Source organism: Kitasatospora sp. NPDC058115, assembly GCF_042884635.1.
Classification (GTDB): domain Bacteria; phylum Actinomycetota; class Actinomycetes; order Streptomycetales; family Streptomycetaceae; genus Kitasatospora.
In genome coordinates this window covers 1-56,610 of record NZ_JBHVTL010000002.1, presented here as the reverse complement: position 1 = coordinate 56,610, position 56,610 = coordinate 1, and the positions used below count along the sequence as shown (strand labels likewise).

Here is a 56,610-nt window from a genome sequence, read left to right as displayed (position 1 = left end):
CGCGGCTGCGCGGCAGCCGGCTGCGGATCGTCCACGCGTTCATCTGGCCGCTGATGCACGTCCCGCTCGGGCCGGCGCAGGAGGGCCCGCCGGAGGGCGGGCTGCGGAACCAGGCGGAGTCCGTCCTCGCGGACGCCCGGGCCCGCGCCGAGGCGCTGGACCCGAGGCTGGAGATCGCGACCGAGCTGGTCACCGGGGAGCCGCTGACCGTGCTGGCCCGCTGGTCGCGGGAGGCCGCGCTGGTGGTGGTCGGCAGCCGGGGGCTCGGCCGCTTCGGCGCCCTGCTGATCGGCTCGGTGGCGGTGCACCTGGCCGCGCACGCCGACTGCCCGGTGCTGATCGTCCGGGGCCGGCCGGACCCGCAGGGCCCGGTGCTGGCGGCGGTGGACGGGAGCGGGGTGGGTGCCGAGGCGCTGGGCTTCGCCTTCGCCGAGGCCTCCGCACGCCGTGCCCCGCTGACCGCCCTGCACATCGCGCACCCCAGCACCAGCTGGCCGGACCAGGAGGAGCGGGTGCTCGCCGAGGCACTGGCCGGCTGGCGGGAGAAGTACCCGGACGTCGAGCTGCGCTCGGAGGTGGTCGAGGCGCACACCCGCCCGGCGCTGATCGAGGCGAGCCGGCAGGCGCAGCTGCTGGTGGTCGGCGCCCGCGGCCGGGGCGGCTTCGCGGGCCTGCTGCTGGGTTCCACCAGCCAGGCGATGATCCAGCACGCGCACTGCCCGGTCGTCGTGGTCCGGCACCCGGAGGAGCGCACGGCGGAGGCCTGACCCCGCGCCGGGGAGCGGCCCCGGGGGCCGGGGGCGGACCGGGCCCGGGGTTCACCCCATCAGCCGCAGCCGGGCGGCGGCCACGCCCACCCGCACGGTCTGCCCCCGGGCCAGGTCCAGCGCGTCGTCCTCGATCCCGTCGCCGAAGGCCACCAGCCGGTCCGACTCGACCGTCAGCACCAGCCGCCGCCCGCCGTCGAGCAGGCCGTGCACCCGGCCGGTGCCGGTGGCGGGGGAGGGCCAGGCCTCGCGGACGAACCAGGCGAGGGACGCGGCGGACGGCCCGGGCAGGTCGAGCGGGCCGCCGCGCTCCAGCCAGACGGAGCGGCACCAGCCGGTGCCGCCCGTCCCGGTGCCGACCAGGACGCCGGACGAGGCCTGCGGCTCGCCCTCGTCGGCCGCGCCGGCCCGCTCCTCGACGGCCAGCCGGTAGCGGGCCGTCTGGTGCCCGGACCGGCCGACGTACACCTCGTTGAGCGCCAGCAGCCGCTGGGTGTCGTCGGCGACCGCCTCGACCATGGTCCGCTCCTCGCAGCGCCGCTCGCCGCCCGGGCCGACGGCGGCCGGCAGCAGCCGCGCCAGGGCGTCCGCGCGGTGGCGCACCAGCACGCCCGGGTTGTGGCCGGGCTCGGTGTCGACGCCGATCACCGGCTGGCCGTCCAGGTACTTGGCGACATTGGCGACCAGGCCGTCCTGGCCGACCACGACCACCACGTCCTCCGGTTCGAAGAGGAACCGCGGCAGGTCGGCGCGCTCGACCCGGGTGCGCCGCCAGTCGAGCGGCACTGCGCCGGCCGCCTCGGCCAGCGCGAGCTCCTGGCGCCGGTGGCGCAGCTCGATCTCCTCGACCGACCGGCCGCGGCTGCTCAGGAAGTACGCGGCCTGTCCGGGCGTGCCGTGGTGGTCGATCAGCTCCTGGTACTCGGTGCGGCGGTGGACCAGGACCGCCCGGGGCGCGAGCGTCATCGTGCGGACCCGCCGTCCGTGCCCGCGCCCGTGCCCGCGCCCGTGCCCGCGCCCGCGCCCGCGCCCGCGCCCGCGCCCGTCGCGCCGAGCCTGGCGAGCAGACCGGTGAGCACGTCCGGCGTGAGCGTGACGCTGTCGATCCGCGGCAGGTGCTCGGCCAGGCGCATCAGCGCGAGCGCCCACAGCACGGCCGGGTCGGCCTGCTGGTGGGCGCCCAGCCAGGCCGCCTCGGCGGCGGCCCTGGCCTCGCCGAGGGCACGGGCCGCGTCGGCCTCGGCGCCGGCCAGCCGGGTGCGGCGCTGCGCCTCGGCGTCGGTGCGGATCCGGTCGGCGGCCGCCTCGTCCTCGGCCTGGAGCCGGGTGTTGGCACCCTGCCGGGTGATCAGCTGTTCCTGGCGCCGGGCGAGTTCGATCCGGTTGGCGAGCTCGTTCTCGGCGATGCCGCGCTCGTGCTCGACGGCGACGGCCCGCCGCTCGAAGGTGGCCCGGTCGGCCTCCTGCTGGACCAGCTCGCGGGCCGGGGTGCGCAGCGCGCGCTCCACCTCGGGTTCGGGCCGCAGTGCGACCACCCGCACGGCGATGACGGCGAGTCCGGTCTCGGCCAGCCGGGGTTCGGCGGCGAGCCCGGCGGCCATCCGCTCGCGGACGGTGCTGATGCCGTCGGCCAGCGCGGTGGCGAGCGGGGTGCGGGCGAGCAGGCCGAGCGCGTGCTGCTGGGCGGTCTCGGTGAGCAGGGTGGCGAGCTGGTCGAGCGGGGCGGAGCGCCAGGCGCCGGTGTCGGGGTCGATGCCGAAGTCGACGCGGGCGGCGGCGGTGGCCGGGTCGGTGATCCGGTAGGTGAGGGTGCCCTGGACGGTGACGTCCTGGAAGTCCGCGGTGCGGGCGTGGAAGAGCATGGCCAGCTCGCGGTCGTCGACCGGGACCTCGGAGAGCACGGCGGTGAGCGGGCGGAACCAGAACGCGAGGCCGGTGCCGTCGTGGGCGAGCCGGCCGCGCCGGACGTGGCGGATGTGGGCGGTGGGCAGCGCGCGCAGGTGGCGCAGCCCGAAGCGCTTGGTGATGTCGGCCATGGACAGCTCCTTATCGTCGAGATGACGATATTGGGTGGGGCTTGTTCTCGTCAAGATGACGAAAAAGGGTCGCCCGGTGCCGCCCCGGGCGTCGTGGGAGTATCGACCGGTGCTGAGGACGCGAACGACCAGGCTCCCCGCCGCGCTGCTGGCCGCGGTCTGCACGACCGCCGCGGCCGCCGGCACCGCCGTGCTCACCGCCGCGCCCGCCCGGGCGGCGGACGGCGGCGGGCAGGCGTTCACCATCGGCGACCCGCGGATCACCGAGTCCAGCGGTCTCGCCGCCAGCCGGCGCCACCCCGGCGTGTACTGGACGCACAACGACAGCGACGACGGCCCCTACCTCTACGCCGTCGACTCCCAGGGCCGCACCGTCGCCACCGTCACCCTGCGCGGCATCGAGCCGCGCGACGTCGAGGCGGTCTCGCTCGGCCCGGACGGCCGGCTCTACGTCGGCGACATCGGCGACAACCTCGGCGGCAAGTGGCCCGAGGTCTGGATCTACGCCTTCGCCGAGCCCGCCGAACTCCGCGACCAGAGCGTGCAGGTCACCCGCTACAAGGTCCGCTACGAGGACGGCCCGCGCGACGCCGAGGCACTGATGGTCCACCCGGTGACCGGCCGCGCCTACATCGCGAGCAAGAAGCAGGGCGGCGGCGGCCTCTACCAGGGCCCCGAACAGCTCTCCCCGAACGGCGTCAACACCTTCCGCCGGATCGCGGACGCGCCGTGGACCACCGACGGCGCCTTCTCGCCGGACGGCACCAGGCTGGTGCTGCGCGGCTACTTCTCGGCCACCCTCTACCGCTGGAAGGACGGCGCGCCGAGCGGCGGCGAGCCGCTCTCCACGCCCTTCCAGCGCCAGGGCGAGTCGGTCACCTTCAGCGCCGACGGCCGGTCGCTGCTCTACGGCAGCGAGGGCAAGGACAGTCCGGTCTGGCGCTCGCCGCTGGACGACGACCAGCTCCCCGACACGGTCCCGCCCCTGCCGGACCCGGCCCCCGGCGCCACCCCCGGCGGGAACGCGCCGTCGCCCTCCGGGGCGGCCGCCGAGCCGTCGGCCGGCGCCTCGGGGGACGCCCCGTCCGCCTCGGCCGGCACCGGGGACCGCGCGCTCGGGGTGGTCTTCCTGCTCGCGGTGGCGGGTGCGGTGCTCGGGCTGCGCCGCAAGAAGCGCGACGGCTGACACCGGTCCTGCCCGAAGGGGCCGGGGAGGGTGCCGAGCGGGCCCGGCGGCACCCGTCCGGACGTCCTCGAACGACCCCCGGCGTACCGGGCCCCGGCCCGCACCGTCGGTCCCGCCACGCCCAACGGAGCCGATCTGTCGCCGATTTGTGACAAAGGTTGGCCAACACCGGCCCCACAGGCGGTTTTCGTGGACGTAGTGTTCCGACTATGTCACGGAGAAGCCGCCGCACGCCCTCCCCGGAGCCCCTCGACACCTGGGTGCCGCGCCCCCGGCGCCGCGAGACCCCGCTCGGCCTGCTCGGCCACGGCGTGAAGTTCCTCGGCTACAGCACCCTGGCGGGTGTGCTGCTGGCCGGCATCGCCCTTCCGGCCGCCGGTGCGCTCGGCCTCGGGATGAAGGGCACCGTGGAGGAGTTCGACACCATCCCTGACGACCTGAAGACCCCGCCGCTGACCCAGGCCAGCTGGATCTACGACGCCAAGGGCCAGCAGATAGCCAAGGTCTACGAGCGCGACCGCCGGGTGATCACCGGCGAGGAGATGGGCCCGCTGATACGCCAGGCCCAGGTGGACATCGAGGACGCGCGCTTCTACGAGCACGGCGCGGTCGACCTCAAGGGCGTCCTGCGGGCCATCACCAAGAACGCGGAGAGCGGCGCCGCGATGCAGGGCGCCTCGACCCTCACGCAGCAGTACGTGAAGAACGTCAACGTCGAGAAGGCGGGCGACGACCACGCGGCGGTCCGGGAGGCCCAGCGCAAGACCCTGGGCCGCAAGGTGCAGGAGCTCAAGTACGCGATCAAGCTGGAGGAGGAGCTGACCAAGGAGCAGATCCTCACCAACTACCTGAACATCACGTACTACGGCCAGCAGGCCTACGGGATCCAGGCGGCCGCCCAGCGCTACTTCAGCAAGAACGCCAAGGACCTCACCGTCGCCGAGGCGGCCACCCTGGCCGGACTGGTGCAGAACCCCTCCCAGTTCGACCCCAAGGCCCACCCCGAGGCCTCGCGCAAGCGCCGCGACGTCGTGATCGACAAGATGGTGGAGAACAAGCACCTCACCGCCGAGCAGGCCAAGGAGGCCAAGTCCGGGCCGGTGGTGCTGCACTACCAGGCGCCGCAGAACGGCTGCATCACCGCCGACGCGGGCATGGGCTTCTTCTGCGACTACGTCCGCCACGTGATCAAACAGGATCCGGTCTTCGGCAAGACCGCCGCCGAGCGCAAGAAGCTCTGGGACATGGGCGGCCTGTCCATCCACACCACCCTCGACCCGGTGAAGCAGGCGGCCGCGCTCAAGGCGGTGACCACGAAGGTGAAGGTCACCGACGACGTGTCGGCGGCGATCACCATGGTGGAGCCGGGCACCGGCAAGATCCTCGCGATGGCCCAGACCCGCCCCTACGGGATCGACCCGGGCAAGAACCAGACCGTCGTCAACTACAACGTGGACGCGGCGATGGGCGGCGGCAACGGCTTCCAGCCCGGCTCCAACTTCAAGCCGATCGTGGCCGCCGCCGGCCTGGAGGCGGGGCTCACCTCCACCCAGTCCTACCCGTCGCCGAACAAGATGGACTGGCCGTCGATGAGCACCTGCGACGGCACCTGGAAGAACCTGGAGAAGGGCAAGAAGGGCGGCACCATCCCCAACGAGTCGGCGGGCGAGGTCGGCCCGTACGAGCTCAAGGAGGCGATGGCGCTCTCGGTCAACACCTACTTCGTGCAGATGGAGCAGGAGATCGGCCTCTGCGCGGTCAAGCAGATGGCCAACAAGCTCGGCGTGCTGACCAAGGCGAGCGGCAAGCCGCTGGAGGAGCTGCCCGCCCTGGGCCTGGGCACCCAGGAGGTGAGCCCGCTGGTGATGGCCAACGTCTACGCGACCTTCGCCAACCGCGGCACCTACTGCACCCCGGTCGCGATCAGCGCCATCACCACGATGGACGGCAAGGAGGTCCCGGTCAGCCCCGCCAAGTGCGAGCGGGTCTTCTCCGAGAGCACCGCCGACGTCATCAACACCGTGCTGCTCGGCGTGACCGAGAAGGGCGGCACCGCGCGCGACCTCGGCCTGAACGACGACCGCCAGATCGCCGGCAAGACCGGTACCTCGGACGAGAAGAAGTCCGCCTGGTTCAGCGGCTACACCGGCAACCTCGCCGCCTCGGTCTGGCTGGGCGGCCCGGCCGGCGGTGTGAAGATGCGCAACATCCGGATCGGCGGCAAGTGGTTCGACGAGGTCTTCGGCGCCACCGGCCCCGGGCCGATCTGGCAGATGGCGATGAACGACGCCGTGCGGGGCATGCCGGAGAAGGAGTTCGAGACCGTCTACATCCCCAACCCGGCGCCGAAGCACGACCCCTCGGCGAGCCCCGGTTCGGGCAGCGGCTCCGGCAGCGGCTCGCCGGGCGAGGCGTCCACGACCTGGCCCGGACGCCCGACGGCGCCCGCCCGGCCGACGCGCAACCCCGGCCCGACCCAGCGGCCCGCGCAGCCGACCCAGCCGGAGCCGCAGCCCCGGCAGGACGAGCAGCAGGACCAGCAGCAGGACCAGCAGCAGCCGCCGCAGGGCGAGCAGGCGCAGCCCGAGGAGCAGCACCAGGACGGCTGAACCGCCGGGCCCGCACGGCACCGCGCCCCCGGACGTCGACGGACGTCCCGGGGCGCGGTCGCGGTCGTGGCCGGACCGGGGGCGTCAGTGCACGCCCTTGGCCGCCCAGAAGTCCTGACGGGCCAGCACGCTGGTGTCCGTCTGGTCGGTGAAGAAGCCGTCCACGCCGAGCTCGTACAGGTACGTCGCCCAGCCGATCGCGTCGCCGTACGCGTTCGGGTCGGTGCCCCGGCGGTAGTCCAGCGGCAGGAAGGCGTTCTCGTTGCGCACCGTGTACGGGTGCAGCAGCAGGCCGGCCGCGTGCGCGTCCTGCACCAGGGTGGTCGGCGCCAGCAGCTTGCCGGTCGCGTCGACGGGCGCGATCAGCGTGGTGGTCGGGCCGATGCCGTGGGCGAAGGAGGAGATCCAGCGCAGGCCCTCGGGCTTCACCAGGTCGGCCACCGTGCGCTTGTCGCCGGCGAGCACGAAGTCGTACGGCTGGCTGGTCGGGCCGCTGAGCAGGAAGATCTTCGGGTTGTCGACCAGCTTGGCGAGCCGCTGCAGGCTGCTCGGCTCGAAGGACTGCAGGATCGCCCGGCCGTTGCGCCCGGCCAGGCCGGTGCGGCGCAGCTCGTCGGCGAGGCGCTCCTCCAGCGGCAGGCCGATCGAGCGGAAGTAGCTCGGGTGCTTGGTCTCGGGGTAGACCCAGACGTCCCGGCCCAGCTCGCGGCCGCGCTTGCGGGCGAAGTCGGCCACCTCGCGGAAGGTCGGGACCGCCCAGCGGCCGTCGTAGAGGGTGTTGCGCTGGCGCTGCTGCGGCAGGCGCTCCTTGGCGCGCAGGGTGCGCAGCTCGGCGAGGGTGAAGTCCTCGGTGAACCAGCCGGTCTGGGCCGCACCGTCGATGGTCTTCGTCGTGCGGCGGCCGGCGAACTCCTTGTGGTCCGCGACGTCCGTGGTCTCCGCGATGTTGTTCTCATGACGGACCACCAGGTGGCCGTCCTTGGTGGGGACGAGGTCCGGCTCGATGACGTCCGCGCCCAGCTGCAGCGCCAGGTCGTAGGAGCCCAGGGTGTGCTCGGGGCGGTAGCCGGGGGCGCCGCGGTGGCCGACGATCAGCGGATGCGGCAGCCGGTCCAGGCCGGTGCCGGTGCGCACCGGCGGGCGGGTGCCGCCCGGGCGGCCGGCGGCGACGCCGCGCTCGTCGGCGGCACCGGACTGCTCGTCGCCCGGCTGGTCCGCGCCGGGGGCGGCGAAGGCCTCGCCGGCACCGGCCGCGAAGGCCGCCGCGCCGATCCCGGCCGCACCGGTGACCCGCAGGAAGGACCGACGGGAGGAGGCGGCGGCGTCGGCGGACCCGGCGGGGGTGCCGCCGTCGGACGGACGGTACGTCATGGATGCTCCTAGCTGAGGGCGTCGCGGAGTGAGTGCCGCCCGCAGACTAGGAGCAGCGGCGCCCGGCCGGGTGGCCGTCGGACGAACTGCGGGAGAAGTTCCCGCACCCACCGCCCCGGAGCACGGGGGAGGCCGGCCGCGGTCACGCACCGCGGCCGGCCTCCGCCCCGGGGCTCCCGGCCGGCCCGGCCAGGGACGGGCGGGGCCGGCGCGTCGGGAGGTGGTCCCCCGGGGGGTGGTGGAGCGCCACCGATTCTGCTCCGGCGCCCGGCCGCCGAACCATCCCCGGAACCTGGGACGCCACGGGGCGGACGCCGTCCGTACGGGCCGCTCAGAGCGCGGCGAGCAGCTCCCGCCCCAGCGGCCAGTCGCCCAGCCCGGAGTCGGAGTTGAGGTGCCCGAAGGCGCCGGGCTCGACGTAGCGCGCGCCCCAGGCGGCGGCGAACCGCCGGGCGCGCTCCGGGGTGACCCACGGGTCGTCGGTGCTGGAGACCACGGTGGCCGGGAACGGCAGCGGGGACAGCGCCACCGGGCGGAAGCCCAGCAGCTCGGGGACGTCCGCGTGATCGACGTCCGCGGGCGCCACCAGCAGCGCGCCGCGCACCGCCGCCGTCCGCGGGGCCGGCGCCCCGGCCGCCCAGCGGGCCACCGTCACGCAGGCGAGGCTGTGCGCGACCAGCACCACCGGGCCCTCGGCCGCCGCCGCGGCGACCGCCTCGTCCACCCGGGCCACCCAGGCGTGCGGATCCGGGTGCTCCCAGTCGTCCTGCCGCACCCGGACGAACGCCGCCGGGTCCGCGGCCTCCCAGCGGCTCTGCCAGTGGGCCGGCCCGGAGTTCTGGTAGCCGGGCAGGACGAGGAAGGTGGTGCGGTCGGACATCGGCGCGGGGTCCCTCCGGGGAGAAGAAGTCACGGACACGACGACGCCGGGGCGCGGAAACCGCGCCCCGGCGTTGGGTCGAGGGCGAGGAGAGCGAAGGGGCTGGATTCAATAGGAGTGAGAAGGAAGCCCCTTCATGGCCTCGCCGCGGCTCACGCTACCAGTCAGACGGGAATCAGGTCGCGCAGATTTTCGGGGGTGACGACCCGGGAGTCCGGGTGCAGCCCCTCCGGCCGCTCCAGCCCGATGTAGGTCACCGGCCCGGCGGGGACCTCCGCGCCGTCCCACAGGGCGACGGTCGCGGCCCGCTGCCGCATCAGGTCGGTGAGGTGGCGGACGGTGAGGTACTCGCGTTCGACGACCCCGCGCAGCAGCGTCGCGACCGATACCCGGTTGTCCTCCACCTGTTCGGCATCGGGCACGCCGACGAGGTGCAGGTGCAGCCACTTGGCGTGCCAGCGCCCGTCGTCCCCGCGCAGGAACGCCAGCGGCACGGCCGTCCGTCCCGGCCCGCGCAGATCCGACTTCATCCGTACGGTGCGCGGCTCGAAGGGCCGCCCCGCCTGCTCGCCGTCGCGCAGCATGAAGCCGAAGAACGACTCCTCGACCTGCTCGAAGCCCTCGCCCGAGTAGACGTCGACCTGCGGGACCACGAACGCGGCCCGCACCGTGTCCAGCCGCAGGTTGATGAACTCCGACGCGCCCTCGGGCGCCTCGGTGATGTCCCCGGAGTGCTCGCCGCCGATCGCGGTGAGCGAGGTGTAGGAGAGCCAGGAGACGGTCTCGTAGGACTCGTTGAGCAGCAGCGCCGACAGATCGAGGTCGGTGCGCCGCTCGCGCTGCTTCCAGTACATGAAGAAGCGCAGCAGCTCGCCGTCGACCGGGCTGAGCGAGCCGCGGGGCAGCACGCCCAGGCCCGCGGACGTGGCGTTGCCGCTGAGCGGCAGGGCGACGTCGAGGACGGCCGGGTCGACCAGCAGGTGTCCCGGATCCGGCAGCCGCCGGCTCACCTCGGCGTCCAGCGCGGCGATCAGGCGCCCGTGCTCGGCGGGCGGCAACGGCGGCCGGACGTCGGCGAAGACCCGGCCGCGGCCGGTCCGGTTGACGAAGATCCGGTGCCCGCCGCCGTCGGCGCGCCGGTTCTGGAGGTGCTCGCGGACCGACAGCAGCAGGCGGCCGGACACCCGCCCGGCCGCCGCCTCGGCGGCGGCCACCACGGTCCCGCGCTGCTCCTCGGTGGCGCACGCGCGCAGCAGGCGGTCGAGCGCGCGGAACAGCTTGCCCGGGGCGGCGGACAGCAGCCGCACCGCCGCCGCGACGTCCCCCGCGCCGAACGCCTCCTCGACGCGGCTGTCGAAGGACCGGGCCTCCCGCTCGCCCCGGGCGACCGCGAACACCTCGGCGGCGTGCGGCCGGCCCGGGTACTCGTGCGGGTGCAGCCGCTCGCCGAGGCGCTTGAACATCTCGCGGTGCGCGCCGACGTCGCCGAGCTTGGCGGGGGCGGCGGCGACCACCGCGTCCAGGCCGGCGATCAGCGCCCGGCGCACCGGCCGGGAGAAGGGGCGGAACCGGGTCGGCCGTGCGAGCGTGACGTCACCGTCCGACAGGGCGCAGGCCAGGCGCAGCACGTCGGTGACGGTGTCCAGCAGGAGGTCCGCCCCGGCGTCGAGGCGGGCCCGGTTGACGACGGCGCGGTTCTCCCGGACCGGGATCGCCCCGGGCTGCGGTCCGTGCGCGCAGTGCCCGGCGAGCTCGCCGAGGTCGCGCAGGGCCTCCTCGCCGAGCGGGGTGGCACTGCCCGCCAGCGCCAGGTACAGGGCGGTGAGCTCGTCCTCCAGCGGGCCGCCCGGGTGCAGCACGGTCAGCCGGTCGCCGGCGGCGGCGATCAGCTCGTCGTGGGCGGCGAGCAGCTCGGCGTAGGTGTGCTGGTAGCGGCCGTAGCGGGGCAGCGTCAGCAGGTCGACCACACCGGCGTCGAGCTGGGCGAGGGTGTGCTCGCGGGTGTCGTCGTCGGCGAGCGCCTCGCCGATGCAGCGCGCCCAGAAGTCGACGGTGTCCGGCACGTGGGCCGGGAAGTCGACGAAGTAGGCGTTGTGCCGGACGTGGTCGCCGGACAGCTCGCGCACGGTGGGCAGGGTGCGGAGGGCCGTGTCGTGGACGGCCTGCGCGCTCAGCCCCGACAGCCGCTCCAGCGACCCGGCCGAGAGCTTGAAGCCCACGGACATCAGCGCGGTGTCGAACTGCCGCGCCGCGGCCTCGCCGTTCCCGGCCGGACCGTCGGGGGCGGGCAGGCGGAAGGTGTGTCGGACGACCAGGGATTCGAGACGCTGGGACATTCCGGCATGATCCCAGAGCCGCGCGGGCCGCCGCACCCGGGTTTCCCGGGCCCGGCCGGCCCACCGGGGGCGCGCGCCACGGGGCGTGCGCCGTGCGCGGACGGTGCGCCCCGTTGCGTGCGGGGGCCGGGTGCGGGAGGTTGGTCCGGGCCCCGGAGCGGAGCTCTCCGGCCCGGGCCCGCACCGTGTTCGACGACCGATCACTTCGGAGGGATGTCGGCGATGGCATCGAAGATCCTGCTCGTCACCGGGGACGCCGCGGAGTCACTGGAGGTGTTCTACCCGTACCAGCGGCTGCGCGAGGAGGGCTACCGGGTCGACATCGCGGCGCCGGCGAGGAAGCGGCTGCAGTTCGTGGTGCACGACTTCGTCGAGGGGTTCGACACCTACACCGAGAAGCCGGGCTACACCTGGCCCGCCGACCTGGCGTTCGCCGAGGTCGACCCGGCCGACTACGTGGCCCTGGTGATCCCGGGCGGGCGCGCCCCCGAGTACCTGCGCAACGACCCCGAGGTGCAGCGGATCGTCCGGCACTTCTACGAGGACGGGAAGCCGGTCGCCCAGATCTGCCACGGCCCGCTGGTGCCGGCCGCCGCCGGGGTGCTCGCCGGGCGGACGAGCGCCGCCTACCCGGCCCTGGAGCCGGACGTGCGGGCGGCGGGCGCGACCTACGTGGACGGCGAGGCGGTGGTGGACGGCGTGGTGGTCTCGGCCCGCGCCTGGCCCGACCACCCGGCGTGGCTGCGGGCGTTCATCGAGGTCCTGCGGGTCAAGGCCCCGGTCGACTGAACCGTCGCGCCCCGCGGCCACCCCCGGGACCCTAGGGGGCGGTCCCTGAGGAGACCTCGGGGCCGGCCCCTCCCTGAGGGGGAGCGACCCGCCGGACGCAGCTCGGACCAGCGGCGGACGACCTCCGCCGCGCCTCCTGTCAGAGTGTCAAATGCCGAGAACAGCACTGGTGTTGTGGGCACCGGCCGGCACGGACACAGGAGGGCTCATGGGCATGGTGGAACACGGGGACGGCGCGGCGGAGCAGGCCGGCCGCGGGGGGACGGGGCGCCGGCGGCGCCGCCCGGCCGGCCGGCTGGTGGCGCTCGTGCTCGCGGGCGCGGGCCTGGTGGGCGTGACGGCCCCGGCGGCCGGCGCCCTCGGCACCGCGCCACCGATCGGAACGGTGACGGTGACCAGTACCCAGGACGAGGCGGCGCCGGACGCCGCCGGACGCGGGCCCCGGAAGGGCGTCGACAACGGGGCCCTGAACGCCGCGCTGCGCGGCATGGTCGACTCCGGCGGCACCTCCGCCTCGCTGGCCCGGGTCGGCGACCACGGCCGCACCCTGTGGAAGGGCGCCTCCGGCGTCGCCGACCGCACCACCGGTGCCCCGGCCTCGCCGGACGGCCGCTTCCGGATCGGCAGCGTGACCAAGACCTTCGTCGCCACCGTCGCCCTCCAGCTGGTCGCCGAGGGGCGGATCGGCCTGGACGACCCGGTGGAGCGCCTGCTGCCGGGCGCGGTGCCGAACGGCGCGGGCATCACCCTGCGCCAGCTGCTCGGCCACACCAGCGGGGTGTTCAACTACACCGAGGACGCCGCCTTCGACGTCGAGCAGCCCGGCTACATCGAGCAGTGGCTGGAGTCCGGCCGCTACACCCGCTGGACGCCGCAGCAGCTGGTCGCGCTGGCCAACGCCCACCCGCCGTACTTCGCGCCCGGCCAGGGCTTCCACTACTCCAACACCAACTACGTCCTGGTCGGTCAGATCATCGAGCGGGCCACCGGCCGCAGCTGGCAGCAGGAGGTGGAGCGCCGCGTCGTCCGCCCGCTGCACCTGACCGGCACCTTCATGCCCGACCACGAGCCGACCGTCCCCGGCCCGCACGCGCACGGCTACTACGACCTGCCCACCGGGCCGGCCGACGTCACCGAACTGGACCCGAGCATGGCGGGCGCCTCCGGCGCCGGGATCTCCACCACCGCCGACCTCAACACCTTCATCGCGGCCCTGATCGGCGGCCGGCTGCTGCCCCGCCCCCAGCTCGCGGAGATGATGCGGGCCACCCCGCAGAGCGAGAGCCGCTACGGCCTCGGCCTGGAGCGGGCGACCACCGACTGCGGGGTGCTCTGGGGCCACACCGGCGGCATCCCCGGCTACAACACCATCCTCTACACCACCGCCGACCTGCGCCGGCAGCTCGCGGTCTCGATGAACGCCCAGGGCCTCTCGACCCCGCCGGAGACCAGGGCGGCCTACGAGAAGCTCCAGAGCGCCGCGACCTGCACCGGCTGAGCGGGGCCACCCGGCCCCGGACCGGCTGAGCGGGGATGCCATCATGGCCCGCATCGACGGGCCGTCGTCACGAGGAGGACCAGGATGGCAGAGCCGCTGATCGCCGAAGTCGGGGGCCGGGTGCCCGCCGTCGACCCGGGCGCCTTCGTCGCGCCGAACGCGGTGGTGGTGGGCAGCGTGACGGTCGGCGCCGGGGCGAGCGTCTGGTACGGCGCGGTGCTGCGCGGGGACGCCGAGACGATCACGGTCGGCGCGGACAGCAACGTCCAGGACAACTGCACCCTGCACGCCGACCTCGGCTTCCCGCTGGTGATGGGGGAGCGGGTCTCGGTCGGCCACAACGCGGTGCTGCACGGCTGCGTGATCGAGGACGACGTACTGGTCGGGATGAACGCCACGGTGCTCAACGGCGCCCGGATCGGCGCGGGCTCCCTGGTCGCGGCCGGCGCCGTGGTGCCGCAGGGCACGGTGGTCCCGCCCGGTTCGCTGGTCGCCGGGGTGCCGGCCAGGATCCGCCGCGAGCTGACCGAGGAGGAACGGGCCGGCATCAAGATCAACGCGGAGGGCTACCTGCTGCTCGCCGACGGCCACCGGGAGCTGCGTCCGCGCTGACCAGCCCGCCCGCCTCCGGGGCCGGCGCGGGCCCGGGCACCCGGGCCGCGCCGCCGGCGGCGACCACGACCGTCGGCGCGGCCGTGCGCCGACGGTCGACGGCCCAGGCGGCCACCGCGATCGCCGCACCCGAGGCCGCCAGGCCGGAGCCGACCAGCGGCGGCGAGGTCCAGCCCAGCCCCGCGTCCAGCGCCAGCCCGCCGAAGAACGCGCCCTGGGCGTTGGCCAGGTTGAACGCGCCCTGCACCGTCGCCGAGGCCAGCGTCGGCGCGCTCCGAGCCTCGCGCATGACCAGCGTCTGCACCGCCGGCACGATCGCGAACCCGAACAGGCCGACCAGCACCACCGTCACCGCCGCCGACCACTCGGCGCGCGCGGTCACCGCGAACAGCGCCAGCACCGCCGCGAGCAGGACGAACGCACCGCACACCGTCGGGCGCAGCGCGCGGTCGGCCGCGTACCCGCCGAGCAGGTTGCCGATCGTCATCCCCACCCCGAACAGCGCCAGCACCAGCGTCACCGAGCCGGTGGCGTAGCCGGACACCTCGGTCAGCAGCGGGGTGATGTAGGAGTAGCAGGCGAAGAAGCCGCCGCAGCCGAAGACCACGGTGGCCAGCGCCAGCCAGAGCTGCCCGCTGCGGAACGCGCCCAGCTCGTGCCGCAGGCCCGCCTGCGCGGGGGAGGGCAGCGCCGGCACCAGCCGGGCGATCGCCACCGCCCCGGCCGCGCCGATCGCGACCACCACCAGCATGGTCGCCCGCCACCCCAGGTGCTGGCCGAGCAGCGTCGCGGCCGGCACCCCGACGACATTGGCCAGGGTCAGGCCGGAGAACATCACGGCGACCGCCCGGGCCCGCTTGTCCGGCGTCACGAGCTCGGCCGCCGCCACCGCCCCGGCACCGAAGAACGCGCCGTGCGGCAGCCCGGTCACCAGCCGCGCGGCGGCCAGCGTCCAGAAGTCGGGGGCGAGCGCGCAGAGCAGGTTCCCGAAGGCGAAGAACGCGGCCAGCGCGACCAGCACCGCCTTCCGGGGCCGCCCGGCGGCGAGCGCGGTGAGCAGCGGCGCCCCGATCACCACGCCCAGCGCGTAGGCCGAGATCAGCCAGCCGGCCTGCGGGATCGAGACGTCCAGGCCGTCCGCGACCTGGGGGAGCAGTCCCATGGCGGCGAACTCGGTGGTTCCGATGGCGAACGCGGTGACGGCCAGGGCGACCAGCGCGAGGGGCACGGGGGTACTCCGGGAGGAACGGGGACGAGCGGGGATTGTTCGTCCGGAATCCTAATCGGACCGGATGACGCGCCCGTGTGGTGCGCGAGGCGGTCCGGTGACGGACGGGGGTCGCCACCCGGGCGTCCGCGCGGGAGACTGGGGTCATGTGCCGCAGTATCAAGACGCTCAGACCGCCCGTGACGCCCGACGCCACGGAGGAGGACTACCGCGCGGCCGCCCTCCAGTACGTGCGCAAGGTCTCCGGCTTCCGGGCCCCGGCCGCGCACAACCGCGAGGCCTTCGACCGGGCCGTGGACGCCGTCACCGAGGCCACCGCGAGCCTGCTCGCCGAGCTGGAGGTCCGCGGAGCCCCCGCCCGTGCGGCCCGGGCCGCGGTCTAGGGGGCCGCACAGGGAGCAGGAGGTCGGTGATGAGCTCCGTCACCCGCTACGCACTCACCTTCCCGGGCACCCCTGGAACCCAGGCCCCGCAGGACGTGGTCGTGGTCGCGCGCACCAGCGCCACAGGGCCCGGCGGGCACCCGGTGTACGAGGACGCCAGCGGCATCGTCCGGGCCGAGATCAGTGACGCGGGGGAGGTCAGGATGCTCGCCAGCGGCGGCCACCAGACGCCGCACTGCCCGGTCCACGCCCAGCCGCTGCCCTGACGCCCTGCTGACAGCACCGCGCCCGTGGGGCACACTCGCGGCATGACCACAGCACGCTGGCAGGGCACCGTCGTCGCCGAGAGCGAGGACACCGTCGTCGTCGAGGGCAACCACTACTTTCCGGCCGACTCCGTGCGCACCGAGTTCCTGCGCCCGTCCGAGACCACCACCTTCTGCGGCTGGAAGGGCACCGCGGAGTACTACTCGCTGCACGTCGACGGCGCGACCAACCCGGACGCCGCCTGGTACTACGCGGACCCGGACCCGGCGGCGGAGCACATCCGCGGGCGGGTGGCGTTCTGGCGGGGCGTGGAGATCACCGACTGACCCGACCGGCCCCCGACCGGCCCGACGGCCGACCCGACCGACCCGACGGCCGACCCGGCTGTCCCCTGTGCGTCCCCCGGCCGGGTCACCGGGACACGGCCGTCGTCGTCCTGTCGCAGGACCGCGACACCCCCGGGGCGTATCGCGCCGCGGCGCCGGGTACGGCCACACCATGGCAATCTTCAGGAAACCGGGACGCCCCGGGCAGCCCGAGCCCACCGCGGACGGCCTCGCCGACGAGCTGGCCGGCCTGGTCGAGGAACTCGAACCCGGGGAGCCCGCCGAGGGCGGCCCCGGCGAGCTCGCCGAGTACCGGGCGGACACCGAGCGCGGCCGGCGCCGCGGCGCCCGGCTGGTCGCCGCGATCGCCCGGCGGATCGGCACCGGCGGCCGGGCCGCCGCCAAGGGCGCCGCGGTCGGCGGCCGGGCCCTCACCGAGCAGCTGCTGCAGACCGCCCCGCGGATCCCGGTCCGCACCCTCGCCACCCTGCGCGCCCAGCACCCCGGCGCCGCCGACCCGGAGAAGCTCGCCGACCTGCTGGTCACCGGCGCGAGCCGGGCCTCCAGCGCGCTCGGCGCGGGCGTGGGCGCCGCCGCGATGCTCCCGGTGCCGCCCGCGATGCCGGTCGAGATCGCCGCCGAGACGATCGCCGTCGCCGCCGTCGAGATCAAGCTGATCGCCGAGCTGCACGAGGTCTACGGCCTGCCCGTCCGGGGCACCGCGACCCAGAAGGCCGGCGCGTACGTCGGCGCCTGGGCCAACCGCCGCGGCATCGACCCCACCCTGCTCGCCAAGCCGGCCGGCCTGGCCGCGATGGCGCTCGGCAGCGAGGTGCGCCAGCAGGTGCGCCGCCGGCTCACCCGCAGCTCGCTGCGCCGACTGCCGTCGCTGACCCCGCTGCTGGTCGGCGCGGGCATCGGCGCCACGATCAACCTGCGCGACACCCGCAAGGTGGCCCGCGAGGTCCGCGAGTCGCTGCGCCGGCTGCCTCCGGCGGACCCCGGGTACTGGGCGGCCGCCGCGCCCGCCGAGGGGCCCCGGCCCGGCGACTGACCGCCGCCCGCGGGCGCGGGGCGGACCGGCCGGCCCCGGACGGGACCGGCCGGTCCGGCCTGCGGCGGCGACGCGGCGCCGGGTCAGCCCGCCGGTGTCTGCGGGGCCCCGGCGCCCCGGCCCGTCTTCACGGCGTTCACCATCGCCTGGTGGACGGCCCGGGCGGTGGTCTCGTCGGCCGCCGGCACGGGGCTGCCCGCCACCGAGTACCAGTCCAGCGCCCCGGTGTACTGCACGGTGAGCCGCGCCTCGCCGTCGGCCCAGGTGGTGTGCACGGTGAGGTCGCCCGAGATCGGGCCGACCTCGACGGTGGTCACCCCGCCCGGCCCGCTGATGATCGACTGGGTGGTCCAGGTGGCCCACGAGGCCCTGGGGTCGAGCGGGGGCTCCACCCGTCCCGCCGTCCCGCCCGCCGGGCCCGGTACCTGCCCTGCCGTGCCCTGCTGCTGTTCGGTCATGCGCCCATCCTCCCCCGCCGGTCCGTCGCCGCCCGGGCAGCGACACCGGCGGTCGCGAAGGCCGCCCTCGGGATCGGGCGGCCTTGTGGCAACTCGTCTGCCGACGTGGTCGAAGCGGTGCCGGAGCGGGTCAGCCGCCCGCCGCCGGCTCCTCCCGGGGCTCGCCCTCCGCCTGCGAGGTGTCCTGTGCGTGCTGGTTCTGCATCGAGGTGATGCCCTCCTCGGGGTCGGCCGCGCGGACGTCCTCGTCCCGGTCGGTGCTCACCTCGGAGCGTGCGCTCATGTCGGTCATCACGGGCTCCGTCTCCTCGGCCGGTCTGTCTCGCCCCTCAAGCCTGCCTCCGCACCCCGGAGACGGCCAACCGGGCGGATCCGGCGCCCCGCACCGCCCGGCCGGCCGAGCCGTTCACCAGGCGACCGGCAGCGCCCTCAGGCCGTAGATCAGCGCATCGGCGCGGAACTCCAGGGCCTCCCGCGCGACCGCGAGCCGCAGCCCCGGCAGCCGCCGGAACAGGGTGGCCAGCGCGATCTGCAGCTCGGCCCGGGCCAGCGGCTGGCCCAGGCACTGGTGCACCCCGAAGCCGAAGGCGACGTGCCGGCGCGCGTCCCGCGCGAGGTCGACCTCGTCCGCGCCCGGGTGCCCCTCGGTGCCGAACAGCCGGTCGTCCCGGTTGGCCGTCGACAGCATCGCCATCACGCCGTCCCCGGCACGGATCAGGGCGCCGCCCAGTTCGACGTCCTCCACCGCCAGCCGCGGCACGCCGGTGTGCACGATGGTGAGCAGCCGCAGCAACTCCTCCACCGCCCCGGGCACCGCCGCCGGGTCGGCGAGCCGGGCGGCCTGCTCGGGGTGGCGCAGCAGCAGCGCGGTGGAGAGCGCGATCATGTTGGCGGTGGTCTCGTGCCCGGCGACCAGCAGCAGCACCCCGGTCGCGGCGATCTCCCGCACGGTGAGGTCGTCGCGCGCCGCCAGCCGGCTCAGGATGTCGTCGCCGGGCTCGGACCGCTTGCGCTCGGCGAGCCCGGCGAGGTAGTCGAGCATCTCCTTCTGGGCCCGGGCGAAGTCCTCGCCGGCGGCCTCGGTGGCGAGCAGCAGCCGGCTGTTCGCCTGGAACGCCTCGCGGTCCTCGTAGGGGACGCCGAGCAGCAGGCAGATCACCAGCGAGGGCACCGGCAGCGCGAAGTCGGCGACCAGGTCGGCCGGACCGCCCCCGGCCGTCATCCGGTCGAGCGCCTCGTCCACGATCCGCTGGATGCCGGGGCGCATCGCCTCCACCCGCTTGACCAGGAACTCCCCGGTGACCATGCGGCGCAGCCGGGCGTGCTCGGGGTCGTCCAGGCGCAGGAACGAGGGGTTGGCGGCGATGAGCTCGCGCCGGCCCTCGACGAGGAACGGGAAGGCGGGCCGCCGGACGTCGGCGCTGAACCGGCGGTCCGAGAGCACCGTGCGGACCTCCTGGTAGCCGGTCACCAGCCAGCAGGGGCTGCCGTCGGGCAGTTCCGCGCGGCTGACCGGGCCGGTACCGGCGGCTTCGGTGTACGCGGGCGGCGGCGCGAACGGGCAGGCCGTGCCGCGCCGGGCCGGGATCGGGGTGACGGGAACGGTGGACATGCTCAAGGTGGTCTCCTCGCGTGACAGGTGAGGCCCGTGGCAGGCGGTGGGAGACGGCGGGAGGGCCGGTCGCGAACCCCCGGGCGGCCGGGTCAGACGGTGGTGCCGGGAGCGTCGTCCTCGGTGACGGTGATCGCGCCGCCCGGGCAGAGGTCGGCGGCGAGGCGCACGTCCTCGAACAGGGCCGCGGGGACGGCCGGCCGGTGGACGTTCACCAGGCCGTCCCGCTCGTCCTGCTCGAAGACCCCGGGCGCCGTCATGACGCACTGGCCGGAGCTGCAGCAGCGGTCCCGCTCGACGTTCACCTGCATGTCGGACACCTCTCCGTGGTGTGGCACCGGTCGGTCCGCCGGAGCCGGGCCGCCCTCCGCTGTCCCGGCCAAGCTATCCCCGCTTCCCGTCGCACACGAAGAGTGGACGGCCAACCCGCGCAGAATGGCCGATTTGGGTACGCTCGTGAACGACTTTGCGAAAAACGGAGTTTGATTGACCGTCAGCTGAATTGTCCGGGAGCGTTCCGGTGTGGCCCGCCGCTCAGCCGAGCCCCTCCGCGGCGGCGATCTCCCGGACGGCGGCGACGGTGTCCGCCTCCGACGCGCTCTTGTCGGGCCGGTAGCGCACCACCCGGGCGAACCGCAGCGCCAGCCCCGCCGGATAGCGCGGGCTGCGCTGGACCCCGTCGAAGGCGATCTCCACGACCAGCTCGGGCCGCACCCGGACGGTCCAGGCGTCCCGTTCCACCGCGCGCTCCAGCAGCGCCGCGGTCTGCCAGGCGAGCGTCGCGTCGGTGAGCCCCTTGAAGGTCTTGCCGAGCATCACAAACGGGCCGAGCCCCGCCTCGCCGCCCGCCCGCGCGCCCAGGTGCAGATTGCTGAGGAAGCCCTGCCGCCGCCCGCTGCCCCACTCGGCGGCCAGCACCACCAGGTCCAGGGTGTGCCGCGGTTTGACCTTGACCCAGCCGGCGCCGCGCCGTCCGGCCTGGTAGCCGGCCGCCGGGTCCTTGACCAGCACCCCCTCGTGGCCGTGCGCGAGGGCGTCCTCGAAGAACGCCAGCGCCTCGTCGCGGTCCCCGGTCTCGGTGTGCGCCACCCGCAGCCCGGCCGGGACGGCCCCGTCCAGCGCGGCCCAGCGCTCCCGCCCGGGGCGGTCGACCAGGTCCTCGCCGTCCCGGTGCAGCAGGTCGAAGACGTGCACGCTCAGCGGGACCTCGGCCCGCAGCCGCTGCGGGTCGCGGCGCGCCGCCGTGCGGGCGGCGGTCTCCTGGAACGGCCGCGGCCGGCCGTCCGGCCCGAGCGCGATCGCCTCGCCGTCCAGCACCGCCGACCGCACCGGCAGGGCCAGCGCCGCCTCCACCACCTCGGGCACCCGGGCGGTGATGTCGTCCAGCGACCGGGTGAAGACGCCGACGTCCCGGCCGTCGCGGTGCACCTGCACCCGGATCCCGTCCAGCTTCCACTCCAGGGCCACCGGTCCGGCGAACCGCTCCAGTGCGGTGCCGACCTCCGGGGCGGAGGCCGCCAGCATCGGCCGCACCGGCCGGCCCACCTCCAGCCGGAACGCGGCGAGTGCCGGTTCCCCGCCGGTCAGCGCGGCCGCGGCGACCGCCCGGGCGGAGCCGCGGAACATCAGCGCCCGGCGCACCGCGGCGGCCGGCACCCCGGCGGCCCGCGCCACCGCGTCCGCGACCACCGCGTCCAGCGCGCCCTGGCGCAGGTCGCCGACCAGGACGGCGCGCAGGAACGCCTGCTCCGCGTCGGTGGCCCGCTCGAACAGACCGGTCAGCAGCCGGTGCCGCTCCGCCCGGGCGCCGGGCCCGTGCACCGCGGCGATCGCCTCCAGCGCCCGTTCCGTCTCGCGCACCCCCAGCCGGGGTTCGGCGGCGGGCGGCGGCAGGTCGCGCAGGGCGGCCGGACCGAGGCCGGTGCGCAGTCGCTGCGACTCGCCGGACAGCAGCGCGACCGCCGCCGGAGCCTCGTCGGGGCCGAGCTCGCGCAGGCAGTCGGCGAGCAGCCCGGTCTTCGCCCGGCGGCCGGGCTCGGCCGCGACGGCGCGCGAGGTCAGGGCCAGCCGGCGGAGCAGCATCGCGGCCTCCTCGGGAGCGGCCCGTCGGCGGGCCGGGCGTCCAGGATCGGCGATCCGGGGCGCCGGCGCGCGCCGGGCCGCCCCCGGGCCCGCCGAGAACGCTCCGGGCGACGGATCGGCGTGGAAGGGTGGGGTTCTTGGCCGCGCTGTCGATCGGCGCGGCAGATGACGGGCCGTCATGCTGGCACGCATCGCATCCGGCCCCCACCGGCCACCGATCAGAGGGAGTTCCGCATGACCCCGGAAACCGCCGTCAGCACCGTCGCCGCCCCGGCCGGCTGGACCGTCGGGGCGCCCACCGACGCCGACTTCGCCGCCTGGCGCGAGCTGTACCGCGGCTACGGCGCGTTCTACCGGGTGCCGATGCCGGACGAGAAGGCCGCGCTGGTCTGGTCCTGGCTCACCGACCCGGCCCACGAGCTGGAGGGCCTGCTGGTCCGCGACGCCGACGGCACCCCGGTCGGGCTGGCCCACTACCGGCCCTTCGTCCGCCCGCTGCACGGCGCGGTGGCCGGCTTCCTCGACGACCTGTTCGTCGCCCCCGCCGCCCGGGGCACCGGCGCGGTCGACCTGCTGCTCGCCCGGCTGCGCGAGATCGCCGCCGAGCGCGGCTGGAACGCCGTCCGCTGGATCACCGCGGAGGACAACTACCGGGCCCGCGGCAAGTACGACCAGGTCGCCACCCGCACCCGGTTCCTCACCTACGACATGCTCCCGGCCGGGGCCTGAGCCGAACGGGGGCGGCCGTCCGCCGCCCCCGTTCGGAAATCCGTTCGCACTTTTCTGTTATCCGGTCACCGCCCGCAGGTCTCCCTCGTGTCGGCACCCGTCCGCCGGACCCTCCGGCGGACCCGACGGACCGAACACAGGAAGCGTGCGCAGGTGAACAGCGAAGACCGGACCACCATCCTCCCCGCGACCGGGCACCCGGGCCCCGGTGGGCGCTCCGGGCGCCGTGCCGCGGAACGGCGGCGCGGCCACGGCCGACGGCGCCGGCGCGGCGGGGTCGGGCCGGTGGTGGCCGTGGTCGCGGCCGTCGCCGGGACGGGCGTGATCGCGGCCCTGACCGGTGCCGGGTACGCGGTGTACCGCGGCGAGGAGGGCGGCGACACCGGCGTGCAGGCCGTCGCCCACGAGCCGCTGATCGACGCGGAGGCCGGTGACCTGAACGGCATCCAGGTGCCCGGCGCGGGCCTCAGCGGGCCGGACCCGGCCCCGGCCGCCACCGACCAGGCGCGCGCGGCGGGCGCCGGCCCCTCGGCCGGCACCGCTCCCGCCGCCCCCGCGACGCCCTCGGCCCCGGCCGCCACCCCGGGCCGCAGCGCCTCCACGGCGCCCGGCACCGCCGCCACGGTCTCCACCGCGCCGCGCGACCCGGCCGCGAGCCCGGCGCCCGGCGACGGCGCCGGCCCGCAGCCCCCGACCGCCCCCGCGTCGGTCGTGCCCACGGCCACCGCCGCCACCACCGCCACCGCCACGGCGGCGCCCGGCGCCAAGCCCTCGTCGACCGCCCCGCGTCCGACCACGACCGCCAAGCCGGGCGGCTCCGCCAACGGCTCCTTCGCCCAGCAGGTGGTGGACCTGGTCAACGCCGAGCGCGCGCGGGCCGGCTGCGGACCGCTCACCGCCGACGCCCGGCTGGCCACCGCCGCCCAGGTCCACAGCGACGACATGGCCGACCGCAACTTCTTCGACCACGCGAGCCCCGAGGGCACCCACGCCGACCAGCGCATCGAGGCGGCCGGCTACCGCTGGAGCACCTGGGGCGAGAACATAGCGCGCGGCCAGAAGGATCCGGCGGCGGTGATGGAGTCCTGGATGAACAGCCCGGGCCACCGCGCCAACATCCTCAACTGTTCCTTCCGGCAGATCGGCGTCGGCGTCCGGACCGGTTCGGGCGGGCCCTGGTGGACCCAGGTCTTCGCCGCACCGTCCTGAGCCCGGTCCTGGCCGCTGTCCGGGGCCCGTTCTGGCCACTGTGCGGGGCCCGTCCGGAGCCCCTTCCCGACCGCCGCCCGGGCCCGCCGGGCGGCGGCGGGCCGCCGATTTTCCGAATCAGCGGGAATTGTTGTTATCTGAGCACTCCCCAGAGGTCTCCGAGGAGGCAGCGGCGGACGGACGACAGCAAGACGGAGTGCGGACCCATGAACGTAGACGTGCAGAGCGGCGCCGGAGCGCCCCTGGTGCTCGCGGCCCAGGCGGGCGACCCCCGGGCGCGCGAGGCGCTGGTCGCCGCCTGGTTCCCGCTGGTCTACAACGTCGCCGGCCGGGCGCTGAACGGCCACGCCGACGTGGACGACGTCGCCCAGGAGACCATGATCCGGGCGCTGGACGGCCTGGAGGGTCTGCGCGACCCGGAGGCGTTCCGGTCCTGGCTGGTCGCGATCACCATGAACCAGGTCCGCCGCCGCTACACCGGCCAGCAGCAGGCGGCCGTCGGCGGCCTGGACGAGAGCTGGGAACTGGCCGACCCGGGCGCGGACTTCACCGACCTGACCATCCTGCGGCTCGGCCTCTCCGGCCAGCGCCGGGAGGTCGCCGAGGCCACCCGCTGGCTGGACCCGGACGACCGGGAACTGCTCGCCCTGTGGTGGCTGGAGGCCGCTGGCGAGCTCACCCGCGCCGAGCTCGCCGAGGTGCTCGACCTGACGCCGCAGCACGCCGCCGTCCGCGTCCAGCGGATGAAGAAGCAGCTGGAGGCGGGCCGGGTGGTGGTCCGCGCGCTCACCGCCTACCCGCGCTGCCCGGAGCTCACGGAACTGACGACCGGCTGGGACGGCACCCCGGACTCGGTCTGGCGCAAGCGCACAGCCCGGCACGTCCGGGGCTGCGCCGCCTGCGACGGGCTGGCCCGCGACCTCGTCCCGGCCGAGGGGCTGCTGGCCGGTCTGGCGCTGGTCCCGGTGCCGATGGACGCCCCCGGCGGGCTCGCGCTCCAGTCCGCGGGCGCGGCGGCCACCGGGTCCCCGGGCGCCGCCGGTGCGTCCGGCGGCTCCTCGGGCGGCGCGCCCGGTGCGGCGGCGGGCCCGCCGCCCGTGCCCGGGGACCCGGCCGGCGGACCGGGCGGCCGGGGCGGGCTCGCCCGGCGGCGGACGGTGCTGGCGGGCGGGACGGCGGCGGTGCTCGCCGCGGCGACGCTGGCGATGGTCTGGCCCCAGCACACCGGACCGGGGGACACCGCGCCCGGACCGGCCAGCCCGGCCACCGCCCCCGACGTCCTGGCACCGCCGCCCGCCGCACCCGCCGAATCGGCCGCGCCGAGCCCGGAGGCCGGGCCGCCGACGACCGGCCCCGGCGCGACGCCGTCGTCCGCCGTGGCACCCCCTGCGGCCGCGAGCCCGACCCCGGCGCCGAGCAGTGCCCGGCCGAGCACCGCCCCGGCCGCCCCGGCGAACCAGGAACGCCAGCTGGTCGACCTGGTCAACGCCGAGCGGGCCAGGCGGGGCTGCGGCCCGCTGCGCATCGACCCGAAGCTGCACGCCGCCGCCCAGAAGCACGCCGAGGACATGGCCGCCCGCGGCTACTTCGACCACGTCGCCCCCGACGGCGGCCGGCCGGACACCCGGCTGACCGCGGCCGGCTACCGCTGGTCGCAGTGGGGCGAGAACCTCGACCGGGGACCGATCGCCCCGGCCGTGGTCTTCTCCCGTTGGATGGACGGCGGCATCCACCAGTCGAACATGCTGGACTGCGCGTTCAAGGACGTCGGCATCGGCGTCGCCACCGGACCCGGGGGCCCCTACTGGACCCAGGACCTCGGAACCCCGCTCGGCTGACCCGGCGTCGGCCCGCCGTCCGTCAGACCGGCAGGCCGACCAGGCCCGGCGCCTCGCCCGTGACGTGGCCGGTGGCCTGGCCGACCACGGTGCCGGCCTCCCCGAGCTGCCCCGGCAGGGCGTCCGGCACCGAGGCGAGCGGCCCGCTCCGCAGCGGGCCGGTCAGGTCGCCCGCGCCGTCCGCGACGGCGGCGTGGGCGCTGGGGGCGGTCAGGGAGGCCACGACGCCGACGGCGAGCGAGGCGACGGCGAGCATGCTGCGCTTCTTCATGCCCCGTCCAACGAGGCTCCGCCACCCGGGTTACGGCCGGGCGGTCACCGGAGGGCGCGCGGGCCGGTGGCGCGCCCCCGGGATCACTTCGCCCGGGTGACCGGGACGGGCGACGCGGACGGCGCCTTCTCGGCCGGGCGGATCGAGGTGACCGTCCGCTTCAGCGTCGTGAGGGTCTCGGACGACGGAAGCCGCAGACAGGCCGTCAGCTGGACCAGCTCCGCCCGCCCGGACACCAGGAGCGCCTGGAACCCGCGCAGCTGCTGGGTGCCGCCCCGCAGGACGCAGTCCTTGTCGGTCGGCGCGGACTCCAGCACCGGTGGCTGGCCCAGGAGCTTCTCGGCGTTGTTCTGCTCGGGGATCACCCGGAGCGCGATGACCACGCCCTCGTCGGCGAGCACTCCCGCGGTGATGCACACCGGGCTCTGCAGGTTGTCCGGGCGCGGGCAGTCGGCCGCCCCGGCCAGCTGCTGGGAGGAGAGGTAGCCGAGGGGCTCCGACTGCCCGCTGCCGGGCAGCGCCGTGAGGCCGTACCAGCCGAACGGCACGTCCATCGCGATGTCGTCGAGCAGGGTGAAGCGGATCGTGAGGCCGTCGCCGGTCCTGCCGTCGGGCCAGCTGCCCGGCGGGGTGCTCGGTGACGCACCGCCGGACGGGACCGCGTCGCCGGCCGGGCCGGAGGCGGCCGGATGCAGCGAGGAGCCCCCCGGAGCGGGCGCCAGCGCCGGGGCCGCCGCCAGCACGGCCGCGGTCAGGCCGACGGCCAGCCCGCCCGCGAGGGCGGCCCGGCGACGGCGCCGGCGGGTGCGGGCCGCCCGGGCCAGCACGCGTTCCATCCGGTCCTCGGGTGCCGACAGGTGCGGGGGCGCCAGCTGGAGCAGCACCCGCAGCTCGTCCGCCACCTCACGGTCCCCGGGCGCCTCCCGGTCCGGGGCGTCCCGGGCGGGGAACTCAGGCTCCGTCACGACGCCCCCCGTCCAGGAGCAGTTCCCGGGCGGGCAACCGGCCGCGCAGCGCCTGAAGGGCGCGGTGCGTCTGGCTCTTGACGGTGCCCGTGCTGCAGCCCAGCGCCTCGGCGGTGTCCTCCACGCTGAGGTCCTCGAAGAAGCGCAGCACCACCACCGCCCGCTGCCGGGCCGGCAGTGCCCGGACGGCGGCCGCCACCACCTGGCCCGTCACCACGTCGTCGAACGGGTCCGCGGCCGTCGGCGGCTCGGGCAGCCGCTCGTGCGGCAGCTCCCCGTGCCAGCGGCGGCGCCACCACGAGACGTGCGCGTTCACCAGAACCCTGCGGACGTACGCCTCGGGCCGGTCGATGGAGATCTGCTCCCAGCGCGGCCACACCTTGGCGAGGGCCGTCTGCAGCAGGTCCTCGGCCTGGTGCGGGTCGCCGGTGAGCAGCCAGGCCATCCGGAGCAGCCGGGGGCTGCGGGCGGCGACGAACTCCTCGAAGTCCGGTGTCGCGTCCGTCATCCCGCCGCCCCCGCCATGCCGTTCCCGCCGCCGTCTCCGTCGCCCGTGCCGCCACGTCGGTGGCGGCGGTCCTGCCGGTCGGCCGTGGCCGCCGGGTCCTCGCTGTCGTTCTCACGGCTGCTGAACGCGCTGGGGTCCGCCGTGGGTTGTCCGGTCGCCGGGACCAGTTTCGCAAAGCGGTTTCCCGGACCCGCTCTCCCGGGCCGGTCGGGTCCGGGCCGACAGCTCCGGGACGGTCCGGGACGGCGGGACCGGGCGCGGGGCGGGGCGGGCGCCGGGGCGGTGGGGGGAGCGGCCCGGCGCGGACGCTGGACGGCCCGCGAGCCGGCCGGGACTCGGCCGGGCGGCGGGCGGGCCGTGGCCACCACGATCCGCCCCCCACGGCGGCCCGCCAAGGGCGCGCGCGGGGCGCCCGGGGGCACCGGCAGGGCGCGCCGGGCGGGACGGCCCGCCCGCCGTCCGCCGTCCGCACCACGCCCCGCCCGGGCGGCCCCGGAGAACCCCGCCGGCGCCCTCCGTCAGAGCGTCCCCGATCCGCGCGGCCCACCTCCCGTCCGCTCGGCGGCGCCGGGATCCACCGGGTCCACCGTCCAGTCGGGGTGACCGGGCATCGGCGGGGTCCGCTCGCCGTAGAGCCACTCGCGCAGGAAGTCGCCCAGCGGCTGCCCGGAGACCTCGTCGGCCGTGCGCAGGAAGTCGGCGGTGGTGGCGGTGCCGTGGCGGTGACGGTCCAGGAAGGCCCGCTCGATCCGGTCGAACACCTCCGCCCCGACCCGCTCCCGCAGGGCGAACAGCACCAGCGCGCCGCCGGTGTACCGCTGGCTGTCGAACAGCGTCGCGGCGGTCGGCACGGCCACCGGGCCGGAGTCGTGGCGCCACTGGTCGCCCTGGGCGTAGACCCTGCGCATCCGGTCGGTGAGCGTGGTGGATCCGCCGGAGTCCGGCCAGCCGCGCTCGTAGCGGTACATCAACCCGTAGAGGTCGGCATGGCCCTCGTTCAGCCAGAGATCGGCCCAGGTCCCCGGGGTGACGCTGTCACCGAACCAGGAGTGCACCAACTCGTGCATCATGTGCGAGCCGATCGTCCGCTCCGGCCCGCGCAGGAAGTCCGGCTTGTAGAGCGTCAGCGTCTGCGTCTCCAGCCCGGTGAAGCCGAACGCCGCCGGGTCGTCGGTGTCGGCGGGCAGCAGCCCGTACGTCTCCAGCGGGAACCGTCCGAGGTGCTGCTCCGCCCAGGCCAGCTGGCCGGGCGTCAGGGCCAGGGCCGGCTCCAGGTCCGCGGCGCGCGCCGTGGGCACGACGTCGCGCAGCGGCAGCCCGTCCGGCCCGCCGCGCTCGCGGACCGTGTAGCGGCCCACCGAGGCCTGCAGCAGCTCGGTCGCCATCGCCTCGCGCGAGACGTAGCGCCGGGTGGTGGTGCCGTCCGGGTGCGGCTCGGTGGCGGTGAGCCGTCCGTTGGCCACGCCGAGGAGGTCGTCCGGCGCGGTGACGGCGATCCGGAAGCGGGCCTTGTCGCCCGGCCGGTCGTTGCAGGGGAAGACGGTGTGCGCGCCGTCCGGCTGCCCGGCCACCGCGAAGCCGTCGGGCGTCACCACCCAGCCGGTGTGCGGCAGGGCGGCGCGGGGGTCGGCGCTGTACTCCACCTCCACCCGCAGCACGGCGCCCGCCCGCACCGGCCGGGCCGGCAGCACGGTCAGCTTCTCGTCGTGCGCCCGGAACCCGGCCGGGTGCCCGTCGACCCGGACGGCGTGCACGTCCAGGCCCAGCGCGTCCAGCTCCAGGCCCGTCAGCCGGGTCAGCGCGCGGGCGGTCAGCACGGTGGTGCCGTCCACCGTGCGGGTGGCGGGGCGGTAGTCGAACGCGAGGTCGTAGGCGAGCGCGTCGTAGGCGGTGGTGCCGAGCGAGGGGAACACGGGGTCCCCGGCGCCCGGTGCGCCCGCGAGGCCGGCGGCGGGGGCGCCGGCCGCCGGGGTCAGCGCGAGCGGGAGCGCCGCCAGCGCGAGCGCGGTGGCGAGGACAGGACGGTGTCCGGGCGGCACAGCGGTCACCTCGTCTCGTGTCGAACGGACCCGCTTCCGGTGAGCGATCCTCCGGGCACGGACCGTAGCAGAGGGCTCCGACAGTCCGGGCGACACGCGGCGTCCCCCGGACGGCCCATTGTGGTAGCCGGACGGCTGCGCAGTGTCATACCTTCGAAGAGCTCCGCCCCCTGACGGACGGGGCCACGGCCGCCGGAGCGCCTGGCCAGGACCGGCGGCCGTACTCTCATGCCCGCGCACCGTGCCCGCCGCGCCCCGCCCCGCCTCGTAGGCTGGGCAGCCGCGCCGGCCGCCCGCAGCCCCCGCCGGCGCACCGGACCGGCAGGAGCGAACCCGTGACCAGCCCGCACTTCGTGGTGATCGGCGAGTGTGTCGCCGACGTCGTCCGCACCGACGGCGCGCCCGACACCGTCCACCCCGGCGGCAGCCCGGCCAACGTCGCGTACGGCCTGGCCCGGCTCGGGGAGCCGGTCGCGCTGGTCACCGAACTCGCCGACGACCCGTACGGCCGGTTGATCCGCGCCCACCTGGAGTCGGCCGGCGTCACGCTGCTGCGCGAGCCGGCGGGCGGGGACGGCGGCCCGCGCACCCCCTCGGCGGTGGTGCGGCTGGACGCCGACGGGCGGGCGCACTACACCTTCGACATCGGCTGGACCCTCCCGCCGTTCGCGCTGCCCTTCCCGCCGGGACACCTGCACCTCGGCTCGATCGCCGCCGTCACGGAGCCCGGCGCGGCGGCCGTGCTCGCCCTGGTCGAGCGCTGGCGCGGCCGGGCGTCCGTCAGCTACGACCCGAACGTGCGGCCCGTGCTGATGGGCGAGCACGCCGAGGCCGTCCGCCGGGTCGAGCGCTGCGTGGCGCTCAGCGACCTGGTCAAGGCCAGCGACGAGGACCTCGCCTGGCTCTACCCCCACCGCACCCCGGAGGAGTCGGCCCGCCACTGGCTCGGCCTCGGCCCCGCCACCGTCGCGGTCACCCGCGGGCCCGCCGGGGCCTTCGCACTCACCGCCGACGGCCGCCACGCGGAGGCACCGGCCCGCCGCGTCGAGGTCGCCGACACCGTGGGCGCCGGTGACGCCTTCACGGCCGCCCTCCTGCACGCCCGCCACACCGGCGCCGACCTCGACACCGCCCTCCTCCGTGCCACCACCGCCGCCACCCTCACCGTCACCCGCCCCGGCGCCGCCCCGCCCGACCTCGCCGAACTGGCCGCCGCCCTGCGCGGCTAGGGCGCACCCTGCGGGCCCAGGCCGGGTCCGCCCTCCGGCGGGGAGGTGCCCCAGCGTGCCTCCGCCGCGGTCTCGTCCGGCCTGGTCCGTAGGACATGGGCTCGCCCTGTCGTTCGGATCGGGTCAGGCGGTCGTCGCCGGGGTGCGCACGCCCCGGTCTCCGGTCCGGAGGTGGCCCCGCCTCCGGACCGCCGGTGCACGCACGCCTGGGGTACCCCCGGCAGACGCCCACGGGTCCGACGTGGTCCGAGAGGGGCCCGGGGGCGTGCCTTGTGGCCCGGGCTGGGGGGTGCCGCACTGCAGGGACTCTGCCGCGGTCTCGTTCGGCCTGGTGCGCCTCGGTCTCCGGTCCGGAGGTGGCCCCGCCTCCGGACCGCCCATGCACGCGCGCCTGGGGGTACCCCTGGCAGGCGCCCACGGGTCCGACGTGGTCCGGGAGAGACCCGGGGGCGTTCCTTGTGGCCCGGGCCGGGGGGTGCCGCGCTGCAGAAACTCTGCCGCGGTCTCGTCCGGCCTGGCACGCCCCGGTCTCCGGTCCGGAGGTGGCCCCGCCTCCGGACCGCCGGTGCACGCACGCCTGGGGTACCCCAGGCCGACGCCCACGGGTCCGACGTGGTCCGGGAGAGGCCTGAGGGCGTGCCTTGTGGCCCGGGCCGGGGGGTGCCGCACTGCAGGGACTGCGCTGCGGTCTCGTCCGGCCCGGTCCGTAAGACGTGGGCTCGCCCTGTCGTTCGGATCGCGTCAGGCGGTCGTCGCTGGGGCGCTTACGCCCTCGGTCTCCGGTCTGGAGGTGGCCCCGTCTCCGGACCGCCGGTGCACGCACGCCTGGGGTACCCCAGGCCGAAGGGTGGGGAGACCCCCACAGGTCCGAGACGGTCCGGGAGAGGCCCGAGGGCGTGCCTTGTGGCCCGGGCCGGGTCCGCGGACGCCGGGGCATGCGCGCCCCCGGCCCGGTGGCCGGGAGGCGCCTCACCGCACGGACTGCGCTGCGGCCGCGTCCGACCTGATCGAGACCCACGCTCGCCCCGGCAGGAGGGCGGCGGTTCGGGTGGGGTCGTGGTGGTCCACGGCTGGGTGCGTCGGTCGGTGGCGGGGCCCAGGGGGCGGGGGTGCTGGGTGTCGGTGTCGAGGGTGGTGGCCGTGGAGGGGTGGGCGAGGGGGACGGGGCCCCGGCAGGCGGCCGGCGGTTCGGGTGGGGTCGTGGTGGCCTACGGCCGGGTGTGTCGGCTGGTGGCGGGGCCCAGGGGGCGGGTGTGCTGGGTGTCGGTGTCGAAGGTGCGGGCGGTGTCGAGGGTGCCGGTGAGGTCGGGGTGGCGGCCGAGGAGGGTGTGGGCGAGGGTGACGGCGTCCGGGGGGAGGCGGCGGGTGAGGCCGAGGTGGGGGGACCAGCGGCCGGGGACGTAGTGGGGGTCGGGGTCCTCGGCGTGCTCCAGGACCTCCCAGACCCGGTGGTGCAGCTGCATCAGCTCGACCGTCGGGACGACCGACCAGCTGAGCACCCGGCGCCTGCTGCGGGCGGAGAAGGAGAGCAGACCGGTCAGCCGGACGGTCAGCGGCAGGGCGTCGGCGAGGAGTTCGTCGAGCCGGTCGGCCGCCCCGGCGGGCATCCGGGCGCAGGCGGCCAGGGTGAGGTGGGGGCGGTGGCCGGGGTGCGGGTTGTGGGCGAGGCTGTCCACCCCGCCGTCGGCGAGCTGCTGCCAGACCGCGCGCACGGCGCGGTCGAGCGGAGGGTCGCAGAGCAGCTCAACGGTCTGCACGGGCGAGATCCTTGGCGTACCAGACCTCGGCGTAGCGGCGGTCGGTGTAGGCGGGGATCTCCCGGTAGCCGTGCCGGGTGTACAGCGCGCGGGCCTCCACCAGGTCGAGCCGGGTGTCCAGCACGATCCGCTCGGCGCCGAGCGCCCGCGCCGCCGCGTCGACGGCGGCCATCAGCCGCGCTCCGCCGCCGGTGCCGCGCCGGGCCGGGCGGATGTAGACCCGGGTCAGCTCGACGGTGGCGGTGTCGACGACCCGCAGTCCGGCGCAGCCGGCGGCCTCGCCGCCGTAGCGGCCGAGCAGGAAGACGCCGGTGGGCGGCGCGAGGTCGTCGCTGGGCGAGCCGGCGAGGCCGGTCTCGATCTCCTCGGGCGTGCCCTCCCGGCCGAGGTGCAGCCGGTAGTAGCTGTTGGCGACGTCGATGTAGTAGTCGCGCAGCAGCGCGAGGGACTCCGCGGACCCGACGTCGGCGGGCGCGATCGCCCAGGGTTCGGTCGTACCTCGCTGCGTGCTGATCGTCATGGGCGCATTATCGGGCGCCCGCCGCTCCTGCCGCGAGCCGTTTTCGATCATCCCGCCGCCGGTCGGCCGGGCGGGTGACGGGGGGATTGGGTGACCGGCGTGGCGGGGGAGCAGTGGGGCTATGGACAGGTCATCAGATAGTCGTACTAGTAGGGGGTTGGCGGGGCGGAGGCGCGGGTGGGGACGGAACGGGCTGGCCGCCGTGGTGTGCCTGGCCGCCGCGGTGGCGGGCTGCGGCGGCCCCGGCGGGGGCGGGGAGGTGCACCAGGCCGGGCGCACCGGGGCGAGCGCGGCGGCGGACCGCGGCGTGCCGCGCCCTCCCGCCGTGCCGGTGGTGCTGCCGGGGCCGGCCCGGGCGGAGGAGGAGGCCAGCAGCGAGGCGGTGGCCCGCCGGGCGGAGGCCGCCAGGGCGGTGCTGGAGACCGCGGCGCGCTGGGGCCTGGCGCGGCCGCCGTTGCCGGCCCCGCCGCGCCCGGCGAGCCGGCCCGAGCTGGTCGCCGCCCCGGGGGTGAAGCTCGCGGACGGGGTGCCGCCGGTGGTCTACCGGGTGCCCACCGACGAGCGGATCGTCTTCCTGACCGTGGACGACGGCGCCGAGAAGGACCCGGAGTTCAACCGGATGGCGGCCGAGCTGGGCATCCCCCTGTCGACCTTCGTCGCCGACTACCTGGCCCGCCCCGACTACGGCTACTTCCGCGCACTCGCCGCGCAGGGCGACGCGGTGAACAACCACACCATCAACCACCGCAACCTCAAGGTGCTCGGCTACGGCACCCAGCGCGAGGAGATCTGCCGCCAGCAGGACCAGCTGGAGGAGCAGATCGGCACCCGCCCGCGGCTGTTCCGCCCGCCGTACGGCGAGTACAACGAGGACACCCTGCGGGCCGCCGCCTCCTGCGGGATCGAGGCGGTGCCGCTGTGGAACGAGGAGGCGTTCCCGGACCGCGTCGAGTACCGCTACGAGGACCGGCGGCTGCACCCGGGCGACATCATCCTCACCCACTTCCGCGGCACCGACCTGTGGAGCGGCACCATGCCGGACCTGCTGCGCAAGGTGGTCGACGAGGTGACCGCCCAGGGCTTCGCGCTGGCCCGGCTCGACGACTACCTCTAGGGCGGCCGGCTCCGGGGCGGCCACCATCAGGGCGGCCGGCTCCGGGGCGGTCGCCTCCGGGGCGACTGCTGACGGGCCCGCGCGGGGGCGTCAGTCCAGCGCGAGGGCGTCCAGGTACACCCAGGCGCCCTCGTGCCGCACGAACCGGCTGTGCTCGGTGAGGACGCCCTCCTCCCGCCCGTCCGCGTAGTGGGCGCGGAAGGCCACCGTGCCCTCGGCGTGAAACGGCCCGCCCTCGGTGGTGGAGAGCACCTCCAGCCGCAGCCAGCGCAGCCCCGGGTCGAAGTCCACCGAGTCCGGCCGGCTGTCCGGGTGCCAGGTGCGCAGCAGGTAGGCCTCGTCCCGGGCGGCGAAGGCGCTGTAGCGCGAGCGCATCAGCGCCTCCGCGGTGGTCGCCGCGGCCTGGCCGCGGTGCAGCCGGCCGCAGCACTCGGCGTAGCTGGCGGGCAGGCCGCAGGGGCAGGGCGAGGACGGCAGCAGGCGCGGGGCGGGCGCGGCGGCGCGGGCGGGGGAACGGCGTCGGGACATGGGTCCATTCTGGCGCCTCGTGGGGGCGGTGCGCGCCGGGCGTCCGGTCCGGGGTCGTCCCGGACCGCCGTGGGCGGGGGCCCGGGACGGGGGCGGGCGCCGGACCGGGGCCGGGACGCGGCCGGTGCCCCAGGCGCCCGGGACAGCGGGTGACGGACCGTGGGAGGCGCACCCGGTACCCGCCGGGCGCCGGTCCCGTCCGCAGCCTCCCGGGAGCCTCCACGGAGCCTCATGACCCCCCATCTGTTTGACTGTCCTCGGACAATGTAAAGTCCGGAAATCTGCTTGCGGCGTCGGCAGGACGCACGGGTGGCGTAGCTGACGGACCGTTGGCGAAACCGTAGCGGTCCGAACTGACCCTGCCAAGGGGGCGTCGAGGGGACTGACAATCTGTAAGAAATCGCCAACGAACCGTCACGCTTCAGCACCGCTGACGGGGGAGAAGGGGGTGATCTTTCCGGCATATCGAACGAGTGACGGAAATGTGCTGGTGATTCGTAGATCTTTACCCCACCATCTCCCAGGGCACACCGCCCATTTCTCGCCGACCACAAGTCGATGCAGCAGCACCCCTCGGGAGAGAGTGATGAGTTCGACGGGACTTCCCCCGCTGGATCCGGCCGCCCCTCTGGCCGCCCTGGTTTCCGCGCAGGTCAGACGAACACCGGACGCCACCGCCGTGATCGACGGCACGCGCCGGCTGACCTACCGTGAACTGGACGCCGCGGCGGACGCCATGGCGGGCCGGCTGGCCGCCGCCGGTGTCCGGGCCGAGACCCTCGTCGGGGTCTGCCTACCGCGCACGGCGGACCTCGTGGTCAGCCTTCTGGCGGTGCTGCGGGCCGGCGGCGCGTACGTGCCGCTCGACCCGGCGTACCCGCGCGACCGCCTCGAACTGGTCGTCGGCGACGCGCAGGCCCCCGTCGTGGTCACCGACCGCGCCCACGAGCACCTGCTGAACGGTGCCGGCGCCACCCTCCTGTACGTCGACGGCGAGAGCCCCTCCGCCCCGCTCGACCCGGCCGCCGAGCGCCCCACCACCGGTGACGCCACCACCGACGCGCTCGCCTACGTGCTCTACACCTCCGGCTCCACCGGCCGCCCCAAGGGCGTCTCGGTCACCCAGCGCGGCGTCAACGCCATGCTCCGCTGGGCCGCTGGCACCTACACCGCCGCCGACCTCGCCGGCGTGCTCTTCGGCACCTCCGTGTGCTTCGACATCTCGGTGTACGAGCTGTTCCTCCCGCTCTCCGTCGGCGGCACGATCATCGTCGCGGAGAACGTCCTGGCCCTGCCCGAGCTGCCCGCCCGGGACGAGGTCACCCTGGTCAACACCGTGCCCAGCGCCATGGCGGCGCTGCTGCGCGGCGACGGCCTTCCCGGCGGCGGGGGTCTGCCGGGCACCGTGCGCGTGGTCAACCTGGCCGGCGAGGCGCTGCCCCGCCACCTGGCCGACAAGGTCTACGCCCAGCCCCGGGTCGAGCGCCTCTACAACCTGTACGGGCCCACCGAGGACACCGTCTACTCCACCTGGTCGCTGGTCACCCGCGACGGCACCGGCGAGCCGGTCATCGGCCGCCCGCTCGACGGCACCCTCGGCCACGTCCTGGACGAGCAGCGGATACCCGTGCCCGACGGCGGCATCGGCGAGCTCTATCTCTCCGGCGAGGGCCTGGCCCGCGGCTACCACGGCCGCCCCGACCTCACCGAGGAGCGCTTCGTCCACGTCGACGGCCTGCGCTGCTACCGCACCGGCGACCTGGTGCGCCGGCTGCCCGACGGCGACCTGGAGTACCACGGGCGCGTCGACCACCAGGTGAAGGTCCGCGGCTTCCGCGTCGAGCTCGGCGAGATCGAGGCCGTGCTCGCCACCCACCCCGCCGTCGAGTCCGCCGCCGCCGTCGTCCAGCGCGACGAGGCCGGCGACTACCTGGCCGCCTTCGTCCAGCCCGCCGCCGGCGCCGCCGAGCCGACGCCCGCCGAGCTGCGCGCCCACTGCGCCGCCGCCCTGCCCGGCTACATGGTGCCGCTGGCCGTCGCCGTCCTGGAGACGATGCCGCTCACCCCGAACGGCAAGACCGACCGCAAGGCGCTGCCCCCGGTCGCCCGCAGCCGCGCGGGGCACGAGCTGTTCGTCGCCCCCCGCACCCCCGTCGAGACCCGGATCGCCGAACTCTGGCAGGGTCTGCTCGGCGTGCCGGAGGTCGGCGTCCACGACGTCTTCCTCGACCTCGGCGGCCACTCGCTGCTCGCCGCCGGCCTGCTCGCCCGGGTCGAGCGCGAGTTCGGCACCCGGGTGCCGCTCGCCGAGTTCTTCGCCGCCCCGACCGTCGCCTCCCTCGCCGTGCGGGTCGCCAACGGCGGCGGCGGACGGGCCTCCGTCGAGCCGCCCCGGCGCCGGGCCGACCTGCCCGCCCGCGCCACCGACTTCCAGCACGAGCTGTGGCTGCACGAGTCGATGCAGCCGCACACCCCGCTTTACAACGTGCCGCTGCGGATCCGCGCCGAGGGCGCCCTCGACCGCGAGGCGCTCGGCCGCGCGCTCACCGAGGTCGTCCGCCGCCACGAGGCGCTGCGCACCGCCCTGAACGGGGCCGCGATCCCCACCGAGCACGACCCGGTCGTCGCCGACGTCCGCCCGCCCTACACCGTCGAGGTCCCGCTGCTCGACCTCACCGGGCCGCACGGCGCGGCGCCCGACGAGGAGACGATCGACGACGCGCTGCGCGCCGAGGCCGCCCGCCCGCTCGACCTGCCGGGCGGCCGGCTGCTGCGCGCCCTCGCCCTGCGCACCGGCGAGGACCGGCACGAGCTGCTGTTCACCGTGCACCACGCCGCGATGGACGGCTGGGCCGCCGGGCTGTTCCTCGCCGAGGTCGCCCGCGCCCACCAGGACGGCGAACTGCCCGAGCCCGCGCTCCAGCTGTCCGACGTCGCGCGCTGGGAGGAGCTCAACGTCGCGGCCGGCCGCGAGGCCGCCGAGCGCTGGGGCCGGCGGCTGCGCGGCATCGAGGGCGACCAGCACCTGCCCGGCGACCGTCCGCACCCCAACCCGCAGGACATCGCCGGCCGGCGGATCGCCCGCCGGCTCGACGCCGGCCTCGTCGGCGGCGTCGAGAAGTGGGCCGCCCAGGAGGGCGCCAGCCTCTACATGGCGGTGCTCGCCGCACTCGGCGGCGTGCTGCACCGCTACACCGGCCGCACCGACGTCGCCGTGCTCAGCCCCTTCGCCGTCCGCCCGGTGCCCGAGCTGGAGACGGTGCTCGGCTCGCTGATCAACACCGTCGCGCTGCGCTTCGACGTGGCCGGCACCGACACCTTCCGCGAACTGCTCGCCCGGGTCCGCCCGACCGTCCTGGAGGCCGCCGAGCACAGCGGCCACCCGTTCGTCGACCACGCCCGCCGCTCCGGCGGCTCGGCCGGCCTCACCGCCTCGCCGATCTCCCAGGTGCTGCTGGCCGTCCAGAACCACCCGGTGCCCGGCGTGCGACTGCCCGGCCTCGACCTGACGTTCGTCGCCGAGGTGTGCAACAGCACCGCGAAGACCGACCTCTCGCTGTTCCTGGAGTTCCCGGCCGACGGCCCGCTGCTGTCCGCCGAGTTCCGGACCTCCCGCTACGAGGAGCGCTCCGTGCGTGCGGCGCTCGACCACCTGGTCGCGCTGCTCGCCGCCGCCGTCGCCGAACCCGACCGCCCGCTCGGCGAGCTCGCCATGCTCTCCGCCGCCGAACTCGCGGCGGAGGAGCCGGTCAACCGCACCGAGGCACCGGTCCCCGACGCCCGGCTGCACGAGCTGGTCGCCGCCAGTGCCGCCCGCACCCCGGACGCGCCCGCCGTGGCCGCCGCCGACGGCACCCTCAGCTACGCCGAACTCGACGCCGCCGCCAACCGGCTGGCCCACCTGCTGGCCGCCCGCGGCGCGGGCCCCGGCAGCCTGGTGGCCGTCGCCGTGCGGCGCGGCAGGCTGCTGCCCGCCGCCCTGCTCGGCGTGCTGCGCAGCGGCGCCGCCTACCTGCCGCTCGACGTCGACCAGCCGCTCGCCCGCAACCGGGGCGTGCTCGACGACGCCGGGGTCACCCTGCTGGTCGCCGAGACCGCCACGGCCGGCGACGAGCTGCTGCACGGCCGCGCGAGCGTCCTGGTGGACGGCCCCGAGCACGCCGCGGCCCCCGCGGTCGCGCCGGCCGTCACCGTCGGCCCGGAGGACCCGGCCTACCTGCTGTACACCTCCGGCTCCACCGGCCGCCCCAAGGGCGTCGCCGTGCCGCACCGCGCGATTGTCAACTTCCTCACCTCGATGGGCCGCGAACCCGGCCTCACCGAGCAGGACGTGATGGCCGCCGTCACCACCGTCACCTTCGACATCGCCGGCCTGGAACTGTGGCTGCCGCTGGTCACCGGTGCCCGGGTGGAGATCGCCGACCGCGCCACCGCCACCGACGGCGCCGCGCTCGGCGCCTGGATCGAGAAGCAGGGCGTCACCCACGTCCAGGCCACCCCCGCCACCTGGCGGATGCTGCTGGAGGCCGGCTGGGACGGCCACCCCGGGCTGACCGCCCTGTGCGGCGGCGAGGCGCTCACCGCCGACCTCGCCCTGGCCCTGCTGGGCCGGGTCCGCGCGCTGTGGAACCTGTACGGCCCGACCGAGACCACCGTCTGGTCGACCGCCCAGCAGGTCACCCCCGAACTCGCCGCCCACGGCGGCGTGGTGGCCCTCGGCGCGCCGATCGCCAACACCCGGCTGCACCTGCTCGGCCCCTCCGGGCAGCCCGTCCCGGTCAACGGCATCGGCGAGCTGTGCATCGCCGGCACCGGCGTCGCGCTCGGCTACCACGGCCGGCCCGACCTGACCGCCGAGCGGTTCACCCCCGAACCGGGCCGCACCGACGGCGCCCTGATGTACCGCACCGGCGACCTCGCCTGCCGCCGCGCCGACGGCCGCCTGGAGTACCACGGCCGCGCCGACGCCCAGGTCAAGCTCCGCGGCTTCCGCATCGAGCTGGGCGAGATCGAGGCCGCGCTCACCGCCGTCCCCGGCGTCACCGCGGGCGCCGCCCGGCTCGTCGAGACCCCGGCCGGCCCGGCCCTGGCCGGCTACGCCGTCGCCCCGGGCCTCACCGAGGACGCGCTGCGCACCGCCCTCATCGAGCGGCTGCCCGACTACATGGTGCCCGCCGGCCTCGTCCTGCTCGACGCCCTGCCGCTGACCCCGGCCGGCAAGGTCGACCGGGCCGCCCTGCCCGTGCCGCAGCTCGGCGGCGCCGGCGCCCCGCCCGAGGGCGACTGCGAGGAACTGCTCGCCGACCTGTGGATCGAGGTCCTCAAGGTCGAACGGGTCTCCCGGCACGACGACTTCTTCGCGCTCGGCGGCCACTCGCTGCTCGCCACCCGGCTGCTCGCCAGGATCCGGGACACCTTCGAAACCGAACTGCCGCTGCGCGTCGTCTTCGAGGACCGGACCCTGGCCGCCCTCGCCCGCCGCGTCGAGGAGCGCCTGCTGGAGGAGATCGACGACCTCGACGACCTCGGCGACGACCTCGGCCCCGACGAGACCGCCGGGAGCGCCCAGTGATCCACCGCACCGAATCCGGAACCACCGGCAACTCCGGGGAGTCCGGAACCACCGACGCACGCACGGCCGCCGGCGACACCGGCGCCCGAACGGGGGAGACCACCGCATGACCGACCAGCCCACCGCCGGGACCGTCCCGGAACCGGATCCCGCCGCCAGACGGCAGGAACTGCTGCGCCGCCGCCTCGCCAAGGCTAAGGCCGCCAAGGCGGCGGCCGCGGCCGGCGGCACCGACCGCCACGGCATCGCCCCGCGCCCCGAGGGCACCCCGGCACCGCTCTCCTCGGCCCAGCGCCGGATGTGGTTCCTCGCCCAGTACGAGCCGGACAGCGCCGCCTACCACATCCCGCTCGCCCTCCACCTGGACGGCGAGCCCGACGAGGCCGCCCTCGGCGCCGCCCTCACCGACGTCCTCGCCCGGCACGAGGTGCTCCGCACCGTCTACCCGGAGGTCGACGGCGAGGTCCGCCCCGAGACCCTGCCCGCCGACCGGTTCACCCTCACCACCGCCGACGTCCCCGCCGACCGGGTGGACGCCTGGCTGGAGACCGAGGCCCGCCGGCCCTTCGACCTCGCCGCCGACCTGCCGCTGCGCGCCGCCCTGCTGCGCACCGGCGACGGCGCCGTGCTCAGCCTGGTGCTGCACCACATCGCGGCCGACGGCTGGTCGATCGGCGTGCTCTTCGGCGACCTCGCCGCCGCCTACGGCGCCCGCCGCGCCGGAGCCGCCCCGGCGTTCGAGCCGCTGGCCGTCCAGTACGCGGACGTCGCGCACTGGCAGCAGACCGAGCTCGCCGCCGAACTCGACCGCCAGCAGGCCTGGTGGCAGGAGCGCCTGCGCGGCGCCACCGCCACCGTCACGGTGCCCGCCGACCGGCCGCGGCCCGCCGTGGCCGGCACCGCGGGCGCCCGGTTCACCGAGGAGCTCGGCGCCGAGCGCAGCCGCCGGGTGCGCACCCTCGCCGAACAGACCGGCACCACCGTCTACATGGTGCTGCTGGCCGCCCTGCAGACCGTCCTCGGCCGCTACACCGGCAGCGAGGACGTCACCGTCGGCACCCCGATCGCCGGACGCACCCGCAGCGAGACCGAGCCGCTGGTCGGCTGCTTCGTCAACACCCTGGCGATGCGCACCGACCTCTCCGGCGACCCGACGGTCCGCGAGCTCCTGGAGCGCGTCAAGGACGCCACCCTCGGCGCCTACGGCCACCAGGACCTGCCCTTCGAGCGGCTGATCGACGCCCTCGGCCTGGAGCGGGAACTCGCCCACACCCCGCTGTTCCAGGTCCTGCTGAACGTCCACAACCAGGCCGAGGCCCGCCCCGAGCTGCCCGGGCACGAGGTCAGCTGGAGGCCGGTCGGCACCGACACCGCCAAGTTCGACCTCTCGGTCGCCGTCGTCGACACCGGCGGCGAGCTCGCCGCCGACCTGGTCTGGCGCACCGAGCTGTACGACGAGGCGACCGTCCGCCGGGTCTTCGGCCACCTCACCACGGTGCTCGACGCGATGGCCGCCGGCCCCGACCGCCCGCTCGCCGACCTGCCCCTGCTCACCCCGTCCGAGCAGCGGCAGCTCGCCGTCTGGGACGACGGGACCGAGCGCGGCTGGGACCTCGACGGCACCCTGCACGCCCTGGTCGAGGAGCAGGCCCGCCGCACCCCCGACGCGCCCGCCGTGCGCGGCGCCGACGGCGTGCTCAGCTACGCCGAACTCGACCGGCGCGCCAACGCGCTGGCCCACCGGCTGCGCGCGCACGGCGTCGGCCCGGACCGCCCGGTCGGCCTGCTGGTCGAGCGCTCCGCCGCCCTCGTCGTCGGCATGCTCGGCATCCTCAAGGCCGGCGGCGCCTACCTGCCGCTCGACCCGGTCTACCCGGACGGGCGCATCCACGCCCTGCTCGACGCGTCCGGGGCCGCCGCCGTCGTCACCACCGACGACCTGCGCGAGCGGCTCACCGGGGACCTCCCGGTGGTCGTCCCGGACGGCGAGGAGCGCGCCGACGCGCCCGGGGCGGACGTCCGCCCCGAGCACCTCTGCTACCTCATCTTCACCTCCGGCTCCACCGGCGCCCCCAAGGGCGTCGCCGTCGAGCACCGCAACTACCGCAACTACCTGCACGGCCTGCGCGAGCGGATCGGCGGCGACCAGCAGGGCTGGAACTGGGCGCTGGTCTCCACCTTCGCCGCCGACCTCGGCACCACCAACGTGTTCGGCGCGCTCACCGGCGGCGGCTGCCTGCACCTGCTGACCCGTGACCAGGCCACCGACCCGGACGCCTTCGCCGCCTACGTGGCCGAGCACCGGATCGACGCCATGAAGCTGGTCCCCAGCCACCTGGAGGGCCTGGCCGCGCTCGGCACCGGCCTGGGCGCGATCCTCCCCGCCCGGCTGCTGATCTGCGCCGGCGAGGCGCTGCGGCCCGACCTGGTGGACCGGATCCGGGCCGCCCGGCCCGACCTGCCGCTGCACAACCACTACGGGCCCACCGAGACCACCGTCTCGATGCTCGGCGCGCCGGTGCCCGCCGACCTCGGCGACGCGGCCACCGCGCCGCTCGGCCGGCCCTTCGGCAACGTCCGCGCCCACCTCCTGGACGCCCGCCGCCGCCCCGTCCCGGTCGGCGTCCCCGGTGAGCTGTACGTCTCCGGCGGCGGCGTCGCCCGTGGCTACCTCGGCCGCGACGACCTCACCGCCGAGCGCTTCCTGGAGGTGGACGGCCGCCGTGCCTACCGCACCGGCGACCTGGTCCGCCGCCGCCCCGACGGCGCCGTCGAGTTCCTCGGCCGGATCGACCACCAGGTCAAGATCCGCGGCTTCCGGGTCGAGATCGGCGAGGTCGAGGCCGAGCTGACCGCCCGTCCCGAGGTGCGCGAGGCCGTCGTGGTCGCCCGCGGCGAGGGCGCCGCCCGTTCCCTGGTCGGCTACCTGGTGCCCGCCGACCCGTCCGCCGCGCCCGAGCCGGGCGAGCTGCGCGCCGCGCTGCGCACCCGGCTGCCCGACTACATGGTCCCGGCCGCCCTGGTCGTCCTGGACGCCCTGCCGCTGAACGCCAACGGCAAGGTCGACCGGGCCGCGCTGCCCGAGCCGGTCGCCGCCCAGCCGGTCTCCGGCGGCGGCGAGCTGACCACGGACACCGAGCACGCGGTCGCCGACGTCTACCGCCAGGTGCTGGAGGCCGGGGAGATCGGCGCCGCCGACGACTTCTTCGCCCTCGGCGGCGACTCCTTCTCCGCCGTGCGCGCGGTGCGCCTGATCGGTGACGGCCTGTCGGTCATCGACCTCTTCCAGCACCCGACCGTCCGCGAGCTCGCCGCACTGATCGACGCCCGGGCCGGCGGCACCGCCGACGAGGGCCCGCGCACCCTGCTGCACAAGCTCACCCGCGGCAACGCCCCCGCCCGGATCAACGTGGTCTGCGTCCCCTACGGCGGCGGCAGCCCGATCACCTTCCAGCCGCTCGCCGACGCGCTGCCCGACGGGCACCGGCTGTACGCCGTCGAGCTGCCCGGCCACGACCCGAGCCGGCCCGACGACGAGCTCGCCGAACTCGCCACCCTCGCCGACACGCTGACCGCCCAGGTGCTGGAGAAGGTCGACGGCCCGGTGCTGCTCTACGGCCACTGCCTGGGCGGCGCGCTCGCCACCGCCCTCGGCTCGCGGCTGGAGGCGGCCGGCGTCGACCTGCGCGGCCTCGCGCTCGGCGGCACCTTCCCCGCCGCCCGGCTGCCCGGCCGCTTCGCCGAGTGGATGGCGCGCCGGATGCCGGGCGACCGGGTGCTGTCCAACCGCGGCTACCTCGAATACCTGCGCGCCATGGGCGGCTTCACCGACGTCTACGACCAGGCCGAGCAGGACTTCCTGGTCCGGGCACTGCGCCACGACGTCCGGCAGGCCGAGGACTTCTACACCCGCGCCTACGGGGACGAGCGGCCGGAGAAGATCGGGGCCCCGATCCTGTGCGTGGTCGGCGAGAAGGACCGCGCCACCCAGCTCTACGAGGAGCGCTACGCCGAGTGGGAGCACTTCGGCGACCGCGTCGACCTCGCGGTCGTGCCGCGCGCCGGGCACTACTTCCTCAAGCACCAGGCCGACGAGCTCGCCCGGGTGCTGGCGGAGTTCGCCGCCACCGGCACGATCTCCGACCCGGCCGCGGTCAAGCGCCCGGCCGCCCGGGCCGAGCTGGGCATCTTCGCCAAGGTGGCGATCGGCCAGTTCGTCTCGATGATCGGCACCAGCCTGTCGACCTTCGCGCTCGGCGTCTGGGTCTACCAGCAGACCAACTCGGCCTTCGACTTCGCGATGATCTCGTTCATCGCGGTGCTGCCGGCCGTCCTGCTGCTGCCGGTCGCCGGCGCCCTCGCCGACCGGGTCGACCGGCGCAAGATCATGATCGCCACGGACACCGTGGCCGCCGCCGGCATGCTCAGCCTCGGTCTGCTGCTCTGGGCCGACCTGCTGGAGATCTGGCACATCTACGTAGTGGCCTGCATCGGCTCCACCTGCGGAGCCTTCCAACGGCCCGCGTACCTCGCCTCGATCACCCAGCTGGTGCCCAAGCGCTACCTCGGACAGGCCAACGGCCTCGCCCAGCTCGGCACCGGCGCCGGCGACATGATGGCCATCCTGGCCGGCGGCGTCCTGGTCTCCCTGGTCGGCCTGCACGGCGTCGTGCTGTTCGACATGGCCACCTTCCTGATCGGCGTCACCTGCCTGCTGCTGGTCCGCTTCCCGGACGCCCTGTTCGACAAGCAGGAGGAGCCGCTCTGGCGGGAGGTCGTCACCGGCTGGCGGTACATCGCGCGCCGCCACAGCCTGGTCGCCATGGTGGTCTTCTTCGTGGTGTTCAACTACCTGTTCGCCGTCGCGACCGTGCTCGTCACCCCGATGGTGCTGGCCACCGGAACGCCCTTCCAGCTCAGCGTCATCACCGCCCTCGGCGGCCTCGGCGCGATGATCGGCGCCCTGGTCATGGGCCTGTGGGGCGGCACCCGCCGCCGCACCGTCGGCATGATCGGCTTCACCTCGGTGGTCGGCCTCGCCGCCGTCCTCACCGGCAGCCGCCCCGAGACCGCCCTCACCGCCTGCGGACTCTTCGTCCTCTGGGCGTCCATGATGATCCTGAACTCGCACTGGATGTCGCTGATCCAGACCAAGGTCGGGATGGAGCTCCAGGGCCGGGTGCTGGCCACCAACCAGATGCTGGCCATGTCGATGATGCCGCTCGGCTTCCTCACCGCGGGCCCGCTGTCCGACCACGTCTTCGAGCCGCTGATGCGCCCCGGCGGCGCGCTCGCCGACTCGGTCGGCCTGGTGCTCGGCACCGGACCCGGCCGCGGCGCCGGCCTGCTGCTCGTCGTGGTCGGCCTGGTGCTCTTCGTCTGGGGCCTGCTGGGCCTGGCCTACCGTCCGCTGCGCCTGCTGGAGGACATCCTCCCGGACGCGCTGCCGGACGCCGAGATCGGCGACAAGGACGCCATCCAGGCCGAGGCCGACCGGCAGCTCGCCCTCGCCGAGGCCGCCCGGAAGGGCCGCGCCCCCGGTGCCGTGCGGGTGCCGCGCCCGTCCGGCACGCCCGAGCCGGTCGAGGACGACGACTCGGACGACCGGGTGCACGCCTCCACCGGCCGCCGGTAGGCCGTCGCCCGGAAACGCCGGCGCCCCCGTCCCCTCCTCGCAGGGGGCGGGGGCGCCGGCGTCCGCTACCGGGCGCGCTTGAACGCGTAGTTGAAGTCCGTCGTGCCGAAGGCCCCCATCAGGCGGATCCAGAACGGCATCATCATCTCCATCGCCCGGGCACCCGTGATGTCGCCCAGGTCGATCACCCATTCGGCCGGCCAGCCGAAGGTGCCCAGCAGTGCCACCGTGCGGGCCTTGGCGTCCGCGTCGTTCCCGGCCACGAACAGGTTGTGCTCGCCCTCCAGCCGGGCCGGGTCCACCATCAGCGGCGCGGTCAGCGTGTTGAGCGTCTTCACCACCAGCGCCTGCGGGAACTCCCGCTGGATCCGCTCGCCGACGCTGTCGGTGTTCACCGGGTCCAGCGTCAGCTCGCCCTCCGGCGAGAAGACCAGCGGGTTGGAGAGGTCGATCAGCAGCTTGCCCGCCAGGTGCTCCGCCCCGGCCGACCGCAGCGCCTCCACCGCGACCGTCCCCGGGGTGGCGTTCAGCAGCACCTCGCCGAACGCCGCGGCGTCGGCGAAGGTCCCGTGGTGGCCGCCGGCCCCGGCCTGTTCGGCCCAGGCGGCGGCCGCCTCGTTGTCCTTGCTGCGCGAACCGAGCGTCACCTCGTGACCGAGCGCCACCAGCTTGTCCGCGATCGTCCGCGCGACCCCGCCCGTCCCGATGATTCCGTACCGCACCTGCCGTACCCCCTGTCACTCGGACCACTTGCCGCACCGACCCTATAGGGCTCGTCTTCACACCCCCGCCTGCCGCCCTCCGGGCGGACGACGGGGGTGTGAAGACGACCCCTGGGGCACCGGGGCCCGCCCGTCCGGCGAACCGGTGCGAACGGGTGAACCACCCGGTGGCGGGCGGCGGCCGGGTGCGCGGCGCGGGTCGGTCGCCCCCTCGGCGGACCCGTTCGGCGCAAGGGCGGCAACCGACGGCCGGTGGCGATCGGCGTCGACCGTGACGCCCCCCGCCACCACGGCCCCGCCCGGGGCCGGGACGCCGGGCGGGGCGCGTGAGGTGCTCAGAGGCGGGCGGTCACCGTCTTCGGGCGCTGGTACTCGTGCAGGGCCAGGACCGACAGGTCGGTGCCCTGGCCGGAGGCGCCGCGCCCGCCGTGGGGGAGTTCGGCGCTCTGGACGAGGTGGCAGTTGATCCAGGCCTCGCCGGCGTCCAGACGGGCGGTGAGGTCGAGGGCGGCGGACAGGTCGCCCGTCCAGACGCTGGCGCCGAGGGCCTGCGGCACGGCGTTGGCGAGCGCGAGGGCCGCCTCGACGGTCGGGGCGTGCTGGACGGTGAGCAGCGGGCCGAAGACCTCCTCGACCACCGCAGGGTCGTCGTCCGGGAGGTCGGCGAGCAGCCGGGCGGGTCGCCACAGCCCGTCGGCGCGGCCGGGCGCGGGCAGCGAGCGCTTCGCGCCCGAGGCGGCGAGGATCCGGTCGTAGCGGGCGGCCTGGGCGGCGTTGTTGAGCGGGCCGAAGTCCCGGCCGGCCTCCCGTTCGCCGAGCGCGGCGGCCAGCGCCCCGACGGCCCGTTCGTGGTTCTCGGTGAGGGTGATCACCCGGGCGGGCGCGGCGCAGCTCTGCCCGGCGTTGTAGGTGCAGGCGGCGGCGAGCGCGGACCAGGTGTGCGCGGGGGCGTCCGGCAGGACCAGCACGGGGCTGTTGCCGCCGAGTTCCAGGCTGACCCGGCGGTGGCCGGCCCGGGCGGCGATGTCGGCCCCGGCGGCGGCGCTGCCGGTGAAGGCGATGAGGTCGACGTCGGCGGCGACCAGCAGCCGGCCGGTCCCGCGGTCGCCGGGCAGGGCGGTGAGCACGTCCGCGCCCAGCGCCTCGGCGGCGTGGGCGGCGAGCAGGGTGGCCGAGTCGGGGGTGGTCTCGGCGGGCTTGACGACGACCGTGTTCCCGGCGGCGAGCGCCGGGGCGCCGCGCCAGGCGGCCATCAGCAGCGGGTAGTTCCACGGCACGACGGCCGCGACCACGCCGACCGGCTCCCAGCGCACCCAGCTCTCGTGGCCCGGCAGGTAGCGGCCGGCGGCCGGGGCGGTGCCGGTGCGGGCGGCGCCCGCGTAGAACCGGAACAGGTCGGCGACCTCGCGTATCTCGGCGGCGGCCTCCGCCTCGGGTTTCCCGGTGCCGGCCTGCTCCAGCACGGTGTACTCGGTGAGGTGACGCTCGATCAGGTCGGCGAGCGCGTCCAGGCGGCGTTCGCGCTCACGCGGGGTGAGCGCGCGCCAGCGCGGGGCGGCGGCCCGGGCGCGGGCGACGGCCTCGGCGACCTGACCGGCGCGCGCCGGGACGAGCGTGCCCCGGGTGTGGCCGGTGCGCGGGTCGGTCAGGTGGAGCTCGGGCGCTTCGGGGGAATCGGTGGTCGGTGCCATGACGGGGCCTCCCGGGCCGGGGCAGCAGGGGACGGAACGTTCGACGGGGTCACAGGTCGTAGGCGCGCAGCCAGAGTTCGAGGGTGAGCACCAGCCAGAGCTTCCCGCCCTGGCGCGGCAGCAGGGTGCCCTCGCGGCGCATCCAGGTGCGGACGGTGTCCGGGCGGACCAGTCCGCGCTCCCGGGCGGTGCGCCCGAGCAGCAGGTCCCCGGAGAGCTCGCGCAGCGGCCCGTGCAGCCACTGCTGCACCGGCACCCGCATGCCGCTCTTCGGCCGGTCGACGACCGCCGCCGGCAGCAGGTCCCGCACCGCCTCCTTGAGCACCCACTTCTCCACCGTGCCGCGCAGCTTGAGGGTCGGCGGGGTGGCGAAGGCGTGGTCGACGACCTGCCGGTCGAACAGCGGCGAGCGGCCCTGCACCCCGCGCGAGGCGGTGAGCCGTTCGACCTTGGTGAGGATGTGGTGGGCGCCCTTGGTCCGCAGGTTGCAGTGCAGCAGCTGGTTGAGCAGCGCGTGCATCGGCCCGGGCGTCAGGTACGGGGCGACGAAGCGGCGCGGCTGCGGCTGCCCGTCCAGGGCGCGCAGGGCCTCGGCGGTCAGCAGCCGGGGCAGGTCCTCGTAGCACTTGCGGTAGGACCGCAGATAGGCCTCGGCCCGGGCCTCGGGGGACGGGTCGTCCCGGTGCATCTCGTGGACCAGCATCGGCAGGTTCTTCGGCCCGCCGTACACCGGGTCGCCGCCCTCGCCGTTGAGCGAGACGGTGATCCCGTCGGCGGCGACGGCCTCGGCGAGCATCAGGTTGGGGACGGTCAGCGGGTCGCCGACCGGGCTGTCGAGCAGGGCGACGGTGTCGGCGAGCCGGGCGGCGACCTCCTCGCCGGAGACGGTGAGGATCCGGTGCCGGGTGCCGCAGTGGCGGGCGACCAGCCCGGAGTACCCCAGCTCGTTGGGCAGCCGGTCGCCGAAGCTGATCGAGTAGGTGTGCACCGGGTGGTCGTGCAACTCGGCGGCCAGCGCGGTGACCAGCGAGCTGTCGACGCCGCCGGACAGCAGCACCCCGACCGGCCCGCCGGCCGGCAGCCGTCGCGCGGTGGCCTGTTCGAGCAGCTCGCGCAGCTCCCGCACGTACGTCCCCTCGGGCGGCGCCGCGCCCTCGGGCAGCCGCTCGGCGGGCTCCCAGTACGGTTCCTGGCGGGCGGTGCCGTCGGCGGCGAGGCGCAGCACCCGGCCGGGCAGTGCCTCGTGGACGCCGCGCAGCAGGGTCTCCTCGCCGGGCAGGTAGGCGAAGGTCAGGAAGGAGCGGACGGCGGCCAGGTCGAGGCCGGTGCCGAGCGCGGGCCAGTGGCGCAGGGCGCGCAGCGAGGTGGAGGCGGCCCAGCAGCCGTCGGCCCGGGCGTAGAACAGGGTGCGGGTGCCGGTGTGGTCGCGGACCAGCACGAGGTCGGCGCCGTCGACGACGGCGAGCGCGAACATCCCGTCGGCCCGGCGCAGGCCGTCCGCGCCGAGCCGCAGCCACAGCCGCAGCAGCAGCTCGCCGTCGGGGCAGCTGGCGGGCGCCGGGGAGCCGGCCGCGGCGAGGGCGGCGAGCAGCTCGGGCCGGTTGTGCAGGGTGACCTCGCCGACGGCGGTGGTGCCGTCGACGGTGAACGGGCCGGTGGCGAAGCCGGGTTCGGCGGGGAGCAGGGCGGCCTGCGCGCCGTCGGGCGCGGGGGCGCCGGTGAGCGCGGCGAGGTGGGTGCGGGCCCGGTCGGCGTCGGGTCCGGCGCAGGCGCAGCAGCGGGGCATGGTGGTGCGGTGCCTTTCGTCGAGTGGCGGCCCGGCGGGGCGGGCCGGGGCCGGGAGCCGGCGGCGGCTCAGCCGAAGTCGTCGCCGTCCCAGCCGTCGTCGGAGTCGTTCCAGTCGCCGAAGTCGTCGTCGGCGGCCGGGTCGGCGTGCGTCCCGTCGTGGTCGTCGTCGTCCGTCGACACCTCGCCGCCGCCGTCGCCGCCACCGCCCCCGCCGGAGAGGTCGGAGGACTGCTGCCGGCGGGCCTCCTCGCGCAGCTGTTCCTCCTCCGCCTCCGACAGCTCGGTCGGGGGCAGCTGGGCGGCGGTGATCGCGGCGACGCCGGCCACGCCGAGGGCGCCGACCACCACGCCGAGCCGCCCGCCGAAGGAGCTGCGGTTGAGGGTGACCAGCCCGGCGCCCCACACGGTGCGCCCGTAGCCGATGTCCCGGCCGTACTCGGTCGTGCCGTCCGCGTACCGCCGCTTGACCAGGTCGCGGCCGAGGGGTTCGTCGGTGCCGGAGCGGCCGAGGCTGTCGTGCCAGTGGATCTGCCGGTCGGTGCCGCGCCGGCGCCACTCGCTGCGGCCGTCCTCGTAGCGGCGGTGCACTTGGCCGTCCGCCAGCAGTTCGTCGCGGTAGCCGAGGTGGCGTGCGTTGCTCATGGGTGCGGGGTCCTCACGGATCGGGATGGCCTCACGGATCGGGGCGGGGAGGGGGGCGGGCTCAGCCGGCCGGCCAGCTGAGGAAGCCGCTGCCGCGCGCGGTGCGCACGCGCCGGGTCAGCGGGGTGCGGCGCGGTCCGGGCGTCCCGCCGCCGCGGACCTGGCGGATAACCGTGTGCAGCAGCCGGGCGGGGGAGACGGCGGCCAGCTCGATGGTCCGTCCGCTGCCGAGCCAGGCCCGTTCCTCGGGGCGCAGCCCGGCGGGCAGCGCCCCGCGGTAGCCGTGCGGGCCGCGTCCGGAGGTCAGGTGCAGGGTGGTGGCGTGCCGGGGCACCAGGCCCATCGAGCGGACCCGGAGGCCCTGCGGCCCGCCGTGCGCGGCGCCCGGGCCGTACGCCGCCCGGACCTCTTCGTAGCAGGCGAGTCCCGAGGGGCTGGCGTCGTGCAGCACGTGCAGCACGGCGCCCCCGGCCCGTTCGAGGCCCGCCACCAGCCGTTCGTCGAGCGGCAGGTCGCCGGCCGCGACGATCGGGCAGGCGGCCTCCAGGTGCAGGTCGTTGGCGAGCAGCATGGCGGTGATCTCCCGGCTCTGGCAGACCAGCAGCCGGGGCAGCCCGTAGTCGTAGAGGTCGGGCTCCGCGGCGGCGGTCGTCCGGGGGCCGGCCGGGCGGGGCGCGGGCGGCGGCAGCAGACCGGGCAGCCCGGCGCGGCGGGCGGCGAGCGCGGCGGCGAACCGGGCGTAGCGCACGGGCGGTGCCAGCGTGTACGGGATCCGGCGCGGTCCGGCGTGCAGCGGCTGGAGCACCCGGCACAGCTCGTAGTAGAGCTGGCGCTCGGTGTACCGCAGCCCGCCGGGTGCCCCGGCGCGGGCGGCGGCCACGGTCAGCGCGCCGTCCAGCAGCGGACGCAGTGTCATTCGGTTCCTGCCTCTCGTCGTGCCCGCCGTCATGCGGGGCCCTTCCCGAGGTCCGGTCCGCCGGGGCGGCCCCCGTCCCCGGCCGTGCCGTCGGACCCGGGCTCGGGCCAGGTCATGAAGCCCACGGCGAGGGCCCGGCGGCGGGTCTCGACCGGGCTCTCCGGCCGCCCCGCGGCGGGGGAGCCCGCCGGCCCGGTGCGGCGGGCGGCCGGGTCCCGGGGCGCCGGCGGGGCGGTGATCCGCTCGGCGGCCCGCTCGGCGAGCGCCATCAGCCGCTTGGGCGGCAGCGCGGCCAGCGGGGTCCACCAGCCGTCGGCGAACCAGTCGAGCTGACTGCCGGTCAGCTCCGGGACGGCGTGCTCCAGGCGCAGCAGCGACTCCTCGGAGCGGTGGACGTCGCGCAGCAGGGTGTACCTGTGCTCGTCGACCAGCACGGTGCGCACCGACAGTCCGGCGTCCAGCACCCGCAGCCCGGGGCGGGCGGTGCGCGCCTGGGCGACCAGCCGGTGCCCCTTCGGCGAGGCGTCGTGCAGCACCACCAGCGGCAGGCCCGCCGGCACCGCGCGCAGCTCGTGGACGAGTTGCGCGCGGTGGCGTTCGGGGTAGCGGTTGGCGTGCAGGAACGAGGTGACCGTGCGGTCCGGGCAGAGCAGGACGAACGCCGGGTCGGCGGGCACCGGGCCGGGCCGCACCAGCGCGTCCTCCACCAGGCCGGGCGGCAGCGTGCCGTAGACGTGCCGCCACCGGTCCAGCACGGTGCGGCGGAAGACCTCCTCGGTCCACCGCGAGCTCACCGGCGTGGGCGGCGCGGGGACGTCCGACAGCATCACCTGGCGGATGCCGAGGCCGATCAGCAGCAGCGCGACCAGCACGATCAGCGGGCTGAGGCCGGTGTCGATCGCCGCGACGGCGATGACGAGCCCGATCACGCCGAAGCCGATCCGCCCGGCCGCGCGGGCCTTGTCGCCCCGGAACCGCTGCGGTGGGCGCCCCCGGTGCTGCAGGGCGTAGTTCAACTGCCCGCTGGTGACGGTCAGCCGGCCCTCGTCGGAGAGCTTCGCGGTGACCTTGCGGATCCGCAGGTCGTGCAGGCCGGGGCCGTCCACCTTCGGTTCGAGGGCGAACTCCTTGTGGCAGTAGGAGCACCGGCGCCGGGGGCGCTGACGCTGGAGCAGCGACTTCTCGCAGTGCGGGCAGATCATCGCGGTGCCTCCGGCTCCGGCCAGCTGAGGAATCCGACATCACGCCGTGGCACCCGCTCGGCGAGCGCCCGGGCGGCCGCCCGTTCGGCGAGCGCCATCAGCCGCTTGGGCGGCACGGCGGCCAGCGGGCTCCACAGGCCCGCCTCGAACCAGGTGTACTCCTCGGCGGTCAGCTCCGGCAGCTGCCGCAGCAGCTCCGCCAGGGGCTCACGCTTCTGGTGGGCGTACATCTGCACGGCGTTCCGCCCCGCGCCGAGGACGGTGCGCGCCGCCAGCCCGGCGTCCACCACCAGGAGCTCCGGCCGCGCGGCGCGGGCCTCGACGACCAGCAGGTGGCCCCGCGGCGAGGCGTCGTGCAGCACGATCACCGGCAGGTCCCGCGGCAGGTCCTCGACGCGGTCGACGACGACGGCCCGGTGGCGTTCGGGGAAGCCGTTGGCGTGCAGGAAGACCCGCACCGTCCATTCCGGGCAGAGCACCGCGAGCGCCGGGGGGCCGTCCCAGACGGCGGGCTCGACGTCGAGCCCGCCGGTCAGACCGGCCGGGAGGCCGCCGTAGACCGCACACCAGGGGAGCACGACCGAGTCCCGGAAGGTCACGGCGGTCCAGCGCCCGTCCTCCTGCAACGGCTCGGTCCACTCCTGCTGTTCGCGTTCCAGGGCCTGTTGCCGGTACTGCCACGCCCGCTCGGCCTGCTGCCACCGGGCTTCGAGCCGCCTGCGGAACACCAGCCGCCGCACGGGGTTCACCGCCGCGCAGAACAGGAGGAGGGCGAAGAGGGCGGCCGGGACGGCGAGGACGATCAGGGGCACCAGGGCCACGAAGAAGTAGGCGCCACCCAGCGCGAGGCCGCCGAGGACCAGGGTGACGACCAGCTCGCGGACGTCGACCTCGTCGGGTGCGACGGGCCGGCCCCCCGCCCGCCGGGCGGGCAGGGCCGCCGGGCGTCCGCGCCGCTGGAACGCCCAGCGCAGCTGGTCGACCGTCACCACCAGCCGCCCGTTGTCGCCGAGTTGCTCGACGGCCCGGCGCAGGCGCAGGTCGCTCAGGCCCTGGGTGTTCCTCGGCTCCAGGGCGAACCGCTTCCGGCAGCGCGGGCAGGTCAGGCCGAGACGCTCGCGGTGCCGCAGCTCGGCCGCGCAGTGCGGGCAGGTCATCGCGCGCCGTCCTCCAGCGCCGCCGCCAGCTTGCGCAGCCCGGCCGCCAGCCGCTCCCGCCGCCCGACCCGCCCGATCCGCTGCCCGCGCTCCACCGCCCGCAGCGCCTCGGCGAGTTCGTCCTCCGAGCGGCGCTCGGCCTCGGCCGCGGTGATCGCGTAGTCCTCGTGGTCGATGCCGTAACCGGTGTTGGCGGCCAGGATGTTGAGCGGTTCGCGGCCCCGGTTGGCGAAGGAGTGCGGCATCAGCTCGGGTATCCGGATCAGCAGCCCCGGCGTCAGCGGCACCTCGACCACCCGGCGCCGCTCGGCGTCGTAGAGGCCGCAGGCGGCGTGGCCGAGGCTGAGCACCAGGTGCTCGCCGCCGTGCGCGTGCGGGGTGAAGGCGCTGCGCGGTGCGACGATGCCGAGCTTGTAGGTGGCGTTCGACGGCCGCTCCGGCGAGGTCTTGGCGTCGCCGACCAGGTAGTGGGCGTACTGGCCCCGGTCGATGAAGCGGAGCAACTCCTCACCGGCCGGGCCGTGCGGCGACTGCGGACCCAGCTCCCGGGCGCCGTCGCGGTCCGCGAGCAGGACGCGGCCGTCCGGGCGCAGCCGGTACAGTTCGGCGCCGGCCGGCAACCGCCCGGCGAGTCGTTCGAGTTCCCGCAGACCTGACCGTGCGGACATCGGCCACCCCACCCCCACCTCGACTGTGCGACGTCATCCCCGGTGACGCCGGCCGCCGCGCGGCCGGTTCCCGCCGTCCGGGAGCGCCGTCGCGGATCCTACGCAACCCCGGTGACATCGCCCGGGGCGGAGGGGGTCAACGGCCGCGGGCCACCACGAAGTCCGGCAGCGCGGCGAGGAACGCCAGGGCCTGCGCCGCCTCCTCGTCGGCCGGCTCCGGCGCCCCCGCCAGCACCGCCTCCGCCTCCCGCCCGGCGGCCGCCACCAGCCCGGCCGCCGCCTCCCGGGCGCTCGCCACGCAGTCGTACGCCGCCATCCGGTCGAGCAGCCAGGCCACCTCGGCCGCCGCCCCGGGGCCGCGCTGCGCCCGGGTGAGGCTCAGATGCCGCACCACCCGGGCCCGTTCGGCCGGGGTGGCGCGCTCCAGCAGGTGGATCAGCATGAGGGTGCGCTTGCCCTCCCACAGGTCCCCGGCGATCTCCTTGCCGTACTCCTCGGCCTCCCCGGTCAGGTTGAGCACGTCGTCCTGGATCTGGAAGGCGGCGCCCAGGTACCAGCCGAAGCGGTCCAGCCGGTGCGCGTCGGCGTCCGCGCCGCCGGCGACCAGCAGACCGGAGCGGCACGGGTAGAGGAAGGTGTACCAGGAGGTCTTCTTCAGGCACATCCGGTAGTAGTCGCTGCTGGTCAGCCCGCAGACGTTGTCCCGGATCCAGGCGATCTCCAGCGCCTGGCCCTCCAGGGACTGGCGGCACATCAGCTCGGTCTCCTCGAACAGCCGCCAGGCGAGTTCCCCGCCGAGCTCCCGCCGGTTGGCCATCACCCGGCGCAGACCGAGCAGGTTGGTGGCGTTGCCGACGTTCAGCGCCACCTCGACGCCGTACCGGGCGGGCAGGGTGGGCGCGCCGCGGCGCAGCTCGCTGCCGTCCTGGATGTCGTCGTGGACCAGGAAGGCGTTGTGGAACAGCTCCACCGTGACGGCCGGGTTGAGCGCCCGCTCGGTCCGCCCGCCGAATGCCGCGCAGGTGACCAGGCAGAGCGCCGCCCGCAGACCCTTGCAGGGCCGGGTCGGGTAGTCGGCGGCCAGGTCGTAGAGGTAGGGCGGGCTCTGCCCGGGGATGTGGCGCAGCAGTTCCGCGACGGTCCGCTCGCGGTAGCGGGCCAGGACGCGTTCGACCAGCGGCCCGCCGAGGGCGGGGGCCGGGGCCGTCACCCCTGCGGCCGGTGGCCGGGTTCGGCGCCGTCGTCCGGCCGGGCGTCGCGCTGCGGTCCGAACGCGTCCTTCAGGGCGCGGTTGGCGAGGCCGGGGGCGAGCGAGCCGAGGCGGAGCAGCAGGTCGAGGACGTCGTGGGCGTCGGCGGTCAGCCGCCGGGCGTGCTCGGAGACCTCGCCGGTGGTGCCGGCGAGGACCCGCTCGCCGACCGCGTCGATCAGCTGGTGGGTGTTGTCGGAGACCCGGCGCACCAGCCGGTCGAACTCCTCCTGGTCGACCCGGTGCTCGGTGGTCAGCCGCTGCGCCGCGGCCCCGGCGTCGGCGAGTCCGGCGGCCAGTTCGCGCTCCAGGACGGCGGCCGCCTCCATCACCGCGCGCGAGCCCTGCTCGCCCGACTCGCTGAACCGACCGGCGTCGGGCATGGCTGACCTCCTGGTGGGCGTCCCGGACGGGCCGGGCACGGCGGGCCGCTCCGGCGCCGGGAGGGGCGCCGCCTCGATCGCCGATGGTACACGGCCGTGTGCGGAGCGTGTCCACGTGGCGCGGGGGTGGTGACCGGCGGGTGCGCGTGCCGTAGTGCACCCTCGTGGCCCCGGCGCGCGGCGCGGGCCGCGCGCCGCCTGCCGCCCGGGCGGCTCCCTGGGCCGGGGCGCCGCGGCCCGGCGAGTCGGGGGCCGTCCGCCGCCCGGTCACTGGTAGTGATGGCCTGGTCGCGGAGCGATCCGCCGGGGGCGGGGAACGGGACCCTTACGGGACGGCACGGGACAGGGAGCGGTCATGGGTGGCAGGCAGCGTCCGCCGAAGGCGCGGAACGGCCGGTCGGTGGTCGACACCGGGGCGGAGATCGCGAGGTTGGAGGGCTACCTCGCCTGGGAGGCGGAGGTCGAGGCGGCGGCCCGGGACGCCCGGGCCTTCGCCGACCGCTTCCCCTGGCTCCCGGCGGACGACCGCGGGGAACTGGAGCGCGCCTACGCCGACGACCGGCTCCGCTACGCCGAGGAGGTCGTCGACCGGGCCGTGGGCCGCTGCCGCGAGCTGGCCGCCCGCTACCGCGCCGAGTGCCGCCGCGTCTGCGCCCGCTGGGCGGCGGTCTGCCTGTCGGTGGCCCTCGCCGCGGCGCTGCTCGCCGTCCTTCCGGTGGCGCTGCGCGGCTGACGGCCCGCCACCGGCCGCGCGCGCACGGGCCCGCCGCACACCCCTCGGGTG

The 56,610-nt window shown here is 76.1% G+C and carries 46 protein-coding genes (1 of these 46 only partly in view); 18 read left to right on the top strand and 28 right to left on the bottom strand.

All coding sequences use genetic code 11. The features are described from left to right. On the top strand, positions 1 to 767 hold the 3' portion of the coding sequence (locus ACFVVL_RS02175; protein ID WP_380294283.1) for a universal stress protein. It extends 76 nt beyond the left edge of the window; only the last 767 of its 843 coding nucleotides appear in the window; the start codon falls outside the window, past its left edge; the stop codon is at positions 765 to 767. Positions 768 to 818: 51 nt separating this feature from the next. Here ACFVVL_RS02175 and ACFVVL_RS02170 read toward each other — a convergent pair whose 3' ends face one another. Beyond that, entirely contained in the window at positions 819 to 1,733 is a 915-nt protein-coding gene (locus ACFVVL_RS02170; RefSeq protein WP_387670702.1) for a hypothetical protein, read from the bottom strand. Beyond that, positions 1,730 to 2,803, bottom strand: a complete 1,074-nt coding sequence (locus ACFVVL_RS02165; RefSeq protein WP_387670700.1) for an SPFH domain-containing protein — start codon at positions 2,801 to 2,803, stop codon at positions 1,730 to 1,732. Before ACFVVL_RS02165 ends, ACFVVL_RS02170 begins: the two co-directional genes overlap by 4 nt. A 55-nt stretch (positions 2,804 to 2,858) precedes the next feature. Here ACFVVL_RS02165 and ACFVVL_RS02160 point away from each other — a divergent pair, with 55 nt between their 5' ends. Together ACFVVL_RS02160 and ACFVVL_RS02155 are read left to right on the top strand one after the other, a co-directional pair. Then, positions 2,859 to 3,989, top strand: a complete 1,131-nt coding sequence (locus ACFVVL_RS02160) for a hypothetical protein (protein WP_387670698.1) — start codon at positions 2,859 to 2,861, stop codon at positions 3,987 to 3,989. Positions 3,990 to 4,198: 209 nt separating this feature from the next. Next, positions 4,199 to 6,598, top strand: a complete 2,400-nt coding sequence (locus tag ACFVVL_RS02155) for a transglycosylase domain-containing protein (protein WP_387670696.1) — start codon at positions 4,199 to 4,201, stop codon at positions 6,596 to 6,598. A gap of 84 nt (positions 6,599 to 6,682) precedes the next feature. On the opposite strand, the gene ACFVVL_RS02150 is transcribed toward ACFVVL_RS02155, so the two are convergent. The 3 genes from ACFVVL_RS02150 to ACFVVL_RS02140 form a co-directional block, all read right to left on the bottom strand. Then, positions 6,683 to 7,969 (bottom strand): glycerophosphodiester phosphodiesterase, encoded by a 1,287-nt coding sequence (locus ACFVVL_RS02150; RefSeq protein ID WP_387670695.1) that lies wholly within the window; start codon positions 7,967 to 7,969, stop codon positions 6,683 to 6,685. Between the two features lie 331 nt (positions 7,970 to 8,300). Beyond that, positions 8,301 to 8,849, bottom strand: a complete 549-nt coding sequence (locus tag ACFVVL_RS02145) for an RBBP9/YdeN family alpha/beta hydrolase (protein ID WP_380294289.1) — start codon at positions 8,847 to 8,849, stop codon at positions 8,301 to 8,303. A 164-nt stretch (positions 8,850 to 9,013) separates the two neighbouring features. Then, positions 9,014 to 11,185, bottom strand: a complete 2,172-nt coding sequence (locus ACFVVL_RS02140) for a hypothetical protein (RefSeq protein ID WP_387670693.1) — start codon at positions 11,183 to 11,185, stop codon at positions 9,014 to 9,016. 222 nt (positions 11,186 to 11,407) lie between these two features. Here ACFVVL_RS02140 and ACFVVL_RS02135 point away from each other — a divergent pair, with 222 nt between their 5' ends. The 3 genes from ACFVVL_RS02135 (at position 11,408) to ACFVVL_RS02125 (ending at position 14,084) form a co-directional block, all read left to right on the top strand. Continuing rightward, on the top strand, positions 11,408 to 11,974 hold the full coding sequence (locus tag ACFVVL_RS02135) for a DJ-1/PfpI family protein (protein ID WP_380294291.1): 567 nt from the start codon (positions 11,408 to 11,410) through the stop codon (positions 11,972 to 11,974). A gap of 208 nt (positions 11,975 to 12,182) precedes the next feature. Then, entirely contained in the window at positions 12,183 to 13,472 is a 1,290-nt protein-coding gene (locus ACFVVL_RS02130) for a serine hydrolase domain-containing protein (RefSeq protein ID WP_387670691.1), read from the top strand. An 84-nt stretch (positions 13,473 to 13,556) separates the two neighbouring features. After that, a complete protein-coding gene (locus ACFVVL_RS02125) occupies positions 13,557 to 14,084 on the top strand; it encodes a gamma carbonic anhydrase family protein (RefSeq protein ID WP_380294293.1) in 528 nt (175 codons plus the stop codon). On the opposite strand, the gene ACFVVL_RS02120 is transcribed toward ACFVVL_RS02125, so the two are convergent. After that, positions 14,026 to 15,312, bottom strand: a complete 1,287-nt coding sequence (locus ACFVVL_RS02120; RefSeq protein ID WP_380294294.1) for an MFS transporter — start codon at positions 15,310 to 15,312, stop codon at positions 14,026 to 14,028. The two genes, ACFVVL_RS02125 and ACFVVL_RS02120, sit on opposite strands and share 59 nt — an antisense overlap. A 146-nt stretch (positions 15,313 to 15,458) precedes the next feature. Here ACFVVL_RS02120 and ACFVVL_RS02115 point away from each other — a divergent pair, with 146 nt between their 5' ends. The 4 genes from ACFVVL_RS02115 (at position 15,459) to ACFVVL_RS02100 (ending at position 17,342) form a co-directional block, all read left to right on the top strand. Continuing rightward, positions 15,459 to 15,695 (top strand): DUF2277 domain-containing protein, encoded by a 237-nt coding sequence (locus tag ACFVVL_RS02115; RefSeq protein ID WP_387670688.1) that lies wholly within the window; start codon positions 15,459 to 15,461, stop codon positions 15,693 to 15,695. 29 nt (positions 15,696 to 15,724) lie between these two features. Then, on the top strand, positions 15,725 to 15,961 hold the full coding sequence (locus ACFVVL_RS02110; protein ID WP_380294296.1) for a DUF6296 family protein: 237 nt from the start codon (positions 15,725 to 15,727) through the stop codon (positions 15,959 to 15,961). A 42-nt stretch (positions 15,962 to 16,003) separates the two neighbouring features. Further along, positions 16,004 to 16,288: a DUF427 domain-containing protein gene (locus ACFVVL_RS02105; RefSeq protein WP_387670686.1), complete on the top strand. Its 285-nt coding sequence runs from the start codon at positions 16,004 to 16,006 to the stop codon at positions 16,286 to 16,288. A 172-nt stretch (positions 16,289 to 16,460) separates the two neighbouring features. Continuing rightward, positions 16,461 to 17,342: a hypothetical protein gene (locus tag ACFVVL_RS02100; protein ID WP_380294298.1), complete on the top strand. Its 882-nt coding sequence runs from the start codon at positions 16,461 to 16,463 to the stop codon at positions 17,340 to 17,342. Between the two features lie 83 nt (positions 17,343 to 17,425). Here ACFVVL_RS02100 and ACFVVL_RS02095 read toward each other — a convergent pair whose 3' ends face one another. The 5 genes from ACFVVL_RS02095 to ACFVVL_RS02075 all read right to left on the bottom strand — a co-directional run bounded on the left by ACFVVL_RS02095 (position 17,426) and on the right by ACFVVL_RS02075 (position 21,494). Beyond that, a complete protein-coding gene (locus tag ACFVVL_RS02095; RefSeq protein WP_380297665.1) occupies positions 17,426 to 17,734 on the bottom strand; it encodes a hypothetical protein in 309 nt (102 codons plus the stop codon). A gap of 196 nt (positions 17,735 to 17,930) precedes the next feature. After that, on the bottom strand, positions 17,931 to 18,092 hold the full coding sequence (locus ACFVVL_RS02090; protein ID WP_380297650.1) for a hypothetical protein: 162 nt from the start codon (positions 18,090 to 18,092) through the stop codon (positions 17,931 to 17,933). A gap of 114 nt (positions 18,093 to 18,206) precedes the next feature. After that, positions 18,207 to 19,412 (bottom strand): cytochrome P450, encoded by a 1,206-nt coding sequence (locus ACFVVL_RS02085; protein ID WP_387670683.1) that lies wholly within the window; start codon positions 19,410 to 19,412, stop codon positions 18,207 to 18,209. Positions 19,413 to 19,504: 92 nt separating this feature from the next. Then, entirely contained in the window at positions 19,505 to 19,723 is a 219-nt protein-coding gene (locus ACFVVL_RS02080; protein WP_380297667.1) for a ferredoxin, read from the bottom strand. Between the two features lie 223 nt (positions 19,724 to 19,946). Beyond that, on the bottom strand, positions 19,947 to 21,494 hold the full coding sequence (locus ACFVVL_RS02075) for an ATP-dependent DNA ligase (protein ID WP_387670681.1): 1,548 nt from the start codon (positions 21,492 to 21,494) through the stop codon (positions 19,947 to 19,949). 234 nt (positions 21,495 to 21,728) lie between these two features. Between ACFVVL_RS02075 and ACFVVL_RS02070 the strand changes: the two genes are divergently transcribed. The 3 genes from ACFVVL_RS02070 (at position 21,729) to ACFVVL_RS02060 (ending at position 25,270) form a co-directional block, all read left to right on the top strand. After that, positions 21,729 to 22,223, top strand: a complete 495-nt coding sequence (locus ACFVVL_RS02070; RefSeq protein ID WP_387670678.1) for a GNAT family N-acetyltransferase — start codon at positions 21,729 to 21,731, stop codon at positions 22,221 to 22,223. A gap of 153 nt (positions 22,224 to 22,376) precedes the next feature. Continuing rightward, positions 22,377 to 23,432 (top strand): CAP domain-containing protein, encoded by a 1,056-nt coding sequence (locus ACFVVL_RS02065; RefSeq protein WP_387670676.1) that lies wholly within the window; start codon positions 22,377 to 22,379, stop codon positions 23,430 to 23,432. A gap of 206 nt (positions 23,433 to 23,638) precedes the next feature. Next, entirely contained in the window at positions 23,639 to 25,270 is a 1,632-nt protein-coding gene (locus tag ACFVVL_RS02060; RefSeq protein ID WP_387670674.1) for a sigma-70 family RNA polymerase sigma factor, read from the top strand. A gap of 22 nt (positions 25,271 to 25,292) precedes the next feature. Here ACFVVL_RS02060 and ACFVVL_RS02055 read toward each other — a convergent pair whose 3' ends face one another. The 4 genes from ACFVVL_RS02055 to ACFVVL_RS02040 all read right to left on the bottom strand — a co-directional run bounded on the left by ACFVVL_RS02055 (position 25,293) and on the right by ACFVVL_RS02040 (position 29,062). After that, a complete protein-coding gene (locus ACFVVL_RS02055; protein ID WP_387670672.1) occupies positions 25,293 to 25,541 on the bottom strand; it encodes a hypothetical protein in 249 nt (82 codons plus the stop codon). Between the two features lie 83 nt (positions 25,542 to 25,624). Then, positions 25,625 to 26,506, bottom strand: a complete 882-nt coding sequence (locus ACFVVL_RS02050; protein ID WP_387670671.1) for a hypothetical protein — start codon at positions 26,504 to 26,506, stop codon at positions 25,625 to 25,627. Next, positions 26,493 to 27,014 (bottom strand): SigE family RNA polymerase sigma factor, encoded by a 522-nt coding sequence (locus ACFVVL_RS02045; RefSeq protein WP_380297664.1) that lies wholly within the window; start codon positions 27,012 to 27,014, stop codon positions 26,493 to 26,495. The genes ACFVVL_RS02050 and ACFVVL_RS02045 overlap by 14 nt, the downstream gene beginning before the upstream one ends. A gap of 518 nt (positions 27,015 to 27,532) precedes the next feature. Beyond that, the gene (locus ACFVVL_RS02040; protein WP_387670669.1) at positions 27,533 to 29,062 is read right to left on the bottom strand and encodes a M1 family metallopeptidase; all 1,530 of its coding nucleotides are present in this window, start codon (positions 29,060 to 29,062) and stop codon (positions 27,533 to 27,535) included. A gap of 326 nt (positions 29,063 to 29,388) precedes the next feature. On the opposite strand from ACFVVL_RS02040, the gene ACFVVL_RS02035 reads away from it, so the two are divergent. Further along, positions 29,389 to 30,282, top strand: a complete 894-nt coding sequence (locus ACFVVL_RS02035) for a carbohydrate kinase (protein ID WP_387670667.1) — start codon at positions 29,389 to 29,391, stop codon at positions 30,280 to 30,282. Positions 30,283 to 31,490: 1,208 nt separating this feature from the next. On the opposite strand, the gene ACFVVL_RS02030 is transcribed toward ACFVVL_RS02035, so the two are convergent. After that, complete coding sequence (locus ACFVVL_RS02030) at positions 31,491 to 32,039, bottom strand: 2'-5' RNA ligase family protein (RefSeq protein ID WP_387670665.1); 549 nt, start codon at positions 32,037 to 32,039, stop codon at positions 31,491 to 31,493. After that, positions 32,026 to 32,559 carry a GNAT family N-acetyltransferase gene (locus ACFVVL_RS02025; protein WP_387670663.1) on the bottom strand — a complete coding sequence of 178 codons (534 nt, stop codon included), beginning with the start codon at positions 32,557 to 32,559 and terminating at the stop codon, positions 32,026 to 32,028. Before ACFVVL_RS02025 ends, ACFVVL_RS02030 begins: the two co-directional genes overlap by 14 nt. A 202-nt stretch (positions 32,560 to 32,761) precedes the next feature. Here ACFVVL_RS02025 and ACFVVL_RS02020 point away from each other — a divergent pair, with 202 nt between their 5' ends. Further along, entirely contained in the window at positions 32,762 to 33,673 is a 912-nt protein-coding gene (locus tag ACFVVL_RS02020; protein ID WP_387670661.1) for a polysaccharide deacetylase family protein, read from the top strand. Positions 33,674 to 33,763: 90 nt separating this feature from the next. On the opposite strand, the gene ACFVVL_RS02015 is transcribed toward ACFVVL_RS02020, so the two are convergent. Further along, positions 33,764 to 34,201, bottom strand: coding sequence for a YchJ family protein (locus tag ACFVVL_RS02015; RefSeq protein WP_380296163.1), 438 nt, complete (start codon positions 34,199 to 34,201; stop codon positions 33,764 to 33,766). Positions 34,202 to 34,787: 586 nt separating this feature from the next. Here ACFVVL_RS02015 and ACFVVL_RS02010 point away from each other — a divergent pair. Both ACFVVL_RS02010 and ACFVVL_RS02005 read left to right on the top strand, forming a co-directional pair. Next, on the top strand, positions 34,788 to 39,773 hold the full coding sequence (locus tag ACFVVL_RS02010) for an amino acid adenylation domain-containing protein (RefSeq protein WP_387670659.1): 4,986 nt from the start codon (positions 34,788 to 34,790) through the stop codon (positions 39,771 to 39,773). A 106-nt stretch (positions 39,774 to 39,879) separates the two neighbouring features. Then, a complete protein-coding gene (locus tag ACFVVL_RS02005; protein WP_387670657.1) occupies positions 39,880 to 45,408 on the top strand; it encodes an amino acid adenylation domain-containing protein in 5,529 nt (1,842 codons plus the stop codon). Between the two features lie 65 nt (positions 45,409 to 45,473). Here the strand turns inward: ACFVVL_RS02005 and ACFVVL_RS02000 are convergent, their stop codons facing one another. The 10 genes from ACFVVL_RS02000 to ACFVVL_RS01955 form a co-directional block, all read right to left on the bottom strand. Then, positions 45,474 to 46,130 carry an NADPH-dependent F420 reductase gene (locus tag ACFVVL_RS02000; RefSeq protein WP_380297539.1) on the bottom strand — a complete coding sequence of 219 codons (657 nt, stop codon included), beginning with the start codon at positions 46,128 to 46,130 and terminating at the stop codon, positions 45,474 to 45,476. 335 nt (positions 46,131 to 46,465) lie between these two features. Then, complete coding sequence (locus tag ACFVVL_RS01995) at positions 46,466 to 47,821, bottom strand: aldehyde dehydrogenase family protein (protein ID WP_387670655.1); 1,356 nt, start codon at positions 47,819 to 47,821, stop codon at positions 46,466 to 46,468. A gap of 49 nt (positions 47,822 to 47,870) precedes the next feature. Further along, a complete protein-coding gene (locus ACFVVL_RS01990) occupies positions 47,871 to 49,607 on the bottom strand; it encodes an asparagine synthetase B family protein (RefSeq protein ID WP_387670653.1) in 1,737 nt (578 codons plus the stop codon). A 68-nt stretch (positions 49,608 to 49,675) separates the two neighbouring features. Continuing rightward, positions 49,676 to 50,251 carry a hypothetical protein gene (locus ACFVVL_RS01985; RefSeq protein WP_380297535.1) on the bottom strand — a complete coding sequence of 192 codons (576 nt, stop codon included), beginning with the start codon at positions 50,249 to 50,251 and terminating at the stop codon, positions 49,676 to 49,678. Positions 50,252 to 50,312: 61 nt separating this feature from the next. Then, the gene (locus ACFVVL_RS01980) at positions 50,313 to 51,167 is read right to left on the bottom strand and encodes a hypothetical protein (protein WP_387670651.1); all 855 of its coding nucleotides are present in this window, start codon (positions 51,165 to 51,167) and stop codon (positions 50,313 to 50,315) included. Between the two features lie 29 nt (positions 51,168 to 51,196). Next, entirely contained in the window at positions 51,197 to 52,369 is a 1,173-nt protein-coding gene (locus ACFVVL_RS01975) for a hypothetical protein (protein ID WP_387670650.1), read from the bottom strand. Then, complete coding sequence (locus tag ACFVVL_RS01970) at positions 52,366 to 53,526, bottom strand: hypothetical protein (protein ID WP_387670648.1); 1,161 nt, start codon at positions 53,524 to 53,526, stop codon at positions 52,366 to 52,368. Before ACFVVL_RS01970 ends, ACFVVL_RS01975 begins: the two co-directional genes overlap by 4 nt. Beyond that, on the bottom strand, positions 53,523 to 54,194 hold the full coding sequence (locus tag ACFVVL_RS01965) for a cupin domain-containing protein (RefSeq protein WP_380297530.1): 672 nt from the start codon (positions 54,192 to 54,194) through the stop codon (positions 53,523 to 53,525). Before ACFVVL_RS01965 ends, ACFVVL_RS01970 begins: the two co-directional genes overlap by 4 nt. A gap of 136 nt (positions 54,195 to 54,330) precedes the next feature. Continuing rightward, positions 54,331 to 55,404 carry a polyprenyl synthetase family protein gene (locus tag ACFVVL_RS01960; protein ID WP_387670646.1) on the bottom strand — a complete coding sequence of 358 codons (1,074 nt, stop codon included), beginning with the start codon at positions 55,402 to 55,404 and terminating at the stop codon, positions 54,331 to 54,333. Then, positions 55,401 to 55,826, bottom strand: coding sequence for a hypothetical protein (locus tag ACFVVL_RS01955; RefSeq protein WP_387670644.1), 426 nt, complete (start codon positions 55,824 to 55,826; stop codon positions 55,401 to 55,403). The genes ACFVVL_RS01960 and ACFVVL_RS01955 overlap by 4 nt, the downstream gene beginning before the upstream one ends. Before the next feature lie 355 nt (positions 55,827 to 56,181). Between ACFVVL_RS01955 and ACFVVL_RS01950 the strand changes: the two genes are divergently transcribed. Beyond that, a complete protein-coding gene (locus ACFVVL_RS01950; RefSeq protein WP_387670642.1) occupies positions 56,182 to 56,559 on the top strand; it encodes a hypothetical protein in 378 nt (125 codons plus the stop codon). Positions 56,560 to 56,610 lie beyond the last annotated feature (51 nt).

Coding starts and splice junctions, on each gene's coding strand:
- ACFVVL_RS02170 (WP_387670702.1), bottom strand. CDS start 1,733: ATGACGCTCGCGCCCCGGGCGGTCCTGGTCCACCGCCGCACCGAGTAC.
- ACFVVL_RS02165 (WP_387670700.1), bottom strand. CDS start 2,803: ATGGCCGACATCACCAAGCGCTTCGGGCTGCGCCACCTGCGCGCGCTG.
- ACFVVL_RS02160 (WP_387670698.1), top strand. CDS start 2,859: ATGACGAAAAAGGGTCGCCCGGTGCCGCCCCGGGCGTCGTGGGAGTAT.
- ACFVVL_RS02155 (WP_387670696.1), top strand. CDS start 4,199: ATGTCACGGAGAAGCCGCCGCACGCCCTCCCCGGAGCCCCTCGACACC.
- ACFVVL_RS02150 (WP_387670695.1), bottom strand. CDS start 7,969: ATGACGTACCGTCCGTCCGACGGCGGCACCCCCGCCGGGTCCGCCGAC.
- ACFVVL_RS02145 (WP_380294289.1), bottom strand. CDS start 8,849: ATGTCCGACCGCACCACCTTCCTCGTCCTGCCCGGCTACCAGAACTCC.
- ACFVVL_RS02140 (WP_387670693.1), bottom strand. CDS start 11,185: ATGTCCCAGCGTCTCGAATCCCTGGTCGTCCGACACACCTTCCGCCTG.
- ACFVVL_RS02135 (WP_380294291.1), top strand. CDS start 11,408: ATGGCATCGAAGATCCTGCTCGTCACCGGGGACGCCGCGGAGTCACTG.
- ACFVVL_RS02130 (WP_387670691.1), top strand. CDS start 12,183: ATGGGCATGGTGGAACACGGGGACGGCGCGGCGGAGCAGGCCGGCCGC.
- ACFVVL_RS02125 (WP_380294293.1), top strand. CDS start 13,557: ATGGCAGAGCCGCTGATCGCCGAAGTCGGGGGCCGGGTGCCCGCCGTC.
- ACFVVL_RS02115 (WP_387670688.1), top strand. CDS start 15,459: ATGTGCCGCAGTATCAAGACGCTCAGACCGCCCGTGACGCCCGACGCC.
- ACFVVL_RS02110 (WP_380294296.1), top strand. CDS start 15,725: ATGAGCTCCGTCACCCGCTACGCACTCACCTTCCCGGGCACCCCTGGA.
- ACFVVL_RS02105 (WP_387670686.1), top strand. CDS start 16,004: ATGACCACAGCACGCTGGCAGGGCACCGTCGTCGCCGAGAGCGAGGAC.
- ACFVVL_RS02100 (WP_380294298.1), top strand. CDS start 16,461: ATGGCAATCTTCAGGAAACCGGGACGCCCCGGGCAGCCCGAGCCCACC.
- ACFVVL_RS02090 (WP_380297650.1), bottom strand. CDS start 18,092: ATGACCGACATGAGCGCACGCTCCGAGGTGAGCACCGACCGGGACGAG.
- ACFVVL_RS02085 (WP_387670683.1), bottom strand. CDS start 19,412: ATGTCCACCGTTCCCGTCACCCCGATCCCGGCCCGGCGCGGCACGGCC.
- ACFVVL_RS02080 (WP_380297667.1), bottom strand. CDS start 19,723: ATGCAGGTGAACGTCGAGCGGGACCGCTGCTGCAGCTCCGGCCAGTGC.
- ACFVVL_RS02075 (WP_387670681.1), bottom strand. CDS start 21,494: ATGCTGCTCCGCCGGCTGGCCCTGACCTCGCGCGCCGTCGCGGCCGAG.
- ACFVVL_RS02070 (WP_387670678.1), top strand. CDS start 21,729: ATGACCCCGGAAACCGCCGTCAGCACCGTCGCCGCCCCGGCCGGCTGG.
- ACFVVL_RS02060 (WP_387670674.1), top strand. CDS start 23,639: ATGAACGTAGACGTGCAGAGCGGCGCCGGAGCGCCCCTGGTGCTCGCG.
- ACFVVL_RS02055 (WP_387670672.1), bottom strand. CDS start 25,541: ATGAAGAAGCGCAGCATGCTCGCCGTCGCCTCGCTCGCCGTCGGCGTC.
- ACFVVL_RS02045 (WP_380297664.1), bottom strand. CDS start 27,014: ATGACGGACGCGACACCGGACTTCGAGGAGTTCGTCGCCGCCCGCAGC.
- ACFVVL_RS02025 (WP_387670663.1), bottom strand. CDS start 32,559: ATGACGATCAGCACGCAGCGAGGTACGACCGAACCCTGGGCGATCGCG.
- ACFVVL_RS02015 (WP_380296163.1), bottom strand. CDS start 34,201: ATGTCCCGACGCCGTTCCCCCGCCCGCGCCGCCGCGCCCGCCCCGCGC.
- ACFVVL_RS02010 (WP_387670659.1), top strand. CDS start 34,788: ATGAGTTCGACGGGACTTCCCCCGCTGGATCCGGCCGCCCCTCTGGCC.
- ACFVVL_RS02005 (WP_387670657.1), top strand. CDS start 39,880: ATGACCGACCAGCCCACCGCCGGGACCGTCCCGGAACCGGATCCCGCC.
- ACFVVL_RS01995 (WP_387670655.1), bottom strand. CDS start 47,821: ATGGCACCGACCACCGATTCCCCCGAAGCGCCCGAGCTCCACCTGACC.
- ACFVVL_RS01990 (WP_387670653.1), bottom strand. CDS start 49,607: ATGCCCCGCTGCTGCGCCTGCGCCGGACCCGACGCCGACCGGGCCCGC.
- ACFVVL_RS01985 (WP_380297535.1), bottom strand. CDS start 50,251: ATGAGCAACGCACGCCACCTCGGCTACCGCGACGAACTGCTGGCGGAC.
- ACFVVL_RS01980 (WP_387670651.1), bottom strand. CDS start 51,167: ATGACACTGCGTCCGCTGCTGGACGGCGCGCTGACCGTGGCCGCCGCC.
- ACFVVL_RS01975 (WP_387670650.1), bottom strand. CDS start 52,369: ATGATCTGCCCGCACTGCGAGAAGTCGCTGCTCCAGCGTCAGCGCCCC.
- ACFVVL_RS01970 (WP_387670648.1), bottom strand. CDS start 53,526: ATGACCTGCCCGCACTGCGCGGCCGAGCTGCGGCACCGCGAGCGTCTC.
- ACFVVL_RS01965 (WP_380297530.1), bottom strand. CDS start 54,194: ATGTCCGCACGGTCAGGTCTGCGGGAACTCGAACGACTCGCCGGGCGG.
- ACFVVL_RS01955 (WP_387670644.1), bottom strand. CDS start 55,826: ATGCCCGACGCCGGTCGGTTCAGCGAGTCGGGCGAGCAGGGCTCGCGC.
- ACFVVL_RS01950 (WP_387670642.1), top strand. CDS start 56,182: ATGGGTGGCAGGCAGCGTCCGCCGAAGGCGCGGAACGGCCGGTCGGTG.